The organism is Clostridium sp. chh4-2, assembly GCF_002899675.1.
In the GTDB taxonomy this organism is placed as follows: Bacteria; Bacillota; Clostridia; order Lachnospirales; family Lachnospiraceae; genus CHH4-2.
This window is the reverse complement of sequence record NZ_PKUU01000012.1, coordinates 115,343-173,013: the sequence shown is the minus strand read 5'-3', so window position 1 is coordinate 173,013 and position 57,671 is coordinate 115,343. Positions and strand designations below refer to the sequence as shown.

Genomic DNA, 57,671 nt, shown 5'->3' with positions numbered 1-57,671 from the left:
ATTCTCCTCTGCTTCCGCTTTGCTCGCTTCCCAGGAAAAACCTTTCAGCCAGGGTGCAAATTCCTTGTCGTAAACATCTGCCACCTGCTTCTCTGCCTGGGGGCTCGTTCCTGCCGTTTTAAAGTCTTCCGCAACGTTTGCAGGCATGATAATCACTCCCGCCTTAATAAACGCATTCCCGGCAAGCCCATAGCAGGCCATCAGCCCTCCCAAACTATGCCCCAGAATAAATACCCGGTTCAGATCAAACAGCCCGTCTTCATTTCTTCTCACATAAGCTGCCACCGAATCCACGTCTTCCTGGCAGTTTGCAAAAGAATACGTTCCGTCGCTCCCCCAGCATCCGCTGTAATGAAAAGAAATTGTACAAAATCCCTGATCCCGCAGGGCGACGGCAAAATCCAGAAGCTTTTCCGTTCCCGGTAGGCCGTGGCAGATGATGACCACCGGATATGGCATGCTGCCTCCGGGCGTATAGATCGTTGTGAATATACGGCCTCTGTTTCCCGGGATAAAAACTCCCATGGAGGCCGGTTTCGTTTCCAATAACGCTTCATCCTTGTCCATTTATTTTCCCCCTTACCTTGTCTTTTATAAATTAAATTATAGAAAGGAACGCTACCTCTTTCACTAAACAAAATCAGGATTCGAACTATAATATTATCTGATGATTGTTATCAAAAAAGGAATATGATAGAATGATTTTATGCTATCAAGAGAAGGGGATTTGCGATGGATATTCATACATTATATCAGGATACGCTTTATTCTGAAAAGGAAGCTTCTTTGTATTCGCCCATAATCACCGGCAGGCAGGGACGGCTTCTTGGCACTCTGTATACCGCCGGGGGAAAACATCTGCATCCCGTGGTTGTGCTGGCCCATGGATTTCCCGGACATGAAAAGAGCCTGGATCTGGCCCAGGCGCTGCGGAGAGCAGGATTTCACGTTCTGTTTTTTTCCTATAGTGGAAGCTGGGGAAGCCCGGGCACCTATTCATTTCAGAACAGTTTAGACGATACCAGTTCGGTTCTGAATTTTATCCTTTCCGATCAAACCTTTGGTTTTGATAAAAATCAGATCTTTTTTATCGGTCACAGCCTGGGCTGCGTCTCGGCAGCTTATGCCATTGCCGCCCATCCGGAAGTGAAAGGCGGCGCTTTTATTATGCCCTGCGATTTGGGGAAAATCTGTATGCACAGCCATGTGAACAAGGAAGCCCGCAGCGATCTGCTCAAAAACTTGGAAGAAGGCCTGCCCTTTTTAAGCGGCGCCACACTGGAAACTCTAATTGATGAATTGGACCGCAGTCCTGAATTATTTTCCTTTCTCACCTATATAGATAAACTGGCTTCAAAACCGTTACTTTGGATCAGCAGTAAAACAGATCCCATCGCTCCCGAACAGACCAGCACGATCCCATTTATGACGGAACTGAAAAAATATCCCGATTCTAAAGTCTGTTGGAAACGGTTTTCAACCGATCACTATTTTTCCAATAAGCGGGTGCAGATCACCCTGGATATTACAAACTTTCTCTTAGATAATATTGAGCACAGCAAAGCCACTATCAATTATGCATCTTTTAAAGAGGAACTGGCGGAGCTTATCAAACAACAGTATAAAACGCTTACCTTAAAAGAGGTTGCCTCATATTTTCATCTGAGCACCTCTCATACCAGCAGCCTGATAAAACAACAAACCGGCCAGACGCTTTCCGGTCTTCTGCTCGATGAAAAGATGCTGCACGCTCAGACTCTGCTGGTTGACACTTCTCTTTCCATCACACAGATCGCGGCTTACTTAGGATATAAAAACGATTCCTATTTTATGATGGTGTTTAAAAAATATTTCGGCTGTACGCCCTCCCAATACCGGCTTCAAAAGTCATCTTCCGGCCGGCCCGAATAATAACAGGCAAAACCAAGCAGGGCGGAATTTAACTTACAGTTAATTTTAAATACTTATATTTAATAACCGTTCAATTGTGGCCGCATAAATCTTCTGTTACAATAAATACAGTACTTCTTCCGGAGAGTATAGAAAAAACCTTTTACGGGGAATCAGGAGATGATGCAATGCCGATTAATCATGTGATAAGAGAAAAAAGAAAAGAACTGGGGCTGACCCAGGAACAGGTAGCCGGTTATCTTGGCGTGTCCACCCCGGCTGTGAATAAGTGGGAAAAAGGTTCCGCCAACCCGGATATCGCACTTTTACCTGCCTTAGCCCGGCTCCTCAATGTGGATTTAAATACGCTTCTCTGTTTCAACGAAGGCTTAACGAAACAGGAAATCGACCATTTTATATCGGAATTATCCGGTGTCATTAAAAAGCATGGAATCGAAACAGGATTTAAAAAAGGAATTGAAAAAGTGAGGGAATATCCAAACTGCCCGCCTCTGATCCATCTGACCGCTATCACACTGGAATTTGCACTGCTCATGTCGGGAATGCATGCAGATGATAAAAAACCATATGAAGACGAAATTCTGGCACTGTATGAACGAAACGCGGCTTGCGATGACCCGCAGATGAAAGCCCGGTCCGCATATATGCTGGTTTCCAAATACATGAACCGCGGGGAAACCCAGAAGGCTAAGGAGCTGTTAGACCAGATGCCGGAACCGGAAACCCCGGATAAAAGACTTCTCGAAATCGATCTTTTAATCAATCAGGGGGAACTGGACCGCGCGGAAGAATTATTGGAGAGAAAACTGCTGTCCAAGACCAGCGAGATGATGATGCTTTTCACAAAACTGACGGATATTGAACTGAAACAGGGAAATGAGGAAAACGCTTCCCGAATCGCAGAAATATTCAGCCATACGGCAAAACAGCTGGAACTCTGGGATTACACCAGCTATGTGGTTTCCTTAGGCGTGGCCGTACAGCAGGAGAACATTCCCGAAAGCCTTTCCATCTTAAAATCCATACTGGCCGCAGCCGAAAAGCCATGGGAGACGGAAAAGACCCTTTTATACCGCCATATCAACTCAAAAGCGCCAAAAGACCAGCCGGTCACCCAGGCATCTCTCATGCTTCCCCCTCTGCTGGCCGAATTGGAGAGCAGCCCGAGATACGGCTTTCTACAGTCAAACGCGGAATTTCAGCAGCTGATCAGATCTTACCGCTCCAAATACTAACCCGCCCTTAACAGTACAGAAAGCAGCAGGACATCGCTCTCCTGCTGCTTTTCTCTGTATAAATAAATGGATTACTGTCTCTTATTCTTTAAGAAATCCGGGATATTGATCTGCATCTCTTTGTTGGCTGCCGGACGGAATGTCGTCTGTGGAGTTGCAGGTGTATATGGCGGAGTATAAGTAGTAGCCGTCTCCTTCTGAGGCTGAACAGATGGCTGTGGAGCCGGTGACGGAGCTGCTGTCTTAGGTTTAAACTTATAGAATTCTTCAATCGGCTTCTCTGCCGTCTTAGCCGTGGCTGCGCTCATGCCGCTGCCGGAAGCATCCAGGCCTGTTGCGATAACGGTGATGCTGGCTTCGTCCTGAGCCGTCTCGTCATACATCGCACCGAAGATGATATTAGCATCATCGCCTGCCAGTTCCTGAACATAGCTGGCCGCTTCGTTGGCTTCGATCAGGCTGATATCGCCGGAAATGTTGATGATAACATGGGAAGCGCCTTCGATGGTTGTCTCAAGAAGCGGGCTGGAAACTGCCTGTTTAACAGCTTCGATAGCCTTATCATCGCCTTTGGCCTTACCGATACCGATATGGGCGATTCCTTTATCGATCATAACGGTCTGAATATCAGCAAAATCCAGGTTGATTAAACCAGGAACATTGATTAAGTCTGTAATGCCCTGAACCGCCTGCTGAAGCACTTCATCCGCCTTCTTTAATGCATCCGGCATAGTCGTTCTTCTGTCTACGATCTCCAGCAGTTTATCGTTCGGAATTACAATCAGAGTGTCTACGCTCTCTCTTAAACGGTCTAAGCCGTTCAGCGCATTGGACATACGCGTCTTCGCTTCAAAACGGAAAGGTTTTGTCACAACGCCTACTGTCAGGATTCCCATATCTTTTGCAATCTTAGCAACAACCGGTGCTGCACCGGTTCCGGTTCCGCCGCCCATACCGCAGGTAACGAACACCATGTCCGCACCCTTCATAGCCTGTGCAAGCTCTTCAGAACTTTCCTCAGCTGCCTTTTCACCGATCTCCGGCTTCGCTCCCGCACCAAGTCCCTTAGTCAGCTTCTCACCGATCTGCATAGCAGTGGGAGCCTTGCAGAACTGCAGCGCCTGCTTGTCCGTATTCACGCCGATAAATTCAACACCTGCGATATTCTCATCGATCATGCGGTTTACTGCGTTATTACCAGCACCGCCAACACCTATTACTATGATTCTTGCAGAATTCTCTGCTTCATTTATTTTAATCTCTAACAAGAACGTATCCTCCTTTAACAAACTGCAATCTATCTATTTGCTCCATTCCAACTGTAATCCTAAAACTAGTCTATGTAATACTATATTTTATTTCAACAAAAATATCAACCACTTTTTCATAACTTTTTAAAAAACATCTTTTATTTCCTGATAAAGGAAAACCACATATCTCCCTTGGTTTCGTCATAGGTGTCCAGATATAAGGTTCCGGCTTGTCCGGCCAGAACAGGGAGCTGGTCGCGCAGCGTGGCGATCTTGCCGCTGATGTCGCTGTTGTCTCCCAGCACCACCGCAATATCCCCGATATGTAAAGTGGCTTGTCCATGTTTGTCATATTGAATCTTGTCCACGGCGATCTCATACATGGATAAAACCTGGGTCAGGTTTAATATCTCTTCAAAGATCTTTTGGTTCTCCACCGGAAGAGGCTGGTGCAGGACGATATGCCCGAATTTCAAACCGGTAATCCATGGAATACCGTCCAGTTCTGTCCCTGTGCTCTCCACAATGATGCCGTCCTTATCAAAATACATATAACTGCTCATATAAGACACATAACCTACCACACTTTTTTCATACACAATGATCTCGACCTGGTTAAGCCCCTGGAACACAATTTTGTAATCCTCCACAAAGGGAATCTGTTCATGAGGCTGAAACCTGTCTCTCAGATAGCAGACAACCGTATTCCAATCCCACTGGTCATGAAAAACCAGATCCACGATCTGTTCGTCCGTATACTGTTTGTTTCCGGATACCGTAACGGTCTTTATGTTCACAGACAGCACCAGGATTCCGGCAGCTAAAAAGACTGCCAGAACGATACCGATTATCATTTTTCCTTTGTTCTTTGAGGAATCTGTCATACTTATTCTCCTGTTTCAGGATACCTGATACTCAATATTCGCGCCAAGGTATCTCAAATCTCTGCATATGTCTTCATAACCTCTCATGATGTGGTAACACTGTCCGATGGTGGTTATTCCCTCGGACGCCAGCGCAGCCACCACTAAAGCTGCTCCTCCCCTTAAATCCCTGGCCTCCACAAAGGCTCCCGACAAAGGGTAGCTCCCAAAAATCCGTGCTTCTCTTTCATGAATTTCTATCTTGGCGCCGAGCTTCACCAGCTCTTTTGCCGTTTCAAATCTTCCTTCGAATACATTTTCAATCAACACGCTGTCCCCTTGGGCAACAGACATGGCCGCCATAACGGGAGACTGAAGGTCTGTAGGAAACTGCGGATAGGGACCTGTCTCCAAATAAAGAGGCAGAGGCCTTGTTTTGGACGACAGCATCAGCCGCCTGTCTTCCGCTTCGATCTCCACACCCATCTTTTCAAACTCTGCCAGCACCCGGTTCATATGCTGGGAACGGACTCCATTTAATATGACGTTTCCTCCCGCAGCGGCTGCAGCCGCCATATAAGTTCCGGCCACAATCCGGTCGCCGGCCACATGGTAAGAAGAATCGTGGAGTTTCCGTCCTCCGGCGATGCGGATAACGGAGGTTCCCGCCCCTTCAATTTGCGCCCCCATATTAATAAGGAAAAGACACAGTTCCTCAATCTCCGGTTCCCGTGCCGCTCCGTGGATCAAGGTATCCCCTTCTGCCTGCACTGCGGCCAGCAGCGCATTCTCCGTAGCCCCTACGCTGGGATAGGATAACCGGATCTCACTGCCCTTTAAACGGCACGCACGGGCATAGACGTGTTCTTCCTTTTCCAATATCTCGGCTCCAAGGCACCGCAGTGAATATAAATGCAGGTCGATGGGCCTCTTGCCGATGGAACAGCCGCCCGGATACTGGGTAACGGCCTCTCCGCACCTTCCCAGCAGCGCTCCCAGAATCATAATGGAAGAACGCATGCTTCTGACATAATGCTCAGGTATGCTGGCCGAAGTGATGGAAGAAGCGTCGATCACCATCCTGTGACCTTCAAAACTGCACACACATCCCAGATATTCTAAAATCCCCATCATACAAAATACATCCTGTATTCTGGGGACATTTTCAATAACTGTTGTTCCTGTATTCAGAATAGCTGCCGCCATCATAGGAAGAACCGCATTTTTGGAACCCTGGATCTCAATCTCACCCTTTAAGGAATGTAACCCTTCAACCTGAATCGTAGACAATCTGCTACCTCCCACGGTTTTCTATATTATATCCTATGTATAAAAGGTTAATAATGAACCTTGTTCGCTCAGGCTTTCCTCTTTGGGTATGTAATTATTTAATTATTTTTCTAATTTTATCTGGTTTGCCACGCTTAGGACCATTCCCATCTCTATCATGAGGAACAGCACCGACGTACCCCCGTAACTGATAAACGGAAGGGTAATTCCCGTATTGGGAATCGTGTTGGTAACAACTGCGATATTCAGGATAACCTGAATCGCGATATGGGCCATTACGCCCACCACGATCAGCGCCCCGAACAGGTCGGGAGCATTGCCCGCAATCAGCATGAACCGGTAGATCATGAATAAAAAGATCAGGATCACCGACACCGCCCCGAATAATCCCAGCTCTTCACAGATGATGGAAAAGATCATATCGTTCTGGGCCTCCGGCACGAATCCCAGCTTCTGAATGCTCTCTCCCAGGCCTTTTCCCACCAGACCGCCTGATCCGATGGCATAAAGCCCCTGAAGCACCTGGTAACCGCCTGTAGACGGATAGGCTTCCGGATTCAGCCATACATTGATACGGCTCAGCTGGTAAGGCTTTAATATCTTCATAGCCGTCAGCGCATGGGCGATGGGCGCCGCAAATATGATGCCGGACACACCCACAATTCCGCACATGAAAAACGGCCATTTCTTCTTGCATGCGATAAACAGCATGACGAACGCGATACCGCAGATGATAATACCGGAACTCAGGTTATTCATGGCTACAAGGCCCGCCAAGGGCAAAGTGATCAGAATTACCACCACCACGGCCTTCAGACGGTTTATATTGCGCCCCATCAGGGTGATGACTGTTGCCAGTATAACGATCAGCGTGATCTTTACAAGCTCTGTCGGCTGAAATGACAGGGAACCAAAGCCCAGCCATCTTCTCTTACCATTGACTTCACGGCCGAACAGCGACACCGCTACCATCAGGATGAAAGAAAGAATGTAGGCAAATACGGCAAACTTCGAATACCAGTGATAGTCCATCTTGGAGATGATAATCATCAGAAAAAAGCCTCCAAGGGCAATCTTCGCCTGTTTCACCATGAAAAAGCCGGCATTCTCATACTTTATCTGCGCCGTATAGGAACTGGCGCTGTAAATCATGATCAAACCGAATATGGTCAGGAAAATGATGGTAAAGAGCAGGCTGTAATCATAAAAACGTCTGACTTTTTTCTTTTTTGCCATCCGGTTCCTCCTTCCCTGCCGCCTGATGCCGGTTTGGCGTTATGATTATAGATTTCTTACACATTCTTTGAAAATCTCGCCGCGTTCTTCATAGTTGCTGAACATGCCCCAGCTGGCGCATGCCGGCGATAAGAGAACACAGTTGCCGGAATCCGCATAAACCGAGCATACCCGAACAGCCTCCGCCATATCTTCCGCATACATGATATCCGTAAATCCGTGGGCTTTTGCGCATTCTGCAATCTTATCCCTGGTCTGGCCGATCAGCACCATATAACGGACCCTTCCTTCAAACGATTCGATCCATTCATCGTACTCGGAATTCTTGTCATAACCGCCCGCAATCAAAATGATGGGGCCCGGCATGGCCTTGATCGCCTGAATCGCCGCATCCGGGTTGGTACCCTTGGAATCGTTGTAGTATTTCACCCCAAAGCGCTCCATCACAAATTCAATCCGGTGTTCCACGGCCTTGAATTCCTTCACCACTTTGCGGATTGTCTCCATCGGAACATCCATGTTGACGGCAATGGCCACAGCCGCCATCACATTCTCATAATTATGTTTTCCCAGAAGCTGAAGCTCGTGCACATCCGCCACTTCAGTGACTGTTTTTCCATGCTTATAGACAATTATATCACCATCCAGATAAACGCCTTCTTCCAATTTCTGAGAACTGCTGAAATATACCACTTTCGGCTGCAGCTCTTCATTTTTTCCGAATTCCCGCAGAACCTCATCGTCGTAATTCAACACGCAGACATCGTCTTTTGTCTGGTTCATCGTGATGCTCTCCTTCACCTGGATATAGCATTCCATGGTGTGATGGCGGTTTAAATGATCCGGGGTAATATTTAAAATAGCGCTGACATTGGGCCGGAAATCCATGATGGTTTCCAGCTGAAAGCTGCTGACTTCCGCCACCGTAACCGAATCGTCCTCCGTGCTGAGCGCAATCTCAGTATAGGGAATGCCGATATTGCCCACCACGAATACGTTCTCATAATGGGCCTTCATGATCTCGCCCGTAAGCGCCGTGGTGGTGGTTTTTCCATTGGTTCCTGTAATCGCAGCCAGTTTTCCCTTGGAACAGTGGTATGCCAGCTGGATCTCACTCCAGATCGGTATCTTTAAATCGTCCAGTACGGCCACGAAAGGGGCCTCCAACGGGATTCCGGGGCTGATGATGCAAAGTTCCACGCCCAGCAGGTCGGAACGCTTTAAATCGCCTAAAACAATGGTCACTCTGGAGGAATCTTCAAAATTCTCTTTCAGTTCATCCGGGTCCTGATTCATATTTCCATCATAAAGAACTACTTCTCCCCCAATCTCCAGAAGAAGCTTAGCTGCTGCAATTCCGCTTTTTCCTGTACCTGCAACGATAACTTTCTGACTCATGTTCATTCCTCCTATAATCCTAAGTATGCGACCAGACAGAGAATGGCTGTCGTGATAGAGAATACGGCAACAACCCTGGTTTCAGACCATCCGCACAATTCGAAATGATGATGGATCGGTGCCATTTTAAAAATACGTTTTCCGCCTGTCTTTTTAAAATAAGTAACCTGTATGATAACAGATAAGACTTCCACCAGATAGATCAGGCCTATGATGGCGATAAACAGCGGCATTCTCATCATAAATGCGCTGGCCGCCACAAAGCCGCCCAAAGCTAATGATCCCGTATCGCCCATGAAAACCTTGGCCGGGTATACGTTAAACAGCAGAAATCCCAAAAGGCTTCCCACGACTGCTCCGGTAATCGGGCTGATTCCGCTCTTTTCTCCGATGGCGATGATTGTCATAAAGGTGGCAACCAATATGGTAACGCTTGTGCAGAGACCGTCCAGTCCGTCCGTAAAGTTCACTCCGTTATCGGTTCCCAGCATGACAAAGAATACGAAAGGTATAAAAAGCCATCCCAAATCCATATACAAACCGTTCTTGAATCCGCCGGTAAACGGGATCAGAATCGCAGTTCCCACTTCCCCTGAATTGACCAGGTAATATGCGAATATTCCGGTGATTACAATCTGTCCAAGGATCTTCTGCATCGGATTAAGGCCCTCTGAACGCTTCATTACAATTTTAATATAATCGTCCAAAAAACCAATAATACCAAAACCTACCGTAACGAAAAGCACTGGAATTATCTTTGGATAAGATCGGATATAAAACAAAGACGTAATGATAATGCTGGTTAAGATCATCAGGCCGCCCATGGTAGGCGTGCCGGATTTTTTCAAATGGGCCTGCGGACCGTCTTCCCGGACCTGCTGGCCAAATTTCAGTTTGTGAAGAAACGGAATCACTATCGGACACAGAACCGCGCTGATAGCAAAGGCTATAATAATTGCCAATATAGTTTCATTAATCATATCGCACCTCAAATTCTTATGTATACATTCAGTCAATAGTATACGTCTTTTTTTCCGAATAATCAACCATAGATTCGAAACGCCGCAGCAGTTTCTTCCTGTTCTGCTTCTATTCCCAGATAAGGAAGAATGTTCTTAAAAATATCGGCAACAACAGGCGCCGCAATGGTTCCTCCGTAGTAAATTCCGATCGGTTCATCGATGGTAATTAACGCGATTACCTGTGGATCATTGGCAGGAGCGAAGCCGATAAAGGAGGAAATATATCGTTTCAGGCTTCTTGGAAGCTTTTCCGAAGTGGCGGTTTTTCCGCCGATCCGGTACCCCTCTAAGGCAGCCTTTTTTCCGCTTCCTTCCGATACCACCTTTTCCAGAATAAATCTCATGGTCTCGCTGGTTTCTTCGGATACAATCCCTTTTTGAACAGGATAGTCAAAGGTGTGAATCACATCTCCATCCTCGTTAACCGCGCTCACCCCAAAATGAGGCGTGATCCGGTTCCCCCCGTTAATAATGGAAGAAACGGTTGTGATCAGCTGCATGGGCGTGATCTGAAAGGACTGGCCGAAGGATACGGTTGCCAGCTCTACCAAACCCATATTTTCCTTTTTGTGCATGATGGTGGCTGCTTCTCCCGGCAGGTCCACGCCGGTTTTTCCTTTCAGGCCGAACTGGTTGAAATACTTGTAATAAGCGTCCACGCCCAGCCTCTGTCCCACGTCGATGAATACAGGGTTGCAGGAATTCATGGCTCCCTGTAAAAATGTCTCGCCTCCGTGACCCCCCACTTTGTGACACCGGATCTTCCGGTCCTCCACCACCCGGAAGCCGGGACAGGAAAAGGTATCGTCCAATTTTACCACGCCCTCTTCCAAACCGGCTGCCGCCGTGATGATCTTAAAGGTGGACCCCGGCTCATAGGTATCATTGATACAGGTATTTCTCCACATCTGGTTTAAAAGTTCCTGCTTTTCACTACCGGAAACGGGTACCTCAGGCTCGTAGTTCAGCGTAAACGGTTCATTTAAATTGAATTCCGGTACATTTACCATGGCCATGATCTCGCCGTTTTTCGGATTCATGATGATGACGGAGACTCTCTGAGCCCCTTTCTTTTCCATAACCTGATAAGCAGCCTGTTCGGCATACTTTTGAATATTCACATCCAGGCTGATATGCAGGTCATTGCCCGCAATCGGTTCCACCCTGTCTTCAAATGCATTTTCTATCTCGATTCCCGCCGCATCCGTCATGGTGAGAATCGTGCCGTTCATCCCTTTTAAGTAATCTTCATATTTCACTTCCAGGCCGATGATGCCCTGATTGTCCCCTCCGGTAAAACCAAGCACCTTGGAAGCCAAGGAATCATAGGGATAATAGCGCTTGTAATCCTCATCCACTTTGACGCCTGCCAGATGATAGGTTCTGATCTTATCCCCAAGGGCCTTATCCACATTGGTTTTAACGATCTCCCTGGAACTGTATTTCTCCACTTTTTTTCTGATTGTTTCCTCATCAATCCCCAATTCCTCGCTGAGCACCTTTACTACGTTGTCAGGGTCTTTGATCTGATTGTGGATGACGGAAATGGTACAGACGGTTCGGTTCGTCGCTATGACAACACCATTGGCGTCAATGATATTGCCTCTGGCTGCTTTGATGGTTCTTTCTCTCTCATGAAGGTCCTGTGCCATGGCACTGTAGTGTTCTGAGCGGAAAACCATAAGAAAAAACAGCCGTCCCATCAGTCCCATCATGGCTAAACATGACAGGAGACACAGGATGGCTATCTTTCCTCTATGATGCGTTTTATTTGAATTCATAACCTGTTCCATCCATCACTCATTGTTACAGTATATGACAGAACTGGATTTTTATGAGTTTCTAAAATGGATTTGCAGGGATTGTTTCCATCGGCTCCGTGCTGTCCAGTCCCGGAGGCGCACCCGGAAGCTCCTGATCTCCCTCATCCGCGCCTCCTACCGGAGCCTCTTCATCCGGATAAGTCTGCGGTTCTGAAGGCTGGGTCTCGGCAGGTGTTTCCGTTTCTCCGCCGGCTTCTGAGGACGGCTGGGTCTCGTCGGCTTCCTTTGTCTCCGCTTCTGATTGTGTGATTCCATCCTTTTCAGGCTTGGCGGCATTATCGGCCGGAGCATCCGGAATATCGGAAGTCGGGAATACATTCAGATAAGGAAGCATCTGAGTCATAATCTTCTGGAACAGGCCGCTGGCAAATGTACTGTGGGCCTGCTGTTCGCCCGGAGGAAGATTAGGCGTATCGATAACCACATATAAAAACACCTGCGGATCGTCCGCCGGGGCAAATCCTGCAAAGGATACCAGATAATTCTTATCGGCACGGGGATATTTTTCCGCAGTACCTGTTTTTCCGCCCACTTCGTATCCCACCACTCTGGCGCCTTTACCGGTACCCATGGGATCGTTGACCGTCTTATCCAGCGCTTTCTTGATAAACTCGCTGGTGGATTCCGAAACGGTTTCTCTTACCAGCCTGGGTTCCACTTTTTTTACGACAGCACCCTGTTCATTGAGCACCTGCTTTACTACATGAGGTTCATAGTAGGAACCTCCGTTGATCACAGAACAGAATGCGGCGGCAAGCTGCACCATGGTGCAGTTGTAGTTCTGTCCAAAGGAGTTGGTCGCAAGGTCCGCCGCTCCCATATCCTCCGCACTGAAAAGCAAGGTGCTCGTTTCCGCTTCGCCCGGAAGATCGATTCCGCTTTTGCTTCCAAAGCCAAATAATCTCTGGTATTTGGCAAACCGGTCTCTTCCTGTTAGGGCGGCGATCTGCATCATTGCGTCATTACAGGATACCATTAAGGACTGCTCTAACGTTAAAAGCCCGTGGCCGTATTTGTTGGAGCATTTAATCTTCCATTTGCCCACCTGCTGATATCCGTCGCAGTTATAAGTGCTGTTTGCATTAATCAGCCCTTCTTCCATCGCGGCCGCCACAGTGAATATCTTGGACGGGGAACCCGGCTCATAGGTATCGCTGACACAGAAATTTCTCCAAAGCTGGTTCCATGCCACCTGCTGTCCCAGGGAAAGGACTTCATCCCTGCTGTAATGCTCGTAAATCTGATCCTCTGTGATCTTATTGCCGTTGTTCTTTCTCCTGTAATCATCCATGGCTTCTTTTTCACCGAGGGCAATCAGCTGCGTATCCGTATATCCGCTTAAATCCCTTGGATTATTTAAGTCATAGGTATGGCTGGTTGCCATTCCCAGAATCTCACCGTTATTGGGATTCATGGCGATCACTGCAGTTGTCTTTCCGCCCAACTCCGCCTCAAATTCCGCAATATTTTTTTCAATAATATTCTGGACATTGACATCGATGGTGGATACCACAGTATTCCCGTTTTCCGCCGGTTTTATCACCCGTTCCAGATTGGAATCGTCGTTCAGATAGCCGTATTCCCTGCCGTTGGTGCCGATCAGGGTACTGTTGTAGTACTGTTCAATCCCACCGGTTCCAAGGCTGCCGTCGCTGGTGGAAAATCCGATCACATTGCAGGCCAGGGAATTATACGGATAGGCTCTCTTATATTCGTCTTCAAACCAGATTCCCTTGACTCTGGCCTGGGTATCGTTCTTGTAATTGGCCTCATTGGTATCCTTAATCAGCTTTTCAAACTCTTCTTTCTGATCCAAAGAAAGCCTTCTGCTGTATCTGACATAGGCCGTATCCCGCTTTTCCTGGATCAATGTCCGAAGTTCATTGGCATCGTATCCAAAATAGGTGGAAAGCGCCGTCACCGTGGCATCCAGATAGTTCTTCTCATCGGACATGATCTGCTTGGGATCTATAATTAAATTGTAAACTTTTTCACTGATTGCCAGATAGGTGCCATTCCGGTCCACAATATTGCCCCTGCGGTACGGGATCACCCGGCTGTCATAGGACTGCTGGGAAAGCACGATCTGGGTATAATCTTCATTCTTCTCTTTCGTTAAATTGTAAAGGACCATCACCAATGCAAACAAAGCCAGCGTAATTACCAAAATGGTAATCGCCAGCTTTTCCTGCATATATTTCTGAAAGGTCTTTTCACGCTTTGGATTAGTGTTTCGGGATGTCTTCATACTGTCTTACATACTCACTTTCCGTCTTGTCATACAAAAGAACCTGATCTTTATTCGCATAAACCATCCCCAATTCTTCTGTAGCCACTTTATAAACATAATCCAAGTCAACGTAAGTATTAATTCTGGTTTCCAACGCATCATTCTGCGATTTCAGCACTTCTACTTCTTTTTCCAAGTTCTCGATATTATGTATTCTGGCCGTTATCGAAGATTGAATATGCAAATAATTAACACACAAATATAACGCACAAATTGCCGCAACTGTAAGAGCCAGCAAATATGGAAGATCCATATTAAGCGCTTTTGCCTGATTTCTTCTTACTGTATGGTCTACAGCAGAATGATGTTTAATTTCAGGTGTCCGCTTAGCCGGGCGCTTCTCCGGAGAAGCGATCTTACGCACTGTATTACCTTCGATGTACTCGTGGTGCCTGTTCACTGGCGCCTGACGTCTAGTAGCCATACTCCTATCCTCCCTTAAAACTTAAACGCGTTCGAAAACTCTTAACTTAGAACTTTTCGACCGTTTATTCTCTGTCAATTCCTCTTCCGTCGGTATAATCGGTTTTCTCGTAACCACACGCCCCTTGCTCACCTTGCCGCACATACAAACAGGAAAATCCGGCGGACAGGTGCATGGGTTTTCATTGGTTCGAAACCTGTTTTTTACAATCCTATCCTCTAGGGAATGGAATGTAATGATGCTGAGCCTTCCCCCCGGGTTCAGCAAATCAATCATGGTATCAATTGAACTGTTAAGAACTTCCAGTTCCTGATTCAGCTCAATCCGTATCGCCTGAAAGGTCCGTTTGGCCGGATGTCCTCCGGTGGCCCTCACCTTGGCAGGAATGGCTGCTTTTATAATCTCAATCAGTTCCCCGGTGGTCTCTATCGGCTTTTCCTGTCGTGCTTTTACGATATGTTTAGCAATATTCTTAGCAAACCGGTCTTCGCCGTAGTCCCGGATTATATGATATAAATCCATTTCATCATAAGTATTAATAATATCGGCCGCTGTGCGTGGATTTCTCTGATCCATCCTCATATCAAGCGGCGCATCTTCTTCCCGATAAGTAAAGCCTCTTTCAGCCGTATCCAGCTGGTAAGAGGAGACGCCCAGATCCAGATAGATCCCGTCTACCTTATCGATGCCCAGATCGTTCAGTACTTCCTTCATGTTCTTGTAATTGTTTCTTACAATGGTGACTTTATCTGAAAATTGCTTCAAACGGTCTGTAGCCGCAGCAATTGCGTCCGCGTCCTGATCGATCCCGATCAGACGCCCATGTTCCCCTAAACGGGAACACACATGAAAGGCATGTCCTCCACCGCCCAGTGTCCCATCCACATAGATCCCATCCGGCTTAATGGCCAGACTGTCTACGGTTTCCTCTAACAGAACTGATTTGTGTTCAAACATTATATTCCCAGCCCTTCCATATTCTCAGCTATTTCTTCCATGTCATCGTAAGAGTTGGTTTCGATCCAGGATTCCTTACTCCAAATTTCAATCCTGCTGCCGACACCTACAAGCACTGCTTCCTTCTCAATCTTTGCAAAATCGCGAAGTACTGCGGGCAAAAGGATTCTGCCCTGCTTGTCCACTTCACAGGTGGTGGCTCCTGCCAGGAAAAATCTTGAAAACTTTCTGGCATTGGCATTGGTAAGCGGTAATGTGTGGAGCTTTTCTTCAAGGGCTTTCCATTCGGAATTTTCATACACAAACAAACAGCCATCCAGTCCCTTCGTCACAACGAATTCCTCGCCCAGCTGTTCTCTAAATTTAGAAGGTACAATTACGCGTCCCTTCGCATCTACTGTATGATTATATTCGCCCATAAACATAGTAATCACCCAATCATACCACTCAGCAGCCATTAGCTACCATTATCTACCACTTTGAACCACTTTCTACCACTTGTATTATCATTCTAGTATATTTGTAAGGAAATAGCAAGAAATTTTTCCAAAAAAGAGGCCGAAAAAAAGAGGCAGCTGCGATCCTCTCGCAGCTGCCTCTACATATGCTTCTTATTTAATACCCCGCTACCATATATTGTTCGATCAATAAATCCAGCTCCACGCTGTTTTTATAGATGATTTCATACTCTCTTTTGGAATCAATACTGTAATTCAGCCGTTGTCTGGCTTCTTCTATCTCTGCAATTAATTCTTCTTTGGAAACTGTCATATCTTTTTCTCCTTATGTGCACTATATATTATGTTTGTTTACTCCCAAATGACATAATACATATCCTGCATTCTGCAATCTGTCAATGGAGTTATCCTGAAAGGAGAATGGTCTTAACAAAGACTCATTAATTCTTCTTTATAGCCTGATGATGAGATAATTGGCTCCGTTTGAAACAAATTACCACCGCTGATACAATCACCATAACTATTGATAAAGCTTGTGACACCGGGATACCCGTAGAAAACAGTATGAGCTGGTCAGTACGAAGCCCTTCTATCCAGAAGCGTCCAAGTCCATATCCCAGAAGATAAATCCACATCATTTCACCTTCAAATTTCTTGTGTTTCCGATACCATAACATAAATGCCAATAATCCAAGATTCCACAAAGACTCATACAAAAAAGTCGGATGCACCTGAATGTATTCAACCCCGTTGTCCACAATCAAATGATCGACTAAATCCTGTGATATCATACTCTCACTAACTAAAGCCCGCCTGATCCTCATAGCAAAAATACCGTTGGTATAGCCGCCGAATGCCTCGCAGTTGAAGAAATTTCCCCAGCGTCCGATGATCTGTCCCGCTACCAGACCTAACACTCCACTGTCTGCCATTGAAAAAAAGGATACTTTTTTAATTTTAGAAAATACAGCCAATGTGATAACAGCTGCTATTACTCCACCATAAATTGCCAATCCGCCGGCTCTGGTGTTAAATATCTGCCACAAGTCGTCTTTGTAATTATCCCATGCAAATATTACATAATAGATTCTTGCACCTATGATGGAACATACAATTGCATATAAAGCAAAATCAAAATACAGCTCCGGATCTTGTCCCCGGCGCTTTGCATCTTTCTGTGCGATCCATATCCCGGCCATCATGCCGATCACAATGATAATGGCATAAAATGCAATCCGGAATCCAAAGACGGTAACACTGCTCCGCAGATGCTCAATCGTAATCCCAAGATTCACGAAACTTATGTCCGTCCCATTTATCACATCTATTCTCCTTTCAAGGTTTTCTCTATTTTACCCCTAAAAATACCAAAAATCAAATTAATTCGCACGACATTATCCTTCAGATTTCGACATTTACTCGTTTAGTCCTTTTATTTTCAAAGATTCTATGATATTCTATAAAAGCTATTAAGAACGAAAGAAGGTAAATCATATGAAATTAGGGATTGTCGGCTTACCAAATGTAGGCAAAAGTACCCTCTTCAACTCATTGACAAAAGCGGGGGCAGAATCTGCCAACTACCCATTCTGTACCATAGATCCCAATGTGGGGGTAGTTCCAGTACCGGACCACAGATTACAGCTCTTAGCTGACTTATACGATTCAGAAAAGATCACTCCAGCCGTTATCGAATTTGTCGATATCGCAGGTTTGGTAAAGGGCGCTTCCAAAGGCGAAGGACTTGGAAACCAGTTCTTATCCAACATCCGTGAAGTTGATGCGATCGTACATGTAGTCCGCTGCTTTGAAGATCCCAACGTAATCCACGTGGACGGCTCCGTAGACCCGCTCCGCGACATTGAAACAATCGATCTGGAACTGATCTTCTCCGACTTAGAAATCCTGGAAAGAAGAATCGCCAAAACCCAGAAAGCCGCCAACAATGACAAGGCCCTTGCAAAGGAACTGGTCATCTTAAAAGCACTAAAAGCCCATCTGGAAGACGGCAAGCTGGCAAGAAGCTTTGAATGCAGCGACGAAGACGAATCCGCTTTCATCGCATCCTTAAATCTTCTCACCTACAAACCGGTGATTTTCGCTGCCAACGTAGCCGAAGACGACTTGGCAGATGACGGCGCGAGCAACCCATACGTACAGAAAGTCCGTGAATTTGCCGCAGAAAACAACAGCGAAGTATTCGTAATCTGCGCACAGATCGAACAGGAAATTGCCGAATTAGAGGAAGACGAAAAGAAGATGTTCTTAGAGGACCTGGGTCTTAAAGAATCCGGCCTGGAAAAACTGATCGCCGCCAGCTACAGCCTGTTAGGCCTGTTAAGCTATCTGACCGCCGGCCCACAGGAAACAAGAGCCTGGACCATCAAAGCCGGAACAAAAGCTCCTCAGGCAGCAGGAAAGATCCACACCGATTTCGAACGCGGCTTCATCCGCGCCGAAGTGGTCAACTATCAGGATCTTTTAGACTGCAAAGCCTACAGCGCAGCCAAAGAAAAAGGCTTAGTAAGACTGGAAGGCAAAGAATACGTAGTAAAAGATGGGGATGTTATTCTTTTCCGGTTTAATGTGTAGGGTACGCCCAAGAAGGGTGCGGACGGGCCGGGAGGGTGCAGTGGCGCCCGAAACCAGTTTCCGTGATGGGAAGATGTAAGAGAAAAGAATGCCGGATTCAGGGCACAGGCAAAGCTACGGAAGAAATTCTGAAGAATTTTTCCTCCGCGTTGCCTTTGGGGAACGGAATGATATCCCGTTCCCCATCCCTGAATCCGGCACTCTTTTCTCTAACATCTTCCGAATCACTCCAAATGGTTTCGGACCCGCCAATACACAGCGAATAGAATCCGTTCAGCCGGAAAGGCCGGAGGCCGGGTCCGGTGGGGTGGAGGCGACTATGCAGGAGATCGGTAATTTTTGGTAAAAAAAGACAGGAAAAGATGGGATCGGCGCCATTCGGGGAGAACTTTTTATAACTTCTCCCCTCAGGGGCGCCTTGAATGTTGATACGGAAATCAACATTCACCCATCTTTTCCTGCCTTTTTTTACCAAAAATTACCGATCTCCTGCATAGTCGCCTCCACCCCACCGGACCCGGCCTCCGGCCTTTCCGGCTGAACGGATTCTATTCGCGTACCCCCCCTCAAAGCTGGTGGCGGACGATTTTATATTCGTCGTCGGATCTGTAGTGGGGGCATGACCAGCGGTCGTTGGTGACGAAGCGGTAGTATTCGTCTTCGTCCAGGTTCACTTCGCAGGTATAGCATTCGTAATCTTCATCGTATACATAAAAGTTGCAGGTATCACAGCTGCTCTTCATCGCAATACGCCTCTCCATATTCTTTATCGCGGTCTATCTGTTTCTTTAAGTCTTCCAGGCTGTCGAATTTCTTTTCCGGGCGCTCGAAGTTTAAAAGCTGTACTTCGATATTCTTTCCGTAGAGATCCTGGTCCAGGCGGAAGATAAATGTTTCCACGCCTACGGGATTTTCTCCTTCCACAGTCGGCTTTCTTCCTATATTAGTGATTCCGCGGTAAGTCTGGCCGTCTACGGACACGCGGGATACGTATACGCCGAAGGGGGGAAGGAGTTTTTCAGGCGGAGGGATGATGTTGGCGGTTGGAAAGCCCAAAACCGCGCCCCCTATGTGATTGCCGTGAACCACGGTGCCGTGAATTGCATAGGGCTGTCCTAAAAGTTCGTTTACTTTTTCGATGTTGCCTTTTGCCAGTTCTTCCCGGATGTAGGTGCTGCTGATGTCCCGGCTGTCCTCCCGTTCTTTGGTGACTACCACCAGTTCATAGCCGTTTTCCTCTGCCAGTTCGGCTAAAAGGGCGGCATTGCCGGCCCTCTTGTACCCGAATCCGCAGTCTGTGCCGACTACAATGGCTTTGGCATTCATTTTGCCCGCCAGAATTGTCTTTACGAACTGTTGTGGGGACATGTGGGAGACTTCCTGGGTGAAAGGGTATTCCACCAGATAGTCCACGCCGATCTTTTCCATGTTATTCCGCCGCTCCTGATTGGTGGTTATCACGGTCTGCGCGGTTCCGTAAACCAGGGTTCCCGGAACTGTGCTGAAGGTGAATACGGCCAGCTTGTAGCCCTTCATCTCTTTTAACTGAAGCATCTCGTTTAAAAGCTTCTGGTGGCCGCGGTGGCGTCCGTCAAACTTTCCAATCGTCACTACGGTCGGCTCTGTGATCTTAAAATCCGCGCTGTCAATAAATTTCATCTCAGTCACCCCCAAAAACATCTTTTGAGGCTGGTACCGTTGTTTTTCTTCTTCGTACTTGTAGATGCCAAGAAAATGTCCCTGGCTGTCATAAACTCTCACCGGATCAGCGGTCACCGTAAAGTCCGGGGCCGCATCAGTCTTTTCGGCACTAAACGGATTGCCGTTATGGAGAAGAGAATCCCACTGAGGCTGCATTCTCAATTTCCCGTAAGAAGAAAATACAGTTTCCACCGCCACAATATGTTCTTCGATCCTGCCGGAATGGGCTAACTCTTCGATCTCGCCAAGCTTTAAGCTGTCTTTTAATTCAAACTGCCCCACTCTGGTGCGCAGAAGTTTTTCCATGCATCCGCCGCAGCCCAGCTTCCGGCCGATATCGTAACAAAGAGTTCTGATGTAAGTCCCTTTGGAACAGCTGACGGTCATGGTAACGCGGGGAAGATGGATTTCATCTATCCGGATGTCCGAAATTTCCACCGGCCTGGCCTGGCGTTCCACTTCTTTTCCCGCCCTGGCAAGCTCGTACAGCTTTTTTCCATTTACTTTCAGAGCGGAATACATGGGAGGAATCTGGTCATAGCGGCCCTGAAAACTGAGAACTGCCTCAGTGACTTCTTCCGGACCGGCTTCTACCGGTTTTTGGGACAGCACGGTTCCTGTGGTATCCTGAGTGTCCGTTTCAGTTCCCAACAGCATAACCGCCTGGTAAGTCTTCGTTTTATCTGTCAGCATATCGCACAGTTTGGTCCCCTGGCCTAAGCAGACCGGGAGCACCCCTTCCGCATCCGGGTCTAAGGTGCCTGTGTGGCCGATCTTTTTCTGTTTTAAAATACCTCTCATTTTCGCAACTACGTCATGAGAGGTATATCCTTTTTCTTTATAAACATTAATTACGCCGTTGTACATGACTTTTCTTATTCCTGTGCTTTCAACTGTTTTTCTATATGTGAAGAAAGATTGTTTATCACGTCGTAAATACTTCCTGACATGGTGCAGCCGGCTGCCCTCACATGTCCGCCGCCTCCGAAATAAGCGGCAATTTTGCTGACATCCACAATGCTGTTGGATCTCAGGCTCACTTTGAATTCATGATTTCCGGTTTCATACATGAAGACTGCGCATTCGATGCCTTCCGTAATTCTCAGCTGATCGATGATGCCGTCCATGTCCTTGCTTCCCACACCGTAAAATTCCATATCCTTCGCCCGTATCACGCTGAAAATGCATCTGCCGTCTAAAAAGGTGATGCTCTCCAAAAGCGCACGTCCTAAGATCTGATTCTGTACATTGGTTTTCCGGTAAAAGCTGTCGTCAATGATGCTGGAAAAATCAATTCCCTTTTCCATCAGCTTTCCTGCCACCATCATGGTATGGGCCGAAGTATTGCTGTATTTAAACACTCCGGTGTCATGAATGATTCCGGTATAAATGCACTCGGCCACTTCTTTGCTGATCTTTTCTTCATCCAAAAGTCCGTATAACACTTCACAGGTGGAACTGGCATCGGAGATGACCACATTGTCCCTGGCGTATCCGGTATTGGTGATGTGATGGTCCACGCAGAGACTGTCGGCCGCGGTATCCAGATAGATTCCGAAATCCCCCAGCCGTTCCCGGTCGCTGCTGTCTAAACAGACGCAGAGATCGTATGTCCTGCCTGTGGACGGATCACTGTTTATCTTATCAAAATGTTTCAGATAATTAAATTTAACTGCCAAAGGTTCCAGATAAATATCAGCGGAGTGATCAGGATAATTTTCCGAAAGGTAATTGTACAGACCCAGGCAGGAGCCTGCGCAGTCTCCATCCGGATGAACATGACCGAGAATAGCCACACGTTTTGCCTGTTTTAATTTTTCTACCAATAAGTTCAATCCATATCCTCCTTTTTTACTGCTCATCTTAATCAGTTGTTACTCGTCTTTTAAATCCTTAGTTACCTCATCGATTAATTTTGACATGTTCACTCCATATTCGATGGACTGATCCTGTACAAATGTAATTTCCGGGGTATTTCTCAGATTTATTCTTTTTGCCAGCTCTCTTCTCACGTAACCAACCGCACTCTTTAAGCCTTCGATGGCGTGCCGGGCAGCTTCTTCGCTGCCCAGTACGCTGATATAGGCTTTGCAGTATTTCAGATCCGGAGTCACATCCACGGCCACTACGGTAACCATAGCATCGTGGACTCTTGGATCTTTAATCTCAGTGCGGATGATCTCGCTCATCTCCCGCTGGACTTCCATATTGATTCTTGTATTCTTAATACTGTTTTTACGCATTGTTGTGCTCCATTCTGTCTTTTCAGAAAGCAGATTAACGAGGCACCTCTACCATATCATAAGCCTCTACTATATCGTCTTCCTGAATATCATTAAATTTCTCAAATACAAGACCGCATTCATATCCGGTAGCAACTTCTTTTACATCGTCCTTAAATCTCTTTAAGGATGCCAGCTGTCCGTCAAAGATCAAATCGCCGTTACGTGTGATTCTGGCCTTACAGCCTCTCTGGAATTTACCGTCCATTACGTAAGAACCTGCGATTGTACCAACTCCGGAAGCCTTAAATGTCTGACGTACCACCGCATGACCGATTACTTTTTCCTCAAATATAGGATCTAACATACCCTTCATGGCGGCTTCCACATCTTCAATTGCCTGATAAATTACCCGGTACAGTCTTACATCTACTTTTTCCCGTTCTGCAATGGATTTTGCAGTCGCATCCGGCCTTACATTAAATCCGATGATAATCGCATTGGATGCGGACGCAAGGGAAACGTCGGATTCGTTAATTGCACCAACTCCGCCGTGGATTACCTTAACCACAACTTCTTCGTTGGAAATCTTTACAAGGCTCTGTTTTACAGCCTCTACGGATCCCTGTACATCGGCTTTAACGATCAACGGCAGCTCTTTTACATTGCCGGCTTTGATCTGGCTGAACAGGTCATCCAGTGATAATTTTGCTTTTGTATCTTCAATCAGCTTATTCTTGCCTTCGGAAATAAATGTTTCCGCAAAGCTTCTGGCTTCTTTATCTGTTTCAGTTGCAACGAATACTTCACCTGCATTCGGAACGTCGTTTAATCCGAGAATCTCTACCGGAGTGGATGGGCCGGCTTCTTTTACTCTGCGTCCCTTATCATCCATCATCGCACGGACCTTACCGTGGCATGCTCCTGCAGCGATATTGTCGCCTACGCGAAGAGTACCTTTTTGTACCAGTACGGTTGCAACCGGTCCTTTACCCTTATCCAGCTCGGCCTCGATAACAAGACCTCTGGCTTTACGGTTTGGATTCGCCTTTAATTCTTTTACTTCTGCGGTCAGGATAATCATCTCGAGAAGATCGGAAATACCTTCTTTTGTATGTGCGGATACAGGAACGAAAATCGTGCTGCCGCCCCAGTCTTCCGGAACCAGTTCATATTCCGCCATCTCCTGTTTTACACGGTCGATGTTGGCACTCGGTTTATCAATCTTGTTGATGGCAACGATGATCTCAACCCCTGCCGCTTTTGCATGGTTGATCGCCTCGACTGTCTGAGGCATAACGCCGTCGTCTGCAGCAACCACCAGGATTGCAATATCTGTGGATTTTGCTCCACGCATACGCATGGCTGTGAAGGCTTCATGTCCCGGCGTATCCAGGAATGTGATCTTCTGGCCGTTGATTTCAACCACATAGGCGCCGATATGCTGGGTAATTCCGCCCGCTTCTCTGGAAGTAACGTTGGTTTCACGAATCGCATCCAAAAGGGAAGTTTTACCGTGGTCAACGTGGCCCATTACACAGACAACCGGAGGTCTTGCCACTAAATCGTCTTCATTTTCCTCTTCTTCCTTCAGAAGTTCTTCAATGACATCCACTTTCACTTCTTTTTCACAGAGGACATCGAATTCCAATGCGATCTCTTCTGCTTTATCGTAGTCAATCTCCTGGTTAAGAGTAACGATGGTTCCCTGCAGGAACAGTTTCTTAACGATAACAGAAGGCTGCAGTTTCATCTTCTCCGCCAGTTCCTTAATTGTCAGCACTTCCGGAAGGATGATTGATTTTACAGTCTCTTCAATCTTTGTTTCCGCCGTTTTCTGAGGCATCTGGAATGGATGCTTAGAAACTTTAACGGACTTTGGTTTCATATCTTCATCTTTATCTCTCTTGTCAAAACGGTCATTCTTATATACGTTTTTATTCTGTCTGTTGCTGGTTGGCTTAGACTGAATCGGTGTATCGAAGGATTTTGGAGCGTCTTTGCCTCTGTTTCCCTGGTAACCGCCCGTACGCTGCTGGCCGCCTCCCTGATAACCTCCGGTTCTTTGCTGGCCGTCACGGTTTCCCTGATAGCCTCCGGTTCTTTGCTGACCGTCACGGTTTCCCTGATAGTTGTTGCCCTGGTAACCTCCGGTTCTCTGTCCCTGATAGCCTCCGGTTCTTTGCTGGCCATCACGGTTTCCCTGATAACCGCCGGTTCTTGGCTGGCCGTCACGGTTTCCCTGGTAGTTATTGCCCTGATAACCTCCGGTCCTTGGCTGGCCGTCACGGTTTCCCTGATAATTATTGCCCTGGTAACCGGTTCTTGGCTGGCCGTCGCGGTTTCCCTGATAATTATTGCCCTGGTAGCCGGTTCTCGGCTGGCCGTCACGATTGCCCTGATAGCCTCCGGTTCTCGGCTGGCCGTCACGGTTTCCCTGATAGTTATTGCCCTGATAGCCGGTTCTTGGCTGACCGTCACGATTGCCCTGATAGCCTCCGGTCCTTGGCTGGCCGTCGCGGTTTCCCTGGTAGTTGTTGCCCTGGTAGCCGGTTCTTGGCTGGCCGTCACGATTGCCCTGATAATTATTGCCCTGATAACCCGTTCTTTGCTGACCGTCACGGTTTCCCTGATAGCCTCCGGTTCTTGGCTGGCCGTCGCGGTTTCCCTGGTAATTATTGCCCTGATAACCCGTTCTTTGCTGACCGTCACGGTTTCCCTGATAGCCTCCGGTTCTTGGCTGGCCATCGCGGTTTCCCTGGTAGTTATTGCCCTGATAACCTCCGGTTCTCGGCTGGCCGTCACGGTTTCCCTGTGCCGGAGCCTGCGTTCTTGGAGCTTCTGCAGGACGTGAAACGGAATTCTGGCTTTCTGCCGGCTTTGGCGCTTCCGCCGTCTTTGGAACTGCCTGAGCTGACGGTGCGGCAGGAGCCGGTTCAACCGCTGGTTTAGGCTGCGGTGCGGCAGGTCTGCTCTGAGGAGCCGGCGCCGGTTTCTGCGGTGATCTCGGCATGGAATTCTTCAGCTGCTGGGAATTCTGAGGGCGGTAAACCGCAGTAATTTTTTTCTTAGGAGCCTCCTGGCCCTCTGCAGGCTTTGACGGGGATACGGATTTCTTAACCACCGATGCCTGATCATCCGTCACATTGGACAGATGGCTTTTTACTTCAATATGATTATTCTGCAATATATCTAAAATCTCCTTGTTGCTTTTTCCAAGCTCTTTTGCAAGATCGTTAACTCTCATACTTACTACCTCCGTTAATATTCATTTGTTTTACGATTGCCTTAGCCAATCCCTCATCCAGAATTGCAAGAGAGGCTCTCTGTGCTTTTCCCGTGGAGTGGCCGAGTTCTTCTTTTTTACCAAAAAAACAGATTGGGACTTCATAGTAAGTACACATATTAGAAAACATCTTTTTGGTATTCTCAGACGCCTCTTCCGATACGATTACCAGCCACGCCTGCCCGCTTTTTACGGCCTTTTCCGTTGAAAATTCTCCGCTTGCGGTTTTTCCGGCTTTTGTTGCCAGACCTATTAGGTTTAACGCTTTTTTATCACTCTCCAAGCTGTGCCATCTCCTTTTCCAAAGTTTCATATACTTCTTTGGGAATCGCCATCTTGAAGGAGCGTTCCAATCCTTTACCCTTTTCGGCCTTTTTCAGACATTCCATGGACGGGCATATATAAGCGCCCCGCCCGTTTTTCCTGCCTGTCGCATCCAGAATGATTTCATCATCCGGGGTTTTCAGTATACGGATCATCTCTTTTTTACTCTTCATCTCACTGCAGCCGATACACTGCCTGAGAGGTATTTTCTTTGTACTCACTAACAATCACTTCCCCATTTCTTTTATTCCTGGTAATCTTCCCGGTAGTCTTCCTGATAGTCGTTATACGATTCCTGTTCATCAATCTGGAAATCTTCCTGATACTCAATTCCCATCTCTTCAAACAGTCCCAACTCTCTTGCCTGTGTCTCACTCTTGATATCGATCTTATAGCCGGTCAGTCTGGCTGCCAGTCTGGCATTCTGTCCTTCTTTACCGATTGCCAGGGACAGCTGATAATCAGGTACGATTACCTGTGCTTCTCTCGCGTCTTCATCCGCCACAACGCAGATTACTTTTGCCGGGCTGAGGGCGTTTTCAATCAGATATGCAGGATTGTCATCCCAGTTGATGATATCGATCTTTTCCCCGCGCAGCTCATTGACAATGTAATTGACTCTGGCGCCGTTTAAACCTACGCATGCGCCCACCGGATCAACGTTCGGATCGTTGGACCATACGGCGATCTTGGTTCTGGAACCGGCTTCTCTCGCAATCGCTTTAATCTCAACCGTTCCGTCTTTTACTTCTGTCACTTCAGATTCAAACAAACGTTTTACCAAATCAGGGTGGGTTCTGGATACGGAAATTCTTGGACCCTTAGACGTATCTTTGACTTCCAGAATATACACTTTAATACGCTCGGTCGGCTGGAATACCTCTCCTTTCACCTGCTCGGTCTCGTTGAGAATCGCATCCACCTTACCCAGGTTAATACTAACATTTTTACCAAGATAGCGCTGAACTACACCCGGAACCACTTCCTTTTCCTGGCAGTACCAATCGTTGTACAGCACTTTTCTCTCTTCTTCACGGATCTTCTGAAGGATTACGTTCTTAGCATTCTGGGTTGCAATACGGCCGAACTCTTTGGATTTAATCGGAATCTGTACAATATCTCCCAGATCATACTTAGGATCAATCATCTTGGCTTCGGCTAAGCTGATCTGAAGCATCTTATCTTCGGCTTCTTCCACCACCTCTTTTTCCGCATAAACAGCGAAATCACAGGTAACAGGATTGATATTCACCTTTACGTTATCCGCTTTTCCAAAATGGTTCTTGCATGCGGTGAGAAGGGAATTTTCTATAGCCTCAAGTAAGGTGTCTTTGCTGATGTTTTTTTCTTTTTCCAATATCTCCAATGCTTCTAATAGTTCTTTGTTCATCTTTTCCTCCATTCTGCCGCCCCAAAACGGCATTCGTTTTAAAAGTCAAATGCTAACCGGATCAGCGCAATGTCCGCGCGGTTAAATACCGTCTCTGCGTCGTCTTCCATCTGAATTGTCACCGTATCTTTGTCATAACTTTTCAGCATTCCGGTGAATTCCTTCTGTCTGTTTACCGCACGGTACAGTTTGATATCCACTTCACATCCAATGCTTCTTGCGAAATCCTTCTCCTTTTTAAGAGGTCTTCCAAGTCCCGGAGAACTCACTTCCAGGATATAGCTTTCACTGATAAAATCCTTCTCGTCCAGCCACTCGCTTAACTTCCTGCTTATCACTTCGCAGTCGTCCACTGCAATTCCGCCTTCTTTATCAATATATGCCCGTAAATACCAGTTTCCGGCTTCTTTTACATATTCAACGTCAACCAGTTCAAAATTATGTTCTTCCATCAGCGGCATCAGATATGATTCAACCTTTGACTCATATTCTTCTCTCTTTGTCATTCCGCACCACCTTTCCTGTTTCATACAAAAAGTAAGAGTGGACTTTCGTCCACTCCTTTTAGTCTTTTATCATGTTATCTTAGACAGTATAGCACCTATTTATGTCAATTGCAAGAACTTTTCACATAATTATAGAAGAAACATAACAGTTTGGCCCTCCGGGAACTTAATTGTCACGGTATGAGAAATACCATTTTCTATTTTACAAATCCCCCTCTCCATCCTATAATAGTCTTCAAAGCATACAATCGAATTGAAATGGAGGTTATTTCTGATATGGAAAAAGTAGTAATGGATGCGGCCAACAATCTGATCCGCCCTTTATCCGGCTTTGAACAGGCTAAGCTGGTTGAACTTTCTGAAGGACATTCAATTATTTCAATTGAGATCTCAGAAACGGCATTAAACTCCCTCGGCAATGTACACGGCGGATTTTTATACACGCTCAGCGACATCTCCGCAGGCATCATCAGCGTTTCCCACCGCCTCGTGAGCGTGACCCTTAACGGCAGCATGAACTACATCAAGGGGCTCAGCAGCGGCACCCTGTTTTTTGAGGCCAACACTCTGCATAAAGGGCGCACCACCATTGTAGCGGACGTAAAAGTAACGGACCAGAATCAAACCCTTGTGGCAACCGGTACGTTCACCATGTACGTTTTAAAAACTTTTTAAAACCGGTTCCGGTTCATGTTTGGGCATATTTGTACGGCACACTCCTTGTTTGGATCACATATGATAGTATATAACAAATAAGGAGGCCACCCATGAAACCAAAACTGGAAGCCTGTGAGGTCAGCTACTCCTACCACTCGTTAGATGGTGAGACGCTGGCCCTTTCTAATATATCTTTTTCTGTCAATAATGGTGAATTTCTAGCCGTAGTCGGGCCTTCCGGCTGTGGAAAATCCACCCTGTTATCAATATTCAGCGGACTGCTGGCACCGGAAAAAGGCACCATCCTGGTCGATGGCGTACCCATTGAAGAATCTCACGCCACCATCGGCTATATGCTTCAAAAAGACCATCTGTTCGAATGGCGGACCATCTATGCCAACACTGCTCTTGGCCTGGAAATTCAGAAAAAACTAAACTCCGAAAGTAAAGAAAAACTTCATCATATGCTGAAAACCTATGGTTTAGGTGGATTCGAATCCTCTAAACCATCTGAACTGTCCGGAGGAATGCGCCAGCGCGCCGCTTTGATCCGTACTCTCGCGTTAGAGCCGGATCTTCTTCTGTTGGATGAACCGTTTTCAGCCCTGGACTACCAGACCAGGCTGTCCGTATGCGATGACATCAGCACCATCATCAAAAGCGCAGGCAAAACTGCTATTTTAATCACCCATGACCTTTCGGAAGCCATCAGCGTCGCCGACCGGGTTGTTATTCTCTCTTCACGGCCGGGAAAAGTAAAATCCATCATCCCCGTCTCATTTCCGGATGACTGTGCAAGGCCTTTGGAGAGGAGAAACAGCCCGGAATTTTCGATCTATTTCAATAAAATATGGAAAGACCTTCAGGAATAATAACTCTCGAATCTGCTGTTTTGGGTCCCAAAAAAGAGACCCCGGACAGCAGATTCTTTAGAAAATTAGTTATTAATGGTTATCTTTATCATTTTCTTGACCGCGGTTTATAATTTTGCTAAAATGTGTACCTATTCAGATTCTGAAAATATCCAGATAGAAAAGAGGATTCCATTATGCCAAAATTAAACGAAAATTACCAAAATCTGAAAGAAAGCTATCTTTTTGCAGAAATTGCCCACCGCGTTGCCGCTTATACAAAGGCAAATCCCGATAAGCAGGTCATCCGCCTCGGCATCGGCGATGTCACACTTCCTCTTGGAAGCTGCGCATTAAACGGGCTTCATGAAGGCGTGGATGCCATGTCTTCTTCCGATACATTTAAAGGATACGGACCTGAGCAGGGTTACCTTTTTCTCAGAGAAGCGATTTCCTCTTATTACGCAGGAAACGGCGTATCCGTGGACCCAGGCGACATCTTTATCTCCGACGGTGCGAAAAGCGACACCGGAAATATTACGGAATTATTTGCAGATGACAATGTGATCATGATTCCCGATCCGGTTTATCCGGTCTATGTGGATTCCAATATCATGTTCGGCAGAACGATCACATATATTGACGGCAATGCAGAAAATAACTTTCTCCCCATGCCCGATAAAAATGTACATGCTGACCTTATCTACCTCTGCTCTCCCAACAACCCGACCGGAGCAGTCTATAACAAAGAGCAGTTAAAGGAATGGGTGGATTATGCCATTGAACACGACGCAGTTATCCTCTTCGACTCCGCTTATGAGGCATTTATCACCGATCCTGACCTTCCAAGAAGCATCTTTGCCGTAGAGGGAGCCAAACGCTGTGCCATCGAATTCTGTTCCCTGTCAAAAACAGCCGGTTTTACCGGAACCCGCTGCGGATATACCATTGTTCCAAAAGAACTGGAATTTAAATCATCCAACGGCCAGACAATGTCTTTAAACGCCATGTGGAACCGCCGCCAGAGCACAAAGTTCAATGGAACTTCTTATATCATTCAGAGCGGAGCCGCCGCCGTCTTTACAGAAGAAGGCATGAACCAGTGCAGAAACAATATCACCTATTATCAGGAAAATGCAGCAATAATCGGGGACATGCTGTCAAAGAAAAACATCCCGTTTTTCGGCGGCATCCATTCCCCGTATATCTGGTTTGAATGCCCTGACAAGATGGATTCCTGGACCTTCTTTGATTACCTCCTTAACAACGCCCAGGTTGTTGGAACGCCGGGGGCCGGATTTGGAAAGAATGGGCAGAATTACTTCCGGCTGACTTCTTTTGGAAATCATGAAAACACTTTGGAAGCGATGAAGAGATTTGATCGGTTATTTTAAGAATTGGATATGAGCTCGCCCTTTTCCCTTGGTTCCGGCTGATTTTGTCAAATTTAGTTAAAATCCAGTCAGTTCGGCATAATTTTTTATATTTTTAGTGAATAAAAGGCAGTCAGATTGAGTTTAAACATCTGACCGCCTTTTATTACACTGATTCTGGTTTTGTATTTTTTGATCTTAATTTCTTAATGTTGATTCTTTAATTGTAGCAGATGACCGGCATTCCTTTAAAAACCAGGGTATACAAAACAGCCGCTCTGTCAGGAGGAAGATTGATACAGCCATGGCTGCCGTTTGTCTGGAAGATTGCGCCTCCGAAGCTGCCTCTCCAGCTGGCGTCATGAAGTCCGATTCCGCCGTTAAAAGGCATCCAGTAATCCACGTGGCTCTCATATTCGTAGGTGCCGTCCGCTTTTTTCTTGCCCCTTAAAATCCGGTCCTGCTCTTTGTAAGTTAGACCATAGATTCCTTCCGGTGTCGTATAATTCTTTGACACATTGCCGGTTACGCAGGGAGCGTCCCAAACCAGAGTTCCTTCCTGGATCATATAAACGTGCTGGCTGCCTAAATCGATCTCCACGTAAGTGCTGCCCCAATCTCCGTCCTCCCTGGACGCTGCCGCCTGAATATACTGCGGCTCTCTCGTCTGGCTCTCGCCGGAAAGCAGCATGGTTGTCAAAGCCTGCAGCTCTGCCGCCTGATCCATCTTCCAGCCGTAAGGTCCGGAAAGCTCCACGTCTTTTCCTGTGCTCGTGTGGAAAAGGCGGGTTGTATCCGCCGTGTCATATTTCAACGCCAGCGCCTGAATAAATGCAGCGGCTTCTTCCTGGTTCACACTGATCTGTCCGTCCTTTGCAGCCGTCATCCAGGATGCAAATACGGCTCCCGGCAGTTCTTCATTTACCGTGTCACTGAATTTATAGGTGATCTTCATATCTTTATAGCGGTTCATGCGGCTGCACAGATCTTTTAACGCCTCGTCGGAGGATGTTACATTCACCTTATAATAGCAGTCCGCCGCTTCCAGATTCACATCAGCCTGTCCCAATGCCAGTGCTTTTCCTATAACTGAAGCCATCTTCTCCGTATCCAGATTGTTTCCATGCACTTCAGGAATGATGGTATAGTCCTGTCCTTCCTTGTAGGAAGAGATGTGTGCGTCCTGGGTAACGGTAACTCCGGTACCACTTACGATGGAAAGCGCCTGAATCTGTTCCTCCAGTTTTGCCTGGTCATAGGTACCGCTGACCGCTGCCGAATAGGATGACTGGGCTGCCGGACCCGTGATCCGCCCGTTGGCGTTCTGGCCGTCTAAAATAGACTGAAGGCTGTCCGGAATGGATGCCTGATATCCGACCGCCACTCCGCTTATGTATTCTTCGGTTCCTTCTTTTGTTATCAACTTCAGTTTGTAATCATTGGCGTAAAATGATGCCAACTGTTCTTTTGCCTCGTCCACCGTAAGTCCGCTGATTTTGATTCCATTGACAGTAGTTCCCCCTACAAACCGGGTTTCATCATCTGCAAACGACGCCATACCGGGCAGCATCATAAATGCCAGAGTAATCATCATCGTGCATACTGCGTTCTTTGCTCTTTTCATGTTCAGCTCCTGACTCTCATTTAAACTGGAATCCGCGAAGCGAATCCCCTTCCTGCTGTCGTTTTAAAATGCAGGGAAGTTTTCTTAATTTTCAGTTTCCCATATACATTACCAAATAACGGAATTGATTACAATAAATTTTTCAAGTCTTTTTCTTAATTTTTCTGCCGCCGGGAACAGCAACGTTAAAAATGTTTTTGACAAAAACAGAGACAAAAAAAATTTCCATTCATAAGATAAAGTAAATAGCCACTGCTTTAATAAGGGGGAATTTCATGGAACCTCAAAATGAAACCGTCATTTCGCCTGCCCAGCAGGAATATATAGCGAAAGAGAATCTCCGAAGGCGCCAGGTTATGATCTGCCGCGTTATGATGCTGGTCCTTTTGCTGGCGCTTTGGGAACTGTGCGCCAGTTTGGGCATTATTAATGACTTTATTTTCAGTTCTCCTTCCCGGGTCATAACCTGCTTTCTCAACATGGCCATGGACGGAAGCATCTTTGTCCATATCGGCATTACATTATTGGAAACCTTGGTCAGCTTCTTTCTTGTCATCGTGATCGGCCTTTTGACCGCAATTCTGCTTTGGACGGGGAAAAGTATTTCTGAGGTATTGGAACCTTATCTGGTCATGCTGAACAGCCTGCCCAAATCCGCGCTTGCGCCGATCCTGATTGTCTGGCTGGGCAACAATGTGAAGACCATTATCGTTGCCGCCGTTTCGGTCGCCGTATTCGGTTCCATTCTTACATTGCACACAGGTTTTTCCCAGATGGACCCGGATAAAATAAAACTGATTTACTCTTTGGGGGGAACGAAAAAAGATGTGCTGACTAAGGTACTGCTGCCTGGGTCTTATTCCCTGATTATCAGCAATATGAAAGTCAATATCGGGCTCTGCCTGGTGGGCGTTATTATTGGAGAATTTTTAGCGGCCAATAAGGGGCTGGGTTATTTGATCATTTATGGCAGTCAAGTTTTTAAGATGGATATGGTCGTGATGTCGATTGTGATACTGTGTATTGTATCGGCCATACTATATCAGGGAATTACACTTTTGGAAAAAAAGGCGAAACGATAAAGGGCAGGCAAACTGTTTACAAATATATAAAAAATACTTTTTCTGCCAGTAGGTGTTAACTTACTGGCAGTTTTGGTGCTGCTGATTGAATACTCTAATTTTTCTTACTGTTCCATAAATAACTCTAAAAATAATATTGTGCTTTCAGCGGCCTCAAAGGCCGCACATCAAACATATGGTGTAATCGAGGAGAAAAAGTGGAATATAACAAGGAAAAAATAAACAGATGATAAAAATCTAATACAAAAGAGCTTCTAACCGTTCTGCTTGTAAAATACGAATTTCATTTTTGTTCATTGTAATAATTTTTTGACTGCACATAATCTTTAATTCCCTGCTGAGCGAAGTGCGGGAAACATTTAGGTATTCAGCCCAAGTCGTTTTAGAAAAAGGAAGATAAATCGTCTGATTTTCATCTATTGAAAAATCATGCAGCAATGAAAAAGCTATTTTCTTTGAAATTGAATAAAAAGAGAACAATTCCATCCGTTTCTCTAATTGCATAATTCGGTCTGAATAAATCCTCATAATGTTAGATGCGATTGCCGGATTCTTTAAAAACGTACCTAACACCACCTGTCGGTCAAGCCATAAGAGAATACTCTTTTCCTTTGCAATCACATCACAAGGATATTTCGGATGACTGGAAAATACAATGCCTCCCCCAATCATTTCACCAGATTTTCTCTGAAATAGGCTAATCACATTTCCTGTCGACAAATATTTTCGCGCTTCTATACAGCCAGATAAAATAATACCGATTCGATTTGCCGTTTCTTCGGCTCGATATATGATTTCCCCTTTTTCCAATGACACTGTTTGATAAGGAACATCCTGCATAATCTGCCGGACATCTGTTGCGGAAATATGTTTAAATATCGGACACTGCATCAGCAGCGGCTCCCATTGCTGCATAGTCGAATAACTCCTCTCACGAAAGGACTGTATCTCCAGATACACCCTATAAAGCCTGTATATAGTATACTATTAATAATATCATAATTTAAAGTTTACTTCAAATCTGGCTATAAGGAGGTTTCGCAGATGTTTACCGTTATTCTATATTCATCGGCATTGTTGTTGCTGGCCTTTTCCTTTTTCAGAGATCGCGAAAAGACAAAGTCAGCGCTAAAAAAAACATGGAGGTCATTTGAAAATATCTTACCCTCCATGCTATCGATCCTGTTACTGATTGGATTGATCTTATCTGTTTTGGACGAAAAAACCATTTCCAGAATGATCGGTACACAGTCTGGCGCATTGGGAATAATCATTGCGGCTGTCATCGGCTGTATCACTTTACTTCCTGGGTATGTTGCGATACCTCTTGCGGCTTCTCTTGTTCAGGCCGGCGCCGGATATGCCCAGATCGCCATATTCATTTCAACGTTGATGATGGTTGGCGTCGCAACATTTCCGCTGGAGGTAAACTATTTTGGAAGAAAATTCGCGTTCAGAAGGAACGCTCTGTCACTTGCCGTTGCCATCATTAGCGCCTGTTTGATTGGAGTGATAATGGAATGAAAAAGATACTGAATGTCATATTAAAATATAAATTTGGCCTTATTTTGCTTTTGTGTGATTTATGTCTGCTTCAATTCCGACCTGACCTCGGCATCACCTCGCTGACACTGACATGGAAATACATTTTAGAAATGCTTTCGGTCATCCCACCGATTTTTATTATCATGGGTCTTATAGATGCATGGATACCAAAGGAAATGATGATGAAATATATGGGTAAAGGCGCTGGACCAAAAGGCGGTCTTTTAGCGTTCTTGCTGGGAGCTTTTTCCTCCGGCCCACTCTATGCGGCTTTTCCTATTGCCAGTATGCTGATCAAAAAAGGGGCTTCGCTTATAAATGTTTTCTTATTTCTCGGCGCATGGTCAACAACCAAAATTCCGATGATGCTGTTTGAAGCAACGCAATTAGGTAATAAATTTGCTGGAATACGTTTTATATTGAACACGATTGGAATTATTGTTCTCGCATTTATTATTGAGAAATCAACCAGTCAACAGGAGCAAGAAGAATTATATCAAAGAATAAGCAAAATTTCTCAGAAATAAACTGGCTTTACTCATTGTAGGCTTGTACCATATTAGAAAAGCAAATAAAGTAGACTGTATATTTTGTTGATTTTTATAAAAACGGGATAAAAGAAGGCTGATAAAGCCATCTTTTATCCCGTTTCTTGTATCCGGTTGGCCCTGGTACCTCTACCAGTTACGCACTCCCTTAATATGCAGGAACCGTAATTTCTCATAAGTATAGGAATCGAGCGGCCGCATATAAGCATCATAACTGTGTGCCGCCACATAAATGCGTCCGCCTTCTATCGCTACGATTACCGGGCTGTGATAGTAACCGTTGGCATTCCCCAGTTGTACAATATCTCCCGGCTGCACTCCGTTCTGATCCGTTTCAACTGCGTAGGGGCCAACAGATTTGTTATTTACTAAAAAGTTGTAGAGATACTGCACCCCCGTCCAGCTTGGCGTTCTGTCAGTACTGCTGTTGTAATACCAGCCCATCACCGGCGTATAGTTCATGACGCCGCTGCCCGCATAGATGCACTGAGAGGCAAAATTTGTACAATCTCCTCCAAAATTTTCAAAGTCTAAATACCGTGGATTTCTGCCCATGGCCCATTTTTTTGCATACTCTAATGCAGCCTGCCGCCTATAGCCTATTTCTTTCATATGATCTGTTTTCCTGAATTTTTCATTTATACTATGATATGAAATGAATTGAAAAACGGCGCAGCCTTAAAATACAAATGGCTGCGCCGTTTCCGTCAAATCCCTATTCTCTTTTTATTTCCCCGGTTTAAAAATCTCCTTATTCGCCACATACCCCAGTTTTTCCCATGCAGCAAAATCAGGTCTGGTACCCGATCCGATCTCATTGGATAATAAGAACATTCCGTCTTTCTCCACCGGTCTTACATCCATCATCTGATACAGCTTGTTCATCAGCGGATAAAGGTATTCCACCATGTCCTCTTCTCTGGCAGTAGCGATGTAGTCCGCCGTCTGGTGAGAGAAGCCGCCGGAAGAAAGGGTCAGCCCGGCTTCTAATGCCTGGTCACGAACGCTTACCCATTCCCGCACTCCGCATAAGTTGTCCGGTATCGGCTGAAGATGGGAAACACCTGCTTTTATGTACGGATAAAACTGGTAACGGTTTCTCATGGATTCTCCCATGGAAATCGGCACAGGACATTCAGCCGTCAGTTTTTCCAGTTCCTGAATATCATAGGAGTGAACCGGCTCTTCGTACCATGCGATGTTCAAATGCTCTATCCGTTTGATAAATTCCAGGGCATGTTTTGCATTCCAAAGCTGGTTGACGTCAACTGCGATGGACGCATCCTCTCCCAGCAGTTTCTGAATATATTCCAAACGTTTAACATCCTCTTCGATATGGGTTCCGAAATTACCGGCTGACTTCACCTTAAAACAGGTATAGCCGTCTTTCAGCAGTTTTTCCGCCTCCGCTATCAGCTCCTCTTTTTCCATAATATCCGCGCTGAATCCGCTGGCGTAAACCTTGACCCAGTCCCTCTTTGCTCCCAGGAAACGGTGAAGCGGAAGGCCCGCCCGTTTTGCCATGATATCATGCATGGCCATATCAAAACGGCCTAATTCCACAAATGCGGTGCTGGCAAATCCGAAATTACGCAGTTTCCAGTACAAATCCTGATACCACTGCAAAGGTGTTTTGCGGCCGCCTTCTTTAATGAACGGCAAAACCATATCCGCCATATACTTTGAGCACGGAACCTGGCCCATAATGTTGTTTTCATCCCACAGCACCAGCCAGCAGCTGTAAGCGATATAAGGAAACGGCCCGGCTGTAGCGTCAAAAAACGGCCGGTCCACGCGAATTGGATTCAATGTATAGATTTCAACGCGTGAAAACTCCATCGGCTTGTTCGCCTCTTCCCAATAGATATCCGGCAGTTTCACCGGATTATCAAATACCGTGTCTGTTTGTATCATCATTTTGTCATCTGCTCTCTCCATAAAAGAACCTCCCTTTTATCATTCAGACACCTGCGGTGCCCAATCATTCTGTGTTCCGGATTGCCGCCTGATTTTATGTTTAAAATCAGTTAGATGTGAATCGTTTCACAGCCAGCGGTTTTAATATATCACAGCGCATATCAAAAAACAATCGCCATTTATCAAACCGTCATGATATACAAAAATAGCTCTGCGCTCCATCCAAATAGCCCGCTTTCTCCGATACGGCTTTGTGCAGTTTCACAATAGAGATTCTTTTAAGTTTCAGCAATGCCAATTCTCCTGGTCAGGCAAACGCTTTACACGCTGCGTAAATCCCCGGCCGCCTTAATCTTCACCCGGTTTGTATTTCCCGGATAATATGCTAATGGCACGTCCTCCATATCGATGATCTCCACAGTTTCCGGCACTGCGCCTGCTGCCACCGCCAGTTCCGCCGCCTCGGCTTTTGCCTGTTCAAGCGCCTTTTCCCTGGGAATCTCATCGTAATTAACCAGCTGTTCATAAGTTCCGCTCACCTTGGAAATAGCCGAACCGATGGCATTGGCCGTTCCGAAGAACTCCGGCCGCAGTACCTTGGACGCGCCCGCCAGTTTTTCAGGAATTATGACGGAACCGCCTCCCACTAAAATCACCTCTGCGTCTTCATGGGTTAATTTCATGGCGTCGATGCTGTCCTCCACCATCTCACGGATCTTATCCATGGCCTTTTTCGCAAATTCCATATCCAGGCCGGAAACCAGGCTCTTATCCCCGATATCCGCCATTCCCAGGCGGACCGCGATGTCAGTGGCCGTCACTGTATCTCCGCCGAATACCAGCGCTTTTTTCGTGATCTCATAGCCCACGCTGTCAGGCCCCACCGTTACCTTATCATTTTTCTGTCTCACCACGGAACCGCCTCCAAGTCCAATGGAAACCACATCCGGCATCCGGAAGTTGGTTCTCACGCCCCCGATGGTGGCAGACAAACTGGATTCCCGTGGAAAACCGTTCTGAATCACGCCTAAATCCGTTGTGGTTCCTCCCACATCGATTACAATCGCGTCCTTTATGCGGCTTAGATAACCGGCGCCCCGTATGGAGTTTGTGGGCCCGCAGGCGATGGTAAGAATTGGATACCTTCTGGCAAAATCCATGGTCATCAGCGTGCCGTCATTCTGGGATAGATACACCTGCGCCTGATTTACGCCCTGGTCGTTCAGGCTCTTTGCAAATCCCTCTGTAAAACGCTCCGCCACCTGATATAATGCAGCATTCAGAATCGTGGCATTTTCCCTTTCAATTAACCCCATAGAACCAATTTCGCTGGATATGGAGATATGCACGTCCTCTCCCATGACCTCTTTACACAATTTGGCCGCCAGAAGTTCGTGATCATTTCTCACCGTTGAAAACACGCAGGAGATGGCAATCGAAGAGACTTTTCCCTTCATCCGCTCAAAAAATGCCCTGGCCGCCTCTTCATCAAAAGGCGCCAGTTCTTTCCCGTCATATTCAAACCCGCCTCCGATCACAGCCGTTTCCACTGCTATGGCCCGGATATCCTCTTCCCAATCCACCATAGGAGGTATGCCCAAAGTTGCCGGAGCGCCGATCCTCAAGATTCCCACAGGAGCCAGGTGTTTCCGTTCCACAATGGCGTTGGTGCACTGGGTGGTTCCCAGCATAGCCTGGCGTATCTCCGATCTGTCAATTCCGGATGTTGTAAGGATATCGTCAAGCGCACCCAGAATTCCGTCATAGATATCTCCGGTAGTCGGGTGTTTGATCTCTGCCGCCACCTGAAGATTCTCATCAATCAGCACCGCGTCCGTATTGGTGCCTCCCACATCGATTCCCAGTTTATACATGTGCTTTTCCTCCCTTAACCCGTTCTTCCAATGGAATATAGTCTGTATCACAGCCAAAATATCTGGGGCCTACCAGATCAAGGCCTGCAGGCGTTCTCCATAAATCGAAGCATTTCAGCCCCACAGCGAATACCCGCTTTCCATATTTTAAAGCATCCGTAGTCACGGGTACAAATGTTTCCGTATCCACCAGACAGATCAGGTCCGGCGTGGTTGCCAGGATTTCCCCTTCTGCTTCTAATAACAGGTTTTCGTTCTGAAACTCCACAAAAGCCGTCTTCCCCTTAAATTCGCCGATTCCTTCCAGAACCACCTTCCCAAAGTTAAAAGCGCCTCTCGTCTCTCTGAGCACATCTGCAATTTTCCCTTTAAACAGCTTAAAGCCTTCCGTATAGCGGAAGAAATATTCCTCCGGCGTTTCATCCGTCACAGACTTGATGGTGCGAATCGCTTCCCCTAACTGCTGGCTTCTGGTCACAATATGCTTCACCGCATATTTTTTCAGGGTTGCCCCGTCCACACAGAACAGGCTCACTGATACGGCTCCGCCGCAGCTCATGGTAACGCTCCGGGCCAGCTCTTCCGTCCATTTATTCGTGATTGTTTCGAAAATAGCGCAGTTTCCCTTTTCATCCGTCAAAGCCATAGGCGTGGCCTTCACCCCTCCGATGGTAAATGTCACCATCTGCAGCTCGGGAAATGCCCGTCCCATGCCGTCCGCATCCACCATGGGAATTCCAAGTCTGGCCGCAGCGGCAATCGGCAGCATGCTGTTTACGCCGCCTGCCTCAATGGGCATAAATGCATAAATGTCTTTTCCATAAAACTGGGACACCATGCGGGCCAGCGTTTCATATTCGCTTCCACCCACCGCTTTCTCACCTAAAATTGTGGGCGCACCCATCATGGCGATCGGTACGATCAAGGCGTCATCCGGCACCTCGTCCGGGTCCAGCAAAGTGACAGGGCCGTGTTCCTTCACAGCTCCGATTGCCACCAGTTTTCCAATATAAGGATCGCCGCCTCCTCCTGCTCCTAAGAGTGCGGCGCCCAAAGCGATATCTTCAATTTCTTTCAGTCCGATCTTTCTCAATTTCTCTCCGCTCCTTTTCCTGTTTTTGATGTTTCTATTATAAAACTTTTCTCCTCGTCTGTAATTGTCCGTCCGGTACAAAAAATCGCCTATGTATTGTCCCATAAGACAACAGCATAGACGATTCTATTTTATAATTTAAACACTGTCCAACAGGCGCTCCAATGCCGCCGCATAATAGGCCGGAAATGATTCCGGCATCCGGCCCACCCGGTATCCCAAACAATCGCTTATCTTTTGAAGCCGGTATTTCACCGTGTTTTTATGCAGAAACAGAAGTTTGGCCGTTTGGGTCACGCTGCCGTCTCCGTCGATCAGGAAGACGCCCAGCGTTTTTCTAAGCTCCATCCCGTCTCCGGCCTCATAAAGCGCATCCAAAACGGAGATTCTGCCTGCTGTCTCGGCCTCTCCCTTTTCAATAATCATACGGCATTCCATGGCAAACCGGATCTCCTGCATGCCAAACAGGCTTTTTCCCGGATAAATTTTCCTGGCGTCCCTCAGATACTTCTGGTTCATCAGATAGGCATTGCGCACCGCAGCGGTATCCTTCAAATGGTTGCACAGGGTAAGCGCGGTATCCGCTTCACCGATCCTTTCCAGCAGCTGTTTTGCCAAAGTTTCTTCCTCTGCCAGGGAAGGCGGACTTTCCATCAATACCACCATATCATTTTCATAAATGTCAGCCACCACGGTCTTTGAATATGGAATCAGGAATTCCCGCACATTTTCAAGCATGGCAAGACCGCCTGATTTTTGTTCCAGACGGCGGTCCCGGATAATCCACATGGAATGGATGGAAACCACGTCGATATGGAATAGACCGGCCAGCCGCCTCATCTTCAGCGGCTCATCCTGCATGATGGCCCGAACCAGTTCGGTAATCACCTCTTCCTCCTCTTGGCGGCCCCAGATATTCACCGCCAGGGAAACCAGCTCAACGGATTGTTTTAAAAGTTCCTGGGAGAGAGGTTCTTTTTCCTTTAAAAAGTACAGCTCCATCCCCGACGTATGACGTGAAGCCACGGGATAGCGGTATAAAAGGCAGTCCGGGATCAGAGGGTAACGCACCGGTTCCCCGCCTGCCTCAGGCATTTTCACCTGAAACAGGCCGTCATAAAGACCGTTCCCCGCCCCTCTGGGCCAGGCCGCCTCATTGACGATGCGGTGGGTTTTGTCTGTCAGCACCACCGACGCATGAATCCGGTCGCTGAGCATCTTCATGGCGGTGTCCACGGTTCTCTTGTGCTCGGGCAGCCGGGCCACGCTGTCCAGCACCTCTCCCACGATAAACGCCCCTTTTCTATGGTCTTCAAAAATGGCCTCCATCACCTCGCAGATGACTTCACTGTATCGCAGATCCATCCGCTTTTTAGGCATGACAATCAGGGCGAAATTCAGTTCATCCGCCAGCTTAATCAGGCTTTCATCCACCTCAGGTATAAAGATTCCCACATAATACAGAATCAGCCCCACTTCCCCGCATTCGGAAAGGCGCCTTAGATTCCTCAGCTGTTTGCCAACATCATCTTTGACGCTGATCAGGCCGGATATCACGATTTCGCTGCCGTAAAACTCATTGTTATCAAACAAATCGTCCTGAAGGCTGTCCGGGTCCGCATATTCCAACACGGATATCGAAGACACGATCCTGTTTAATCCTCCTCTTCCCCCTACAACTTTCGCTTCCCTGAGAGAGGGCAGTTTTAATAAATCCTCCACTGTAACGCTCATATGTACCTCTTATCCTTTTTACCGGTCTGAGCTGGCGTCTCTGCCATATCATCCCCATCATTTAAAATAAATTGTAACTGTTCCTCCTTATATTTTCAATCATTTGTGCAAAATGCAGTTTCAAATGCAGTTTCAAACCGGCGTTTACTGTCTGATTTTATAAAGAGAGTCCAAAAGGCACCAGTTCTGCGTAAACGGCCGCATGAGATTCCAGTAACCCGCGCCTTTTAAGCCATATTCCGCAACCAGTTCCAGTTTTGCCTGTATGCTTCTGGCATCTTCAAACCAGACTTCGTGCCTGACACCTCCGTCTGTATACTGAAAGAAAGGGGTCTGGGCGGAGTTATCATATTCAATGCTCCTTCCGTATTTCCAGGCCAGCTCCAGCGCCTGTTCATTGGTGATGGAAACAGCGCGGGTCATCTTCTCTTTATAGGGCAGAGGCCAGTCATATCCGTAATTTGGTATTCCTAAAAAGATCTTATCCGGCGGCATTTGAGTAACCGCGTATTCTAAAACCCGGTGCACATTTTCAATCGGTGCCACCGGCATTGGAGGGCCTGTACAATACCCCCATTCGTATGTCATTAACAGCACGCCGTCCGCTTCACTGCCCACCGCGTTGTAATCGTGACCGCCAAATAAAATCCCCCTCTGGTCCGACGAGGTTTTCGCCGCCAATGCTGTAAAAACAGGATATCCCAAAGGGCTCAGACGTTCTCGGAACCTCCTGATAAACCCGGCTAACTTTAGGCTGTCCTCTTCCTTTACATATTCAAAGTCTATGTCCAGGCCTTCATATCCTTTGATAAGGATATTCTCAAAAGTTTCTTCGATCACCCGGTCCTGGACCTCCCGGTTATTCAATATGATATGGGCCAGTTCCGTGTTGAATCCGTAGGGTTCCCGCAGGTTGGAAAGGTTCATTACCGGCCTGACATGAAACTGTTTAGCCATTGAAACCGCCGGGATGTCATTGAGCCTTCCCAGTTCCCCCAGTTCCGATATCTCATATGTAAATGGAATGAAAAAGCTTAAAAACGGCAGGGTACTTTGAAGCAGGCGCTTATTCACGTAGGGGTAAGCATATCCTCCCACCTCAATATTCTCCGGGTAGCGGCGGCTCACCGTAATGATGAGCTGCTCGCCCGGATAGATAAAAAGTGTTTCCAACAGTCCCGGATTATTGCGGTAAATCTGGTTAACGGATACGCCGTACAGCCTGGCAATCGAGCTAACCGTTTCTCCGGGGAGGACCGTATGCACCGTTTCAGGATAGAGAATCACCAGTGTCTCACCCGGAACCAGATGATTCAGGCTGCGTATCCCGTTGTCCTCAATTAAACGGTTAAGTGGGATTCTATAGCGGTTGGCAATCTCCTGCAGACATTCTCCCGGCTGAACTGTGTGAATGATCAATAGAGGTTCTCCTTTGCCTTTTTCCCTATATATATGTTTTCATTTTCATCCCAATTCCTATAATGGAGCTTTCACCCCGTAAAAATGGGCTCAGTTTAAATCATCCGTCGCCGGATTGTCGATCAATTCCCCATCCTTTGTAAAACGGGAACCATGGCAGGGACAGTCCCATGACTGCTCTTCCGGATTCCATTTTAACGCGCAGCCCATATGGGGACAGCGTTTTTTGGAAAAAGTCAGCAGATTTGCTGTGGATTCCGCCAGGTTCACCATCAGCTGCGGCCTAAGAACCGTTCTGTGGGGATTGAATACCCGGGCATAGGGATTGTCTTTTTCCAATATCAGATCCGTCAGGATCATTGCCGCTGCCATAGATGACGTCATGCCCCATTTGTTGTATCCGGTCGCTACATAGAAGCCTTTCGTGTTTTTTCCGTAAAGGCCGATATAAGGGACACCGTCCAATGTCATGCAGTCCTGAGTGGCCCAGCGGTATTTTTCCACGGCCTCCGGATAATACTTATTGGAAAATTCCACAAGTTCCTGCCATTTTCCGCCCTTCTTACCCGTTCTGTGGCTGCCGCCTCCCAGCAAAAGCAGATCTTTATAATCCCTGAAGGACAAACCTTTTTGAGCCTCGTCCACGTACATGCCGTTTACAAGGGCTGCATACTCTAAGGCCAGCACATAGGAGCGGTCCTGGTATTCTTTTGCAAAATACGCTCCGTGCTTATTATTCATGGGATAATGGGTGGCGATGATGATGTGGTCTGCCGTGATTTTTCCGCCGTGCACAACTGCAGTAAGGCCTGAAAATTCCAACACCTTTGTGTGCTCGTAAATATTTAAATTCTCAGCAATGAATGCCAGGAATTTTAACGGGTTAAACTGTGCCTGGCGGCTGAATCTGACTGCCCCTTCAGTTTTAAACGGCAGCGGCAAATCCTTTGCAAACGTTCCATGGCCCCCGATTTTTTCCAACGTATTTAATTCCTGTTCCAGTTTATAAAAACGGTCTGTCGAATACACATAAGAATCTTTATCTTCAAAATCACAATCCACATGTTTGCAGAGATCTCTGTACTTATCCAATGCGGTTTCATTGATATCCAGATACATCCGGGCAGTTTCCACTCCGAATTCCTGAACCAGCTTATGATAGATCAGCCCATGCTGCGACGTGATCTTTGCCGTCGTGTTCTTTGTAATCCCTCCGCATATGGTATCCGCCTCTACAATGGCATAATCCACTCCTGCCTGCTGCAAAAAGTATCCGCATAAAATGCCGGTAATTCCTCCGCCGACCACCAATACACCTGTTTTTAAATCGCCCTTTAACGGCTTAAAACTCTTTATTTCACTATTATTTGTCCATACAGAATCCATACGATACCTCCATGAGAGAACTTGTTAAAATAAGAAAAACCAGCTGTAAAAGCTGATTTTTCTATACGTCTCTGCTCATTTCTTAGTATGGCAGGATCTTACTAAATTATCCTTAATTTCTGATGTATACGGTTCCATCCATAATGCGCCTGGCCGTCCTTTGTACTGCCACGCTTGGAAGTTTTAATTCCCCGCCTTCTTCGGTCAGCTCCGGACACATGGTCATAATTCCGCTGGGATGGCCGATTCTCACCCGGCTCTTATCGCAGGAAGGCCTTAACGCCTTCTGAACCACCGAACCTTCCATGGCTGCAGCAACGCTGATGGCGCTTGCTGAAGTGAGAGGGCAGGCTTTGTGACACTTAAATACGGAAATAACCCTTGCGCAGATGTCCATTTCGTCCTCTTTCACCTGCCGGTCTGCTATGTCGGTATAGGATTTTGGAGACGTAACAAATCCTACTTTAGGAACAGCAGGACTGCTGCTTTCCGCATCCTTTAAATCTTCAGCAAATCCCATTTTGCAGCATGCCGTTCCCCTGATTTTTTCAAGAAGATCACAGATTTCAGGGTTCCCGTTGATTTCCTCCGGCAGTTCCATTCCAGTCATGCCAATATCCTCAGCTTTTACCAGGACCATGGGATTGGAAACGTCCAGAATCGTGGCTTCCAGCCCGCCAAATCCGGGTATGTCCAGTACATCCAAAACATTTCCTGTCGGAAGAAGCATTCCTGTCTTCGCGCCAGCCGGGTCCATAAACTTCACCAGCAGTTCCGCCGCCGTGCCGTCCACTCCGGCGATGGCACAGTCTCCATCCTGAGCGAAGTTCTTGGTTTCCGGGTCAATAGGCACCGTTACCTGTATGTATTTATCCGTATTCCGGTTGAACAGCCTTACGGTTGTAACCGGCTCGCTAACATCCACCAGGCCTGATTCCACTGCAAACGGCCCTACTGCGGCGGTCATATTTCCGCAGTTGGACTTATAATCCACCTGATTCTTTCCAACGATCACCTGACCCACCAGATATTCCACGTCCACGTCAGGCATATCGCTTTTCCATACCACCACGATCTTATTGTTGGAAGATACGGTGCCTCCCATACCGTCAATCTGCTTTGGGTCCGGGGACCCCATCACCTGAAGGAAGACAGAATCCCATGTGGAACGGTCTTTTGGCAGATCCTCCCTTAAAAACATGCACCCTTTGCTTGTGCCTCCCCGCATAAATACTGTTTTGAATGTCCTCATTTTAATTCCTCCTCTAAACAAACTGGAAAATCAAACTTCCTATCAATAAAACCATAGCTCCGCCGATTCTGGAACTGATCTGAGCATAGCCGAACTTTGTTCTTATAACCCCATTATATCAATTGCTATTCATTCTGTAAAATGGTATAATTTTATCATGATTCATAACATTTAGGAATGATAGATGCCTCCGAAGAAGAAATGGAAGATATTTTATGGAAGAAAAAGATTATGCACTGCTCTTAGATCTTTACGAAACGAAAAACATCACAAAAACGGCCAACCGTCTCTATTCCACCCAGCCCGCGCTTACCAAACGGATACAGAAGATCGAAGAGGAACTGGGCTGCAGCCTGTTTTACCGTTCGAAAAAAGGAATTCTCTTTACCCCTGCCGGAGAAGAACTGCTCCCCTATGCCAGGCAGATCACATCTGCCGCCACAGCGATGCGCGACCACATCAACCAGATCAAAGGAACCGTAGGCGGCACGTTGAACCTGGGTTCCTCTCTTAACTACTCCCACTACCGGCTACCTTTTATTCTCAAAGCCTATTCCGAATTATATCCGGCCGTCAAGATCACCATATTGACCGGGCAGAGCAAACAGCTTTATCAGATGCTTAGGAATGAAGATATATCGATTGCAATTGCAAGAGGTGAATTTGCCTGGAATGAGGGGAAAGTGCTGGTTGGAAAAGAACCGATGTGTGTTGTTTACAGCAAACATTTCACTGGTATGGATTTAAAGGAGATTCCCTATATCGGGCGTCAGAATGACGATAATCTGATGGAACAGATCGGACGCTGGAGGCAGGAACACGGACTGTCCGAAATTCCCGTCAAGCTTTGGGTGGATAATGTGAACAGCGCTAAGAATATGGTGCTTCAGGGACTTGGCTGGTGTATCCTGCCCCAAATCTGCCTGGACGATTTTGACGGGTACATTGAAAAGCTCTACTTCAAAGATGGGACGCCGTTGGAGCGGCTGACTTATATCCTCTATAAAAACAATTATTTCGAACTCCCCCAGGTACGGCTGTTTATCCAGCAGCTACTAAAATATGAAGCGGAGCATATATATGGGGAAGTGTGATTTTTATTTGTGGAATACGCTTGAAAGGGGAAGCATACAAAAAAACGGGTTCGGCCGCGCTTTTTTCACACGTCCAAACCCGTTTTTTCCGGATTACTCATCCAGCATTTTTATATCCATATCCTTAGGAAGCAGTAAACTGAGCAGTACCGAGATAACGAAAACCACCGCCACCACGTTAGAAGAAAATACCGACTGCACTAACGGAGGGAAGATATCCCAGATTCCAATTTCGCTGGCTGTCGTAAAACCGATTCCCACAGCCAAAGACAGAGAAACGATCACAATATTTCTTTGGGAGAACCCGCACTTTGCGATCATCTGAACTCCGGAAGTCAAAATGCTTCCGAACATCATGATCGTACATCCGCCCAGCACAGACTGGGGAAGGGATGCGAAGAAATTGCCAACCGGAGGAAGAAGTCCTGCCAGAATCATGCATACGGCTCCGGTCATAATCGTAAAGCGGTTAACCACCTTAGTCATCGCCACCAGGCCGACATTCTGGGAAAAGGATGTGACCGGAGGGCATCCGAATAACGTTGAAAAGGAAGACGCATATCCGTCGCAGGCCAGAGAACCGGAGATCTCTTTTCCGGTAATCTCCCTGTTTAAACCGCCGGAAACCAATGCGGAAGTATCTCCGATGGTCTCAGCTGCAGATACGAGGAAGATAATGCAGGCTGAAATAATGGCTCCCGCATGAAACTCAGGCATAAACGGCAGAAGCTTTGGAAATGCGATGAATCCGCCCGACAGAATCAGGCTTAAATCCACCTTTCCCATAAAGATAGCGATCACATACCCCACAATCAGGCCTGCCAGCACAGAAAGCTGCTTTAAATATCCCTTTGCAAAAATATTCCACAGAATACAGGTAACCAAAGTGATAAGGCCCAATAACAGGTTTTGTGCGGAGCCGAAATCCTCCGCATAGCCTCCGCCGAATGACCTGGCTCCTACCGTGAACAGGGAAAATCCGATGGCGGTAACTACGGAAGCTGCCACAACAGGCGTGATTATCTTACGCCAGTATTTTGCCAGCAGTCCCAGCGTGCCTTCGAATAAACCGCCGATCAGCACCGCGCCGATCACCGACGGATACCCGTAATTGGCGGCGATGGTGCTCAGCACGGTCACGAACGTGAAACTGACCCCCATGACTACCGGAAGCTTGGAACCGATCCTCCAGATAGGATACAGCTGTATCAAAGTGGCGATTCCGGCCACAAACATGGCATTTTGAAGCAGTACGGCGGTCTGGGCCTGGCTTAACGCCGGCTGGGCCGCCCCTGCTATAATCGTAATAGGTGCAAGATTTGATACAAACATAGCCAGAATATGCTGCAGGCCAAACGGAATGGCTTTTCCTAACGGCACCCTGCCGTCCAGCTTGTATATATTGGTAATGCTGCAGTCTGCACTATTATTCATTTTTATTTACCTCCCTGTAAACCTCTTCCACTATGCGCTCCATCGCATTCAAGATATTTTCATAACCGGTACATCTGCAAAGATGGCCTGATATCAATTTCTTTAATTCTTCCCGGTTGTATTTTTTACCGGTTCCTACGATTTCCACAGCGCTCATGATGAGGCCAGGGGTACAAAATCCGCACTGAACGGCGGCTTCTTCTATAAATGCCTTCTGAATGGGAGACAGCTCTCCATTGGGCCCTTTTAATCCTTCCACAGTCAGAATGCTCTTTCCTTCCGCCCACAACGTCATATAGATGCAGCTGTCCACCGCTTCTCCGTTGACAAGCACGGTACAGGCTCCGCATTCTCCGACCTCACATCCTTTTTTCACCGATGTCAGGCCAAAACGCTGCCTCAGCGTGTCTAACAGGGACTCTCTCTCGTCCACCGCCGTTTCCACTTCTTTTCCGTTTACCTTCATATGCACAATTTTAAGCATTGATTTCACCCCCCGCTTTTTTCACCGCTTCATAAAGAGCCCGTTTGGAAAGCTCTTCAATCAGCTGAATACGGAATTCCTTGGAAGCTCTCCAGGAAGAACGGGGATTGACCTCCGTCAACGCTGTTTTACCAAATGCTTCCACCGCTTCCTGATCCGTTATCTCACATCCCTTTAAGCCCTCTTCCGCATTTCTGCACCTAAGCGGAGTGGGGCCGGCCACGCCGTAGCCGAGGCGGACATCTTCGAATCTCTTTTTATCCTCGGAAAGTTTTACTCTCACCGCACATCCTAAAGTTGCGATCTCCATGGCTTTCCGCTTTCCGTATTTGATATAATGGCCTGCCCAGCCTTCATAATTGTCTTTAGTGATGATGAAATACTTACATACCTCGCATCTGTCCCGCACCGTACGGCCCGGGCCTGTATAGAACTGGCTGACCGGCACGGTCCGTTCCCCTTTTGGCCCCTCTAAAACTGCCGCGGCATCCAGGGTCCACATGGTTGAAGCGGAATCCGCCGATGTAGCTCCGTTACAGATGTTTCCTCCGATGGTACCGGTGTTGCGGATCTGAGGTCCGCCCACCAGATCCACCGCTTCCCCTAACATGGGAATGTATTTCTGAATCAGCGGATCATTGGTGATATGGGAAAATGAGGTGCCTGCGCCGATCCACAGATCGCCGTTTTCCAGAAGCTTTACCCCTTTCAGCTCTTCTATGTTATGGATGGAAACTACGGACCTTCCCGCGTCCTTTCCCTCTCTCACGCGAATCAGCACATCGGTGCCCCCGCTGATAATCTCAGCGTCAGGATCATTTACCAGATATCCGATGGCCTCCTTCACACTCTTCGCATCATAAAATGATTTTATATCAAACATAAACCTTCTCCTTATATCAGACCGTTTTCTTTGAATTTTGCAATCAGCCGCTGGGCAGTCATTGGAAGCACGTTCATATGGGCTCCCGTAGCATTTAACAGCGCGTTGCGGATGGCGGGCGCAACCGGTATTGCAGGCGGCTCCCCAAGGGATTTATTGCCGTAAGGGCCTGTCGGGTCCTCTAACTGGATGAATTCCACATTGAGGTCAGGCGTATCCATGGCCGTAGGAATCTTATAATCCAGTAAGTTGTCATTCAGCGTTCTTCCGGTCTTCTCATCCACTAAGATCTCTTCGGAAAGCCCATATCCCAATCCCATGCTCATGCCTCCGTGAACCTGAGCCCGGGCGGTCTGAGGATTGATCAGCACGCCGGAATCGTGCACATTGATAATATCTTTTACGGTCACAAGCCCTAAAGGCATATCCACTTCGATCTCCGCAAAGCAGCAGCCTGAGGAAAATGTGTTCTGTTTACACTGGTTTGTGGCTTCTGCAGTAATATGTATGGAGCGCTCCAGAGAATAAAACGCCGTATCCGCCGCCACGCCCACGTCAAATAATTCCTCATTCTTATCTTTAACGACAATCTTGCTGTCAACGATATCCAGCATATCCGCAGTGACCTCTTCTCCCTGGGCAAGCCCCGTCACTTCACAGAATCTCTGAACCGCCTCTTTCACCGTTTCCGCATAAACGGTCTTGGAAATGTCGCTGACCTCGTTATTCAGCATATAGGCCGCATATTCGAGAATTTTCTCCCGCAGCTCTCCGCCGCATTTTTTACAGGCCATGCCCGATACATAAGTCTGGCGGGACGCGTATGCTCCGGTGTCAAACGGTGTGGAATCCGTGTCCTGAGTGGATACGATGTAAACTTTATCCGGAGAGATTCCCGTGGTTTCCGCCGCCATCTGGGTGAATACGGTATCCGCGCCCTGGCCGATCTCCGTAGCCCCCATGAATACTTGTATGGAACCATCCTGATTCAGCACCATACGCGCCGACGCAGTTTCCAGAGAAATGGGGTGGACGCCTGTCTTATAGCAGAATATGGCCATGCCGATTCCCTTTCTCACAGGTCCGGTCTGATTTTTATAAGCCTTCCATTTTTCATCCCAATGAATGTGTTTTTTTCCTTCTTCAATACATTTTTTAAGTCCGTAGGAATGGAAGGTGATGCCGTTGGCAGGGTCCACAAAGCCTTCTTCCATACAGTTCTTTAACCGGAACTCACAGGGGTCCATGCCCACCGCCTCAGCCATGTCGTCAGTCAGACACTCGGCAAACCAGGCGGCCTGGGGAATGCCGTAGCCTCTCATCGCTCCGGCCGTTGGGGACGACGTATAGACCGTCCAGCAGTCCACTTCCGCATCCAGTTCATCCCGGTACAGATCTTTAAATACATTTCCACAGTTGGCGCAGATCGCATGGCCATGGGAAGCATAGCCGCCGTTGTTGGCAAATGCCTCCAGCTTTCTCGCCAGAATCCGCCCGTCTTTTGTCACAACGCCTTTACATTTACCTTCAATCGCATGGCGCGTTCTCGTCCCTACGATGGTTTCTTCACGGCTGATCTCCAGTCGGACCGGACGCCCGCCCACAGAAAGTGTTAAAAATGCATTCAGCGGCTCATAAAGCACATCCTGCTTATTGCCGAATCCGCCTCCGATGTATGGTTTGATCACACGGATCTTTCCAACCGGCATCCCTAATGCCTGCGCCGTACAGCGCCGCACAATATGAGGAATCTGAGTGGAAGACGTGATCGTAATCTTTCCGTTGGTATCCATATAGGCCCAGGATACAGGCAGTTCAATATGGCAGTGGGAAATCCTGGCCGTATCATATTCTTCTTCCATGACTATGATATCATCGCCATACAGCTTCTTCGCCTCTTTGAGGCCTTTTTCATAAGTAAACGCTTCATCCTTCATGGTCATATGGGTGTGGGCGATCACATTATCCTTGCGGATATCGGGGTGCAGCGCCGTGGCATCCTCTGCCATGGCCGCTTCCACCGTTACGATGGGCTGGTACTCTTCATACTCCACCTTGATAAGCCTGGCCGCCTGAGCTGCCGCAACCTCATTTTCCGCAATAACGGCAGCGATATCGTCTCCGTACAGACGGACCCTCTGGTTTAACAGTTTCCGGTCGCAAATATCCTGATGTTTTGTTTCAACGCTCCACGGATGCCCTGCCGTAGGGAACTGGCAGTCCGGAACATCAAAACATGTGACTATTTTCACAACTCCCGGCACCTTTTCGGCTTCGCTTAAATCAAAGCTTTTTACCAGCCCGTTGGCTATGGCAGAGTGTACCACCCTGCCATGGAGAATATCTCTCGGTTCCAGATCCGCAGTGTACTTCGCTTCTCCGGTGACCTTTCCGTAAGCATCAACGCGTGTCATTTCCTGACCTACTATCTTCATTTCCCGCTTCCTCCTTGTTCGCGTTCCAATTGTGCTGTCCTAAGAATATGCCTTTGGCCTATATTCAAATACCCCGGAACAAACAGAGAGCCTCCCGGCCTTTGTATATGGCAAAATTCCTGCACATATTTCCTATACTCAGGCCAAACAGGCTCTCTACTCCGGCTTCCTTTTCGTTTTCAGATTTGTTAAAAACAAAAAAAGAGCTGGCTACATAGAATATGTAGTCAACTCTTTCGGTAGTTGGTAGAGACTCTGGGCCAATCCCCAGGATATACATAATTGGTTCACGATTTATTAAGTTGAGTAATATTATATCATTCAAGTTATTGGCAGTCTATTAACAAAAATGTAAAAAATCAGCTCTTTTTTTGGTAATTATTACCAAACGCAACTACAAAGCTGCGATCTGATCCAGGATATAAGGATCTTTCAACTTTTTATCCTCAGCAAACATCACTACCTTAGATATGATTTCCGCGGTCTTAGGATCTTCATCCAAAAACGGCAGGAACAGCTTTCCTCTTCCCTGGGAATGGACGGGCAGCACATTGATCTGATGGCCGCCGGCCTGATGGATCACGCCGCTTCCCAGATGAATGCTGTAGCTTCCTCTTGCACCTTCCACAAATGCATGGCTGCCTTCCAGCCGCACGTTGGTGAGCTTAAACAGCGGCAGGGAGAATTCCAGAACCGCCCTCCGCATCTCCATGGTGGAGTGGCTGGTTTCCGGGTCCACGCCTCCCGCGTGGGCGACGCTCACCGCCAGATCCACATCTCGCATCACTTCGGAATAAACGATATCGGGAATATCCTGGATCTTCACCCGGTTAAAGGTCTTTCTGTCGCAGAATTCCACCCATTCCAAAGTGGGCGCTTCAATATCGCTGGGCGAAAACCAATCGGCCAAAGCGTAGATATGGGCGATCAGATTCTCCTTATAGTAAACTTTCTGAAGCCCTTCTTCATAATCCGCAATCCACCGCCGTCTCTTCAGGCAGGCCACCGTCTTGGACGGCTGAATCTGGTTTCCGGCAAACATGGTGGACCGTTCTTTTTCCAGTTCTTCCGGAAGTTTTACATACAGTTCACGGAATACCTGTTTAAACGGCTGTTTTTTGATTCCGCCTTCCCGGGCTCCGGCAAAGATCATCTTCTGGTATTCGTGCCAGCAGCCGGACCGGTAGAGATCATAGGGGTGGGCGATCCTGATCTGCGCCTCTCCTGCCAGAGGATGTATCTCTCCGAAACAGTCCATAAGTCCTTCGCCCATCATCCAGCCGTGGACCGGATTTTCTTCCCCGGTGATAAATACCAGGGACCGGATCACAGGTTCGATCACCGGATTCTCACACAGCAGGTTCAATTCCTGATACCGGTATAACTCCTGCTCTTCCATGGACTGCTCAAACATCTTCACCGTTCTGGAATGCTGGTCCTTCAGCTTCTTTTCGATCTCTTTCAGTTTCAGATAATATTCCTGTTTTTTAAGCTTTGACGGCACGGTCTTCTGGGCTTTTCCGCCCTTTTTACAGATTATCTCCGTCTTTCCGTATTCATCGGTAGAAAGCTGCAAAGTGACGCCTTCCTCCTCATGCTCTTCAAAATATGGCTGGTACGTCTTAATCAGCTCTGATTCCATGGCCAGAGTAAGGCGGGTTACATCCGCATATCCTGCTGTAGTAGCCATATTTTTCAGCGCGGTAGCCACGGCCAGGGCTTCGCTGGCCCTCCTTTGAGCGCCGAACTGCCTGCTTTCCTTTAAAAATTTCTGTAAAAATTCATACCTGTCCAGAAGATCAGCCTTATCCGCAATGGGCACCAGGCCGTAGCTCATCAGCAGATCCTTATTCCGTTTATCCTGGATCACCGGCACCAGCTCCTCTGTGGTCACCTTTCCAAGGGCGGCGTCCGAATACTTTCTGGCCCTGGCATGCTTGCTTCCGTCAGAAATGTATTTGGCCGCATCATAGAGCCGCTGGAACCGCTCTTCTCCTAAAAGCCCGTAAGCTTCTTTAAACCAGGATACATCAAATGCGCCGTTGTTCAAGTCTTCCGGCGACAGAGGGGTATATTTTGCGATCATAGCCGCTTTTTTATCGTCAAACCGCTCGTTCATATGAGCCATGAAATAATAACAGCCGCTCTTTAAACCGGGCCATCCCAGATATTCTTCAATCATGGAAAGCCACTGGGGCGCATACATGGCCGTCTCTATGATCTTCTGCTCTTTAATCCTGGATTTTCCAAAGATCTCCTGCATCTTTTCAGCGTTGTCATCCTCCCGCGGATAACAGATTTGAAGAAGATAGCTGAGACACTCTTTCCTTCCCGACCGGCTTCCCGACCAGTAGTAATACGTTCCCCTGTCCAGTTTATCGTTTCCTAATGCCTTTAAAATCTGAGCCAGACGTTCTAAGCCGAAGATGCGCTTCATAAAAGGCACGCTGTCGGAAAAAGCGGTTGCCATCTCCCCTCTCTTCAGTTCCACATCCAGAATCATGTCCGTAATCTTAAAATAGACCTGACGTCCCAGTTTAACAAACGGGCTGTCCTGATCAAGCTTTTCTTCCTCCAGCTCCTTTTTGGAAAGGAACCGGCTCAAACAGACTTTGTCACGAACCGTCATGGTATCCATCACGAGGCGGGACAGGTCTTCCAACGCAACGCAGAGCCCGACCTTCGTAAATGCGGCCTGGTACACCAGTTCCATGGGAACCAGCCCCAGAATACAGGCTTTTATGTAATAGTAAATGGAGAGGAACGAACCCGTCTGACGGTTATAGGAAACGCCGCTCTTTTCGCGGTGTTCACTGAAGTCAAATTTTTCATCCAACAGATATAATGCCATAAAATTCCGGCCAAACTCTTCATCATCTTTCCAGTCCTTTAATGTGTTAAGAACATTTAAAAGAACCGGAAAACTGGATAACGGGTACTCACAGTTGGTACTATAGTAGTATCCTTTATCCCTCTCAATCTCATACCAAAGATCCTCTTTTGGTATTTTCTCCACAATTTCATATGCCAGCTCCAGCGCCGCCTCTTTTGTGCCGTTCTCAGGATACCGTTCGTTTAAGATCATAAAGACCGTATTCACAGTGCTGTTGTAACCGCCTTTGGTATACCGATGGGCAGGCAGCCGGTAATCCATAATACTGCTTCCTAAAAGCATGTTCAGATACCGGTCCAATTTTTCTCTGCGCTTAATCTTGCCGCCGTAAACGTTGACGGCGTTATTGGACGCCAGCAGAAGCATTTTTAACAAGTGGGGATCTTTGACTTCCTCTTCATAAAAACGGACCCACATCTCTTTAAACGGGTAACGGTCTTCGAAAGGCAGAGAGCTGCCGTAGGCGATAGGAACCAGGCCATTGCCTAAAAGGACTTCATTGCCCAGGGTGTTTTTGTACTCCGCCTCCGCATTTTTCCCGATTAATGCTATCAGGTTATTGACAACCCGGTTCATATCCTTACCGGACACGGAAAAATAACTTTGGATCACATTCAAGTCCGGCTTTCGCACCGGGCAGGAGAAAGTGAAATCAGGCTGGTAAAGACCGTATCCTTCCTCCTGGTCCGATTTTTCGTTTTCTGTGATTTCATTGATCAAAATCTGCTCTTTATCCGTAACCATCTCTGCATTTCTGGCTTCACAGACCAGTTTTTCCTTTAATTCCTGGCTTCTTTCCGACTTTTTAGCCTGGATAATCAAAGACAGGCCTCCGTCTCTGATCTCCTCCTGGGAGGAACCGAGAAGGCGCTTAACGGAAGGAATCAGAAGGTCATCCGGCTGTTTTTCCAAAAGCTTTAATACATTTCTTCGGATATCCCCGCTTTTGTATTTCAAAAATCCTTCCAGCTGCTCATAATCTGCTGCCGAAAGCGTGAGTTTATCCGCAATCTGAAACGCCTTTTCCCTGGCGCTGCTCTCCTTATCCGCGATATAGCGGATCAAAAGATTTTTCTGGCGCTCATTGGACGGGCTGTGAAGCAGCAGCTCCACCCACAAGCCTCTGGACGCATATCCTTCACTGGTATCCAATAACGGCAGCTTTTCCGCCATTTCTTCCATACAGGCTTCATCCTTCAAGGCGTAAGCGATCACGCACATCCGTTTAATGATCTGGGTTCTGGACAGCGCCACGCCATACCAAGGGAAGATACACGGGTAAAATTCCCGCTTTTTCTTCGTCATCCCATCCAAAATATTCTTTAAGATCCCATAGTGCTCTCTGGCCTCTTCTTCACTGTCAAACAGTTCGGATAATGGAATCTCTTTGTATACTTTCTCAGTTTTATTCCTGTTTTCATTGTAATTTAAAGCCTTATATGCACAATCCTGCGCATGTTCCAGATAGGTTGGGAAAAATGCGGCCACAATCTCTTCATCGTCCGCAAACTTCTTAACCGCGGCTTTCGCAGTCACCGACGTAATCCGGCTCCAGTCCAGCGTCCTGTTAAAATAAGACATGGTGAGCAACTGGTTTCTGGTTCCGCTTTCCAGGTACTCCATCATGGCGTCTATGGCGTCCTGAAGCTCATAGGAACCAAGGGTCCATAATCCGATGGCGATCTGGATGGTATCATTGGTTTTTAAATATTCTCTGGCCACTGACACATCTTTAATGGATTTCTGCATTAAGCCCGCCATTTTTTCTGTAATGCGGTCCACATTTTCCAAATCACAGATTCCTGTCCAGGTGGCCACCGCCCGTTTCACCGCGGCAAACCGGATCAGGTTATTGTCACAAATGGTATCGAATATCTTGACAAAAGCCTCTACGGTTCCGCAGTCCGCATTTTCA

General features: G+C 47.1%; 48 protein-coding genes, 2 pseudogenes and 1 riboswitch (2 of these 51 running past the window's edge). Of the genes and pseudogenes, 10 read left to right on the top strand and 40 right to left on the bottom strand.

Translation table 11 applies throughout. The features are described 5' to 3' along the window. Window positions 1-567: the 5' portion of an alpha/beta fold hydrolase gene (locus tag C0033_RS14345; RefSeq protein WP_103228560.1), read on the bottom strand. It extends 243 nt beyond the left edge of the window; only the first 567 of its 810 coding nucleotides appear in the window; the start codon lies at window positions 565-567; its stop codon lies off the left edge, out of view. 165 nt (window positions 568-732) lie between these two features. On the opposite strand from C0033_RS14345, the gene C0033_RS14340 reads away from it, so the two are divergent. Then, window positions 733-1,911, top strand: a complete 1,179-nt coding sequence (locus C0033_RS14340; protein ID WP_103228559.1) for an alpha/beta fold hydrolase — start codon at window positions 733-735, stop codon at window positions 1,909-1,911. Window positions 1,912-2,078: 167 nt separating this feature from the next. Then, window positions 2,079-3,146: a helix-turn-helix transcriptional regulator gene (locus C0033_RS14335; protein WP_103228558.1), complete on the top strand. Its 1,068-nt coding sequence runs from the start codon at window positions 2,079-2,081 to the stop codon at window positions 3,144-3,146. 71 nt (window positions 3,147-3,217) lie between these two features. On the opposite strand, the gene ftsZ is transcribed toward C0033_RS14335, so the two are convergent. The 13 genes from ftsZ to lgt form a co-directional block, all read right to left on the bottom strand. After that, a complete protein-coding gene (gene ftsZ, locus C0033_RS14330; protein WP_103228557.1) occupies window positions 3,218-4,414 on the bottom strand; it encodes a cell division protein FtsZ in 1,197 nt (398 codons plus the stop codon). 140 nt (window positions 4,415-4,554) lie between these two features. After that, complete coding sequence (locus C0033_RS14325) at window positions 4,555-5,280, bottom strand: FtsQ-type POTRA domain-containing protein (RefSeq protein ID WP_103228556.1); 726 nt, start codon at window positions 5,278-5,280, stop codon at window positions 4,555-4,557. A 15-nt stretch (window positions 5,281-5,295) separates the two neighbouring features. Beyond that, window positions 5,296-6,549 carry a UDP-N-acetylglucosamine 1-carboxyvinyltransferase gene (gene murA, locus C0033_RS14320; RefSeq protein WP_103228555.1) on the bottom strand — a complete coding sequence of 418 codons (1,254 nt, stop codon included), beginning with the start codon at window positions 6,547-6,549 and terminating at the stop codon, window positions 5,296-5,298. A 102-nt stretch (window positions 6,550-6,651) separates the two neighbouring features. Continuing rightward, window positions 6,652-7,785, bottom strand: coding sequence for a putative peptidoglycan glycosyltransferase FtsW (locus C0033_RS14315; protein WP_103228554.1), 1,134 nt, complete (start codon window positions 7,783-7,785; stop codon window positions 6,652-6,654). 45 nt (window positions 7,786-7,830) lie between these two features. Further along, complete coding sequence (murD, locus tag C0033_RS14310) at window positions 7,831-9,189, bottom strand: UDP-N-acetylmuramoyl-L-alanine--D-glutamate ligase (protein WP_103228553.1); 1,359 nt, start codon at window positions 9,187-9,189, stop codon at window positions 7,831-7,833. 5 nt (window positions 9,190-9,194) lie between these two features. Next, complete coding sequence (mraY, locus tag C0033_RS14305) at window positions 9,195-10,163, bottom strand: phospho-N-acetylmuramoyl-pentapeptide-transferase (protein WP_103228552.1); 969 nt, start codon at window positions 10,161-10,163, stop codon at window positions 9,195-9,197. 62 nt (window positions 10,164-10,225) lie between these two features. Continuing rightward, on the bottom strand, window positions 10,226-11,986 hold the full coding sequence (locus tag C0033_RS14300) for a penicillin-binding transpeptidase domain-containing protein (RefSeq protein WP_103228577.1): 1,761 nt from the start codon (window positions 11,984-11,986) through the stop codon (window positions 10,226-10,228). A 61-nt stretch (window positions 11,987-12,047) separates the two neighbouring features. Then, a complete protein-coding gene (locus tag C0033_RS14295) occupies window positions 12,048-14,276 on the bottom strand; it encodes a penicillin-binding transpeptidase domain-containing protein (protein ID WP_103228551.1) in 2,229 nt (742 codons plus the stop codon). Continuing rightward, complete coding sequence (locus tag C0033_RS14290; RefSeq protein ID WP_103228550.1) at window positions 14,254-14,742, bottom strand: septum formation initiator family protein; 489 nt, start codon at window positions 14,740-14,742, stop codon at window positions 14,254-14,256. Before C0033_RS14290 ends, C0033_RS14295 begins: the two co-directional genes overlap by 23 nt. Window positions 14,743-14,763: 21 nt before the next feature. Then, on the bottom strand, window positions 14,764-15,702 hold the full coding sequence (gene rsmH, locus C0033_RS14285) for a 16S rRNA (cytosine(1402)-N(4))-methyltransferase RsmH (RefSeq protein ID WP_103228549.1): 939 nt from the start codon (window positions 15,700-15,702) through the stop codon (window positions 14,764-14,766). Further along, on the bottom strand, window positions 15,699-16,124 hold the full coding sequence (gene mraZ, locus C0033_RS14280) for a division/cell wall cluster transcriptional repressor MraZ (protein WP_103228548.1): 426 nt from the start codon (window positions 16,122-16,124) through the stop codon (window positions 15,699-15,701). Before mraZ ends, rsmH begins: the two co-directional genes overlap by 4 nt. Before the next feature lie 190 nt (window positions 16,125-16,314). Next, complete coding sequence (locus C0033_RS14275; protein ID WP_103228547.1) at window positions 16,315-16,470, bottom strand: Spo0E family sporulation regulatory protein-aspartic acid phosphatase; 156 nt, start codon at window positions 16,468-16,470, stop codon at window positions 16,315-16,317. 127 nt (window positions 16,471-16,597) lie between these two features. Continuing rightward, window positions 16,598-17,479, bottom strand: coding sequence for a prolipoprotein diacylglyceryl transferase (lgt, locus tag C0033_RS14270; RefSeq protein ID WP_103228546.1), 882 nt, complete (start codon window positions 17,477-17,479; stop codon window positions 16,598-16,600). Between the two features lie 172 nt (window positions 17,480-17,651). Here lgt and ychF point away from each other — a divergent pair, with 172 nt between their 5' ends. Beyond that, entirely contained in the window at window positions 17,652-18,749 is a 1,098-nt protein-coding gene (gene ychF, locus C0033_RS14265) for a redox-regulated ATPase YchF (protein WP_103228545.1), read from the top strand. A gap of 97 nt (window positions 18,750-18,846) precedes the next feature. Here the strand turns inward: ychF and C0033_RS14260 are convergent, their stop codons facing one another. The 11 genes and pseudogenes from C0033_RS14260 to rimP form a co-directional block, all read right to left on the bottom strand. Further along, the gene (locus C0033_RS14260; RefSeq protein ID WP_103228544.1) at window positions 18,847-19,224 is read right to left on the bottom strand and encodes a hypothetical protein; all 378 of its coding nucleotides are present in this window, start codon (window positions 19,222-19,224) and stop codon (window positions 18,847-18,849) included. A 91-nt stretch (window positions 19,225-19,315) separates the two neighbouring features. Then, window positions 19,316-19,492 (bottom strand): DUF6472 family protein, encoded by a 177-nt coding sequence (locus C0033_RS14255; RefSeq protein ID WP_242984505.1) that lies wholly within the window; start codon window positions 19,490-19,492, stop codon window positions 19,316-19,318. Next, window positions 19,476-20,366, bottom strand: a pseudogene (locus tag C0033_RS14250) (bifunctional riboflavin kinase/FAD synthetase); the annotation flags it as partial. The pseudogene C0033_RS14250 and the gene C0033_RS14255, both read right to left, overlap by 17 nt. 51 nt (window positions 20,367-20,417) lie before the next feature. Then, window positions 20,418-21,317: pseudogene (gene truB, locus C0033_RS14245) on the bottom strand (tRNA pseudouridine(55) synthase TruB); the annotation flags it as partial. 8 nt (window positions 21,318-21,325) lie between these two features. Further along, the gene (locus tag C0033_RS14240) at window positions 21,326-22,285 is read right to left on the bottom strand and encodes a bifunctional oligoribonuclease/PAP phosphatase NrnA (RefSeq protein ID WP_103228542.1); all 960 of its coding nucleotides are present in this window, start codon (window positions 22,283-22,285) and stop codon (window positions 21,326-21,328) included. Window positions 22,286-22,324: 39 nt separating this feature from the next. Further along, window positions 22,325-22,693: a 30S ribosome-binding factor RbfA gene (gene rbfA / locus C0033_RS14235; protein ID WP_103228541.1), complete on the bottom strand. Its 369-nt coding sequence runs from the start codon at window positions 22,691-22,693 to the stop codon at window positions 22,325-22,327. A 34-nt stretch (window positions 22,694-22,727) separates the two neighbouring features. Then, a complete protein-coding gene (gene infB, locus C0033_RS14230) occupies window positions 22,728-25,919 on the bottom strand; it encodes a translation initiation factor IF-2 (RefSeq protein ID WP_103228540.1) in 3,192 nt (1,063 codons plus the stop codon). Continuing rightward, a complete protein-coding gene (locus tag C0033_RS14225; RefSeq protein ID WP_103228539.1) occupies window positions 25,909-26,241 on the bottom strand; it encodes a ribosomal L7Ae/L30e/S12e/Gadd45 family protein in 333 nt (110 codons plus the stop codon). Before C0033_RS14225 ends, infB begins: the two co-directional genes overlap by 11 nt. Continuing rightward, window positions 26,231-26,503 (bottom strand): YlxR family protein, encoded by a 273-nt coding sequence (locus C0033_RS14220; protein WP_103228538.1) that lies wholly within the window; start codon window positions 26,501-26,503, stop codon window positions 26,231-26,233. The genes C0033_RS14225 and C0033_RS14220 overlap by 11 nt, the downstream gene beginning before the upstream one ends. 23 nt (window positions 26,504-26,526) lie before the next feature. Further along, window positions 26,527-27,672 (bottom strand): transcription termination factor NusA, encoded by a 1,146-nt coding sequence (nusA, locus tag C0033_RS14215; protein WP_103228537.1) that lies wholly within the window; start codon window positions 27,670-27,672, stop codon window positions 26,527-26,529. A 38-nt stretch (window positions 27,673-27,710) separates the two neighbouring features. Next, entirely contained in the window at window positions 27,711-28,178 is a 468-nt protein-coding gene (gene rimP, locus C0033_RS14210; protein ID WP_103228575.1) for a ribosome maturation factor RimP, read from the bottom strand. A gap of 276 nt (window positions 28,179-28,454) precedes the next feature. Here rimP and C0033_RS14205 point away from each other — a divergent pair, with 276 nt between their 5' ends. From C0033_RS14205 to C0033_RS14195, 3 genes are all read left to right on the top strand, one after another. Further along, window positions 28,455-28,853, top strand: a complete 399-nt coding sequence (locus C0033_RS14205) for a PaaI family thioesterase (RefSeq protein WP_180994740.1) — start codon at window positions 28,455-28,457, stop codon at window positions 28,851-28,853. A 92-nt stretch (window positions 28,854-28,945) separates the two neighbouring features. Continuing rightward, window positions 28,946-29,707, top strand: coding sequence for an ABC transporter ATP-binding protein (locus C0033_RS14200; protein ID WP_103228535.1), 762 nt, complete (start codon window positions 28,946-28,948; stop codon window positions 29,705-29,707). Window positions 29,708-29,883: 176 nt separating this feature from the next. Beyond that, entirely contained in the window at window positions 29,884-31,080 is a 1,197-nt protein-coding gene (locus C0033_RS14195; RefSeq protein WP_103228534.1) for an LL-diaminopimelate aminotransferase, read from the top strand. 199 nt (window positions 31,081-31,279) lie between these two features. On the opposite strand, the gene C0033_RS14190 is transcribed toward C0033_RS14195, so the two are convergent. After that, window positions 31,280-32,683, bottom strand: a complete 1,404-nt coding sequence (locus tag C0033_RS14190; RefSeq protein WP_103228533.1) for a L,D-transpeptidase family protein — start codon at window positions 32,681-32,683, stop codon at window positions 31,280-31,282. A 275-nt stretch (window positions 32,684-32,958) separates the two neighbouring features. Here C0033_RS14190 and C0033_RS14185 point away from each other — a divergent pair, with 275 nt between their 5' ends. Beyond that, window positions 32,959-33,765, top strand: a complete 807-nt coding sequence (locus tag C0033_RS14185; protein WP_103228532.1) for an ABC transporter permease — start codon at window positions 32,959-32,961, stop codon at window positions 33,763-33,765. Between the two features lie 237 nt (window positions 33,766-34,002). Here the strand turns inward: C0033_RS14185 and C0033_RS14180 are convergent, their stop codons facing one another. Further along, on the bottom strand, window positions 34,003-34,680 hold the full coding sequence (locus C0033_RS14180; RefSeq protein ID WP_103228531.1) for a Crp/Fnr family transcriptional regulator: 678 nt from the start codon (window positions 34,678-34,680) through the stop codon (window positions 34,003-34,005). A gap of 129 nt (window positions 34,681-34,809) precedes the next feature. On the opposite strand from C0033_RS14180, the gene C0033_RS14175 reads away from it, so the two are divergent. Continuing rightward, window positions 34,810-35,289, top strand: coding sequence for a permease (locus C0033_RS14175; RefSeq protein WP_103228530.1), 480 nt, complete (start codon window positions 34,810-34,812; stop codon window positions 35,287-35,289). After that, window positions 35,286-35,837: a permease gene (locus C0033_RS14170; RefSeq protein WP_103228529.1), complete on the top strand. Its 552-nt coding sequence runs from the start codon at window positions 35,286-35,288 to the stop codon at window positions 35,835-35,837. Before C0033_RS14175 ends, C0033_RS14170 begins: the two co-directional genes overlap by 4 nt. Before the next feature lie 150 nt (window positions 35,838-35,987). On the opposite strand, the gene C0033_RS14165 is transcribed toward C0033_RS14170, so the two are convergent. The 8 genes from C0033_RS14165 to C0033_RS14130 form a co-directional block, all read right to left on the bottom strand. Next, entirely contained in the window at window positions 35,988-36,470 is a 483-nt protein-coding gene (locus tag C0033_RS14165; RefSeq protein ID WP_103228528.1) for an amidase domain-containing protein, read from the bottom strand. Between the two features lie 114 nt (window positions 36,471-36,584). Next, entirely contained in the window at window positions 36,585-37,796 is a 1,212-nt protein-coding gene (locus tag C0033_RS14160; protein ID WP_103228527.1) for an enolase C-terminal domain-like protein, read from the bottom strand. Between the two features lie 299 nt (window positions 37,797-38,095). After that, window positions 38,096-39,649, bottom strand: coding sequence for a hydantoinase/oxoprolinase family protein (locus tag C0033_RS14155; protein WP_103228526.1), 1,554 nt, complete (start codon window positions 39,647-39,649; stop codon window positions 38,096-38,098). Further along, entirely contained in the window at window positions 39,642-40,742 is a 1,101-nt protein-coding gene (locus tag C0033_RS14150) for a DUF917 domain-containing protein (RefSeq protein WP_103228574.1), read from the bottom strand. The genes C0033_RS14155 and C0033_RS14150 overlap by 8 nt, the downstream gene beginning before the upstream one ends. A gap of 138 nt (window positions 40,743-40,880) precedes the next feature. Continuing rightward, window positions 40,881-42,476: a PucR family transcriptional regulator gene (locus C0033_RS14145; protein ID WP_103228525.1), complete on the bottom strand. Its 1,596-nt coding sequence runs from the start codon at window positions 42,474-42,476 to the stop codon at window positions 40,881-40,883. Between the two features lie 144 nt (window positions 42,477-42,620). Beyond that, complete coding sequence (locus tag C0033_RS14140; protein WP_103228524.1) at window positions 42,621-43,895, bottom strand: glycosyl hydrolase family 18 protein; 1,275 nt, start codon at window positions 43,893-43,895, stop codon at window positions 42,621-42,623. A 90-nt stretch (window positions 43,896-43,985) separates the two neighbouring features. Then, a complete protein-coding gene (locus C0033_RS14135) occupies window positions 43,986-45,281 on the bottom strand; it encodes an FAD-dependent oxidoreductase (RefSeq protein WP_103228523.1) in 1,296 nt (431 codons plus the stop codon). 112 nt (window positions 45,282-45,393) lie between these two features. After that, window positions 45,394-46,533: a PrpF domain-containing protein gene (locus tag C0033_RS14130; RefSeq protein WP_103228522.1), complete on the bottom strand. Its 1,140-nt coding sequence runs from the start codon at window positions 46,531-46,533 to the stop codon at window positions 45,394-45,396. 215 nt (window positions 46,534-46,748) lie between these two features. Between C0033_RS14130 and C0033_RS14125 the strand changes: the two genes are divergently transcribed. Then, on the top strand, window positions 46,749-47,627 hold the full coding sequence (locus C0033_RS14125) for a LysR family transcriptional regulator (RefSeq protein WP_103228521.1): 879 nt from the start codon (window positions 46,749-46,751) through the stop codon (window positions 47,625-47,627). Window positions 47,628-47,720: 93 nt separating this feature from the next. On the opposite strand, the gene C0033_RS14120 is transcribed toward C0033_RS14125, so the two are convergent. The 5 genes from C0033_RS14120 to C0033_RS14100 form a co-directional block, all read right to left on the bottom strand. Then, window positions 47,721-49,061 (bottom strand): nucleobase:cation symporter-2 family protein, encoded by a 1,341-nt coding sequence (locus tag C0033_RS14120; RefSeq protein WP_103228520.1) that lies wholly within the window; start codon window positions 49,059-49,061, stop codon window positions 47,721-47,723. Then, entirely contained in the window at window positions 49,054-49,545 is a 492-nt protein-coding gene (gene xdhC, locus C0033_RS14115) for a xanthine dehydrogenase subunit XdhC (protein ID WP_103228519.1), read from the bottom strand. The genes C0033_RS14120 and xdhC overlap by 8 nt, the downstream gene beginning before the upstream one ends. Continuing rightward, a complete protein-coding gene (xdhB, locus tag C0033_RS14110; RefSeq protein ID WP_103228518.1) occupies window positions 49,538-50,428 on the bottom strand; it encodes a xanthine dehydrogenase subunit XdhB in 891 nt (296 codons plus the stop codon). Before xdhB ends, xdhC begins: the two co-directional genes overlap by 8 nt. An 11-nt stretch (window positions 50,429-50,439) precedes the next feature. Then, entirely contained in the window at window positions 50,440-52,863 is a 2,424-nt protein-coding gene (gene xdhA, locus C0033_RS14105) for a xanthine dehydrogenase subunit XdhA (RefSeq protein WP_103228517.1), read from the bottom strand. Between the two features lie 204 nt (window positions 52,864-53,067). Then, window positions 53,068-53,163: riboswitch (purine riboswitch) on the bottom strand. A gap of 94 nt (window positions 53,164-53,257) precedes the next feature. Next, window positions 53,258-57,671: the 3' portion of a DUF4132 domain-containing protein gene (locus C0033_RS14100; protein ID WP_103228516.1), read on the bottom strand. Its footprint extends 713 nt past the window's final position; only the last 4,414 of its 5,127 coding nucleotides appear in the window; the start codon falls outside the window, past its right edge; the stop codon is at window positions 53,258-53,260.

Coding starts and splice junctions, on each gene's coding strand:
- C0033_RS14340 (WP_103228559.1), top strand. CDS start 733: ATGGATATTCATACATTATATCAGGATACGCTTTATTCTGAAAAGGAA.
- C0033_RS14335 (WP_103228558.1), top strand. CDS start 2,079: ATGCCGATTAATCATGTGATAAGAGAAAAAAGAAAAGAACTGGGGCTG.
- C0033_RS14325 (WP_103228556.1), bottom strand. CDS start 5,280: ATGACAGATTCCTCAAAGAACAAAGGAAAAATGATAATCGGTATCGTT.
- C0033_RS14315 (WP_103228554.1), bottom strand. CDS start 7,785: ATGGCAAAAAAGAAAAAAGTCAGACGTTTTTATGATTACAGCCTGCTC.
- murD (WP_103228553.1), bottom strand. CDS start 9,189: ATGAACATGAGTCAGAAAGTTATCGTTGCAGGTACAGGAAAAAGCGGA.
- mraY (WP_103228552.1), bottom strand. CDS start 10,163: ATGATTAATGAAACTATATTGGCAATTATTATAGCCTTTGCTATCAGC.
- C0033_RS14300 (WP_103228577.1), bottom strand. CDS start 11,986: ATGAATTCAAATAAAACGCATCATAGAGGAAAGATAGCCATCCTGTGT.
- C0033_RS14295 (WP_103228551.1), bottom strand. CDS start 14,276: ATGAAGACATCCCGAAACACTAATCCAAAGCGTGAAAAGACCTTTCAG.
- C0033_RS14290 (WP_103228550.1), bottom strand. CDS start 14,742: ATGGCTACTAGACGTCAGGCGCCAGTGAACAGGCACCACGAGTACATC.
- mraZ (WP_103228548.1), bottom strand. CDS start 16,124: ATGTTTATGGGCGAATATAATCATACAGTAGATGCGAAGGGACGCGTA.
- C0033_RS14275 (WP_103228547.1), bottom strand. CDS start 16,470: ATGACAGTTTCCAAAGAAGAATTAATTGCAGAGATAGAAGAAGCCAGA.
- ychF (WP_103228545.1), top strand. CDS start 17,652: ATGAAATTAGGGATTGTCGGCTTACCAAATGTAGGCAAAAGTACCCTC.
- C0033_RS14255 (WP_242984505.1), bottom strand. CDS start 19,492: ATGAAGAGCAGCTGTGATACCTGCAACTTTTATGTATACGATGAAGAT.
- rbfA (WP_103228541.1), bottom strand. CDS start 22,693: ATGCGTAAAAACAGTATTAAGAATACAAGAATCAATATGGAAGTCCAG.
- infB (WP_103228540.1), bottom strand. CDS start 25,919: ATGAGAGTTAACGATCTTGCAAAAGAGCTTGGAAAAAGCAACAAGGAG.
- nusA (WP_103228537.1), bottom strand. CDS start 27,672: ATGAACAAAGAACTATTAGAAGCATTGGAGATATTGGAAAAAGAAAAA.
- rimP (WP_103228575.1), bottom strand. CDS start 28,178: ATGACAAAGAGAGAAGAATATGAGTCAAAGGTTGAATCATATCTGATG.
- C0033_RS14205 (WP_180994740.1), top strand. CDS start 28,455: ATGGAAAAAGTAGTAATGGATGCGGCCAACAATCTGATCCGCCCTTTA.
- C0033_RS14200 (WP_103228535.1), top strand. CDS start 28,946: ATGAAACCAAAACTGGAAGCCTGTGAGGTCAGCTACTCCTACCACTCG.
- C0033_RS14195 (WP_103228534.1), top strand. CDS start 29,884: ATGCCAAAATTAAACGAAAATTACCAAAATCTGAAAGAAAGCTATCTT.
- C0033_RS14190 (WP_103228533.1), bottom strand. CDS start 32,683: ATGAAAAGAGCAAAGAACGCAGTATGCACGATGATGATTACTCTGGCA.
- C0033_RS14185 (WP_103228532.1), top strand. CDS start 32,959: ATGGAACCTCAAAATGAAACCGTCATTTCGCCTGCCCAGCAGGAATAT.
- C0033_RS14180 (WP_103228531.1), bottom strand. CDS start 34,680: ATGCAGCAATGGGAGCCGCTGCTGATGCAGTGTCCGATATTTAAACAT.
- C0033_RS14175 (WP_103228530.1), top strand. CDS start 34,810: ATGTTTACCGTTATTCTATATTCATCGGCATTGTTGTTGCTGGCCTTT.
- C0033_RS14170 (WP_103228529.1), top strand. CDS start 35,286: ATGAAAAAGATACTGAATGTCATATTAAAATATAAATTTGGCCTTATT.
- C0033_RS14165 (WP_103228528.1), bottom strand. CDS start 36,470: ATGAAAGAAATAGGCTATAGGCGGCAGGCTGCATTAGAGTATGCAAAA.
- C0033_RS14160 (WP_103228527.1), bottom strand. CDS start 37,796: ATGGAGAGAGCAGATGACAAAATGATGATACAAACAGACACGGTATTT.
- C0033_RS14155 (WP_103228526.1), bottom strand. CDS start 39,649: ATGTATAAACTGGGAATCGATGTGGGAGGCACCAATACGGACGCGGTG.
- C0033_RS14145 (WP_103228525.1), bottom strand. CDS start 42,476: ATGAGCGTTACAGTGGAGGATTTATTAAAACTGCCCTCTCTCAGGGAA.
- C0033_RS14135 (WP_103228523.1), bottom strand. CDS start 45,281: ATGGATTCTGTATGGACAAATAATAGTGAAATAAAGAGTTTTAAGCCG.
- C0033_RS14130 (WP_103228522.1), bottom strand. CDS start 46,533: ATGAGGACATTCAAAACAGTATTTATGCGGGGAGGCACAAGCAAAGGG.
- C0033_RS14125 (WP_103228521.1), top strand. CDS start 46,749: ATGGAAGAAAAAGATTATGCACTGCTCTTAGATCTTTACGAAACGAAA.
- C0033_RS14120 (WP_103228520.1), bottom strand. CDS start 49,061: ATGAATAATAGTGCAGACTGCAGCATTACCAATATATACAAGCTGGAC.
- xdhC (WP_103228519.1), bottom strand. CDS start 49,545: ATGCTTAAAATTGTGCATATGAAGGTAAACGGAAAAGAAGTGGAAACG.
- xdhB (WP_103228518.1), bottom strand. CDS start 50,428: ATGTTTGATATAAAATCATTTTATGATGCGAAGAGTGTGAAGGAGGCC.
- xdhA (WP_103228517.1), bottom strand. CDS start 52,863: ATGAAGATAGTAGGTCAGGAAATGACACGCGTTGATGCTTACGGAAAG.